46 protein-coding genes and 9 pseudogenes (2 of these 55 running past the window's edge) are annotated in these 57671 nt (G+C 63.3%); 29 read left to right on the top strand and 26 right to left on the bottom strand.

Features of this window, described 5'->3' with window-relative positions; translation table 11 throughout:
- A protein-coding gene (locus LPH33_RS22935; protein WP_229566224.1) for an MHYT domain-containing protein crosses the window boundary here: on the bottom strand, nucleotides 1-134 show its 5' portion. The gene continues 430 nt to the left of window position 1, outside the view; the window shows 134 of its 564 coding nt (coding positions 1-134); its start codon is at nucleotides 132-134; the stop codon falls past the left edge of the window.
- Between the two features lie 702 nt (nucleotides 135-836).
- Here LPH33_RS22935 and LPH33_RS22930 point away from each other — a divergent pair.
- The 3 genes and pseudogenes from LPH33_RS22930 to LPH33_RS22920 all read left to right on the top strand — a co-directional run bounded on the left by LPH33_RS22930 (nucleotide 837) and on the right by LPH33_RS22920 (nucleotide 5853).
- A pseudogene (locus tag LPH33_RS22930) lies at nucleotides 837-2480 on the top strand (flavin-containing monooxygenase).
- A gap of 119 nt (nucleotides 2481-2599) precedes the next feature.
- Complete coding sequence (locus tag LPH33_RS22925) at nucleotides 2600-3661, top strand: alpha/beta fold hydrolase (RefSeq protein ID WP_024102233.1); 1062 nt, start codon at nucleotides 2600-2602, stop codon at nucleotides 3659-3661.
- 437 nt (nucleotides 3662-4098) lie between these two features.
- Nucleotides 4099-5853 carry a sigma-54-dependent Fis family transcriptional regulator gene (locus tag LPH33_RS22920; RefSeq protein ID WP_024102231.1) on the top strand — a complete coding sequence of 585 codons (1755 nt, stop codon included), beginning with the start codon at nucleotides 4099-4101 and terminating at the stop codon, nucleotides 5851-5853.
- 324 nt (nucleotides 5854-6177) lie between these two features.
- On the opposite strand, the gene LPH33_RS22915 is transcribed toward LPH33_RS22920, so the two are convergent.
- Nucleotides 6178-7359, bottom strand: coding sequence for a serine hydrolase domain-containing protein (locus LPH33_RS22915; protein ID WP_006553291.1), 1182 nt, complete (start codon nucleotides 7357-7359; stop codon nucleotides 6178-6180).
- Between the two features lie 59 nt (nucleotides 7360-7418).
- Here LPH33_RS22915 and LPH33_RS22910 point away from each other — a divergent pair, with 59 nt between their 5' ends.
- Nucleotides 7419-8498 carry an alpha/beta hydrolase fold domain-containing protein gene (locus LPH33_RS22910; RefSeq protein WP_420714463.1) on the top strand — a complete coding sequence of 360 codons (1080 nt, stop codon included), beginning with the start codon at nucleotides 7419-7421 and terminating at the stop codon, nucleotides 8496-8498.
- A gap of 14 nt (nucleotides 8499-8512) precedes the next feature.
- Nucleotides 8513-9601, top strand: coding sequence for a helix-turn-helix domain-containing protein (locus LPH33_RS22905; protein ID WP_229566222.1), 1089 nt, complete (start codon nucleotides 8513-8515; stop codon nucleotides 9599-9601).
- A gap of 114 nt (nucleotides 9602-9715) precedes the next feature.
- Here the strand turns inward: LPH33_RS22905 and LPH33_RS22900 are convergent, their stop codons facing one another.
- Nucleotides 9716-9943 carry a hypothetical protein gene (locus LPH33_RS22900; protein ID WP_229566221.1) on the bottom strand — a complete coding sequence of 76 codons (228 nt, stop codon included), beginning with the start codon at nucleotides 9941-9943 and terminating at the stop codon, nucleotides 9716-9718.
- 553 nt (nucleotides 9944-10496) lie between these two features.
- On the opposite strand from LPH33_RS22900, the gene LPH33_RS22895 reads away from it, so the two are divergent.
- The 5 genes and pseudogenes from LPH33_RS22895 (at nucleotide 10497) to LPH33_RS22875 (ending at nucleotide 13640) form a co-directional block, all read left to right on the top strand.
- Nucleotides 10497-11111: a TetR family transcriptional regulator gene (locus LPH33_RS22895; RefSeq protein WP_060654621.1), complete on the top strand. Its 615-nt coding sequence runs from the start codon at nucleotides 10497-10499 to the stop codon at nucleotides 11109-11111.
- A 447-nt stretch (nucleotides 11112-11558) separates the two neighbouring features.
- Nucleotides 11559-12089, top strand: coding sequence for a MarR family winged helix-turn-helix transcriptional regulator (locus LPH33_RS22890; RefSeq protein ID WP_138844732.1), 531 nt, complete (start codon nucleotides 11559-11561; stop codon nucleotides 12087-12089).
- A complete protein-coding gene (locus LPH33_RS22885; RefSeq protein ID WP_024102225.1) occupies nucleotides 12086-12475 on the top strand; it encodes a DUF5313 family protein in 390 nt (129 codons plus the stop codon). Before LPH33_RS22890 ends, LPH33_RS22885 begins: the two co-directional genes overlap by 4 nt.
- 179 nt (nucleotides 12476-12654) lie before the next feature.
- A pseudogene (locus LPH33_RS22880) lies at nucleotides 12655-13284 on the top strand (ParA family protein); the annotation flags it as partial.
- Nucleotides 13284-13640, top strand: a complete 357-nt coding sequence (locus tag LPH33_RS22875; RefSeq protein WP_228044730.1) for a hypothetical protein — start codon at nucleotides 13284-13286, stop codon at nucleotides 13638-13640. The pseudogene LPH33_RS22880 and the gene LPH33_RS22875, both read left to right, overlap by 1 nt.
- Nucleotides 13641-13853: 213 nt before the next feature.
- On the opposite strand, the gene LPH33_RS22870 is transcribed toward LPH33_RS22875, so the two are convergent.
- The 5 genes from LPH33_RS22870 to LPH33_RS22850 all read right to left on the bottom strand — a co-directional run bounded on the left by LPH33_RS22870 (nucleotide 13854) and on the right by LPH33_RS22850 (nucleotide 20197).
- Nucleotides 13854-14810 carry a 3-carboxyethylcatechol 2,3-dioxygenase gene (locus tag LPH33_RS22870; protein ID WP_229566218.1) on the bottom strand — a complete coding sequence of 319 codons (957 nt, stop codon included), beginning with the start codon at nucleotides 14808-14810 and terminating at the stop codon, nucleotides 13854-13856.
- Nucleotides 14811-14946: 136 nt separating this feature from the next.
- Nucleotides 14947-15816 (bottom strand): alpha/beta fold hydrolase, encoded by an 870-nt coding sequence (locus tag LPH33_RS22865; RefSeq protein ID WP_229566216.1) that lies wholly within the window; start codon nucleotides 15814-15816, stop codon nucleotides 14947-14949.
- Nucleotides 15813-17717 (bottom strand): FAD-dependent monooxygenase, encoded by a 1905-nt coding sequence (locus LPH33_RS22860; RefSeq protein WP_229566214.1) that lies wholly within the window; start codon nucleotides 17715-17717, stop codon nucleotides 15813-15815. Before LPH33_RS22860 ends, LPH33_RS22865 begins: the two co-directional genes overlap by 4 nt.
- Nucleotide 17718: 1 nt before the next feature.
- Nucleotides 17719-19086: an MFS transporter gene (locus LPH33_RS22855; RefSeq protein ID WP_229568480.1), complete on the bottom strand. Its 1368-nt coding sequence runs from the start codon at nucleotides 19084-19086 to the stop codon at nucleotides 17719-17721.
- A 370-nt stretch (nucleotides 19087-19456) separates the two neighbouring features.
- On the bottom strand, nucleotides 19457-20197 hold the full coding sequence (locus tag LPH33_RS22850) for a GntR family transcriptional regulator (RefSeq protein WP_229566213.1): 741 nt from the start codon (nucleotides 20195-20197) through the stop codon (nucleotides 19457-19459).
- A 264-nt stretch (nucleotides 20198-20461) separates the two neighbouring features.
- On the opposite strand from LPH33_RS22850, the gene LPH33_RS22845 reads away from it, so the two are divergent.
- Both LPH33_RS22845 and LPH33_RS22840 read left to right on the top strand, forming a co-directional pair.
- Nucleotides 20462-21535 (top strand): LLM class flavin-dependent oxidoreductase, encoded by a 1074-nt coding sequence (locus LPH33_RS22845; protein ID WP_006551092.1) that lies wholly within the window; start codon nucleotides 20462-20464, stop codon nucleotides 21533-21535.
- Between the two features lie 29 nt (nucleotides 21536-21564).
- Nucleotides 21565-22185 carry a cysteine hydrolase family protein gene (locus LPH33_RS22840; RefSeq protein ID WP_024102218.1) on the top strand — a complete coding sequence of 207 codons (621 nt, stop codon included), beginning with the start codon at nucleotides 21565-21567 and terminating at the stop codon, nucleotides 22183-22185.
- A gap of 175 nt (nucleotides 22186-22360) precedes the next feature.
- Here LPH33_RS22840 and LPH33_RS22835 read toward each other — a convergent pair.
- A pseudogene (locus tag LPH33_RS22835) lies at nucleotides 22361-22588 on the bottom strand (transposase); the annotation flags it as partial.
- A gap of 251 nt (nucleotides 22589-22839) precedes the next feature.
- Here LPH33_RS22835 and LPH33_RS22830 point away from each other — a divergent pair.
- Nucleotides 22840-24078 carry an IS110 family transposase gene (locus tag LPH33_RS22830; RefSeq protein WP_229566211.1) on the top strand — a complete coding sequence of 413 codons (1239 nt, stop codon included), beginning with the start codon at nucleotides 22840-22842 and terminating at the stop codon, nucleotides 24076-24078.
- 127 nt (nucleotides 24079-24205) lie between these two features.
- On the opposite strand, the pseudogene LPH33_RS22825 reads toward LPH33_RS22830, so the two are convergent.
- Nucleotides 24206-25271 (bottom strand): annotated as a pseudogene (locus LPH33_RS22825) (IS256 family transposase); the annotation flags it as partial.
- Between the two features lie 802 nt (nucleotides 25272-26073).
- Between LPH33_RS22825 and LPH33_RS22820 the strand changes: the two are divergent.
- The 8 genes and pseudogenes from LPH33_RS22820 (at nucleotide 26074) to LPH33_RS22780 (ending at nucleotide 34750) form a co-directional block, all read left to right on the top strand.
- Nucleotides 26074-27210, top strand: coding sequence for an FAD-dependent oxidoreductase (locus LPH33_RS22820; RefSeq protein ID WP_139000141.1), 1137 nt, complete (start codon nucleotides 26074-26076; stop codon nucleotides 27208-27210).
- 88 nt (nucleotides 27211-27298) lie between these two features.
- A complete protein-coding gene (gene torT, locus LPH33_RS22815) occupies nucleotides 27299-28471 on the top strand; it encodes a TMAO reductase system periplasmic protein TorT (protein ID WP_267499179.1) in 1173 nt (390 codons plus the stop codon).
- A complete protein-coding gene (locus tag LPH33_RS22810) occupies nucleotides 28468-30114 on the top strand; it encodes an amidohydrolase (protein WP_229566209.1) in 1647 nt (548 codons plus the stop codon). Before torT ends, LPH33_RS22810 begins: the two co-directional genes overlap by 4 nt.
- A pseudogene (locus LPH33_RS27020) lies at nucleotides 30111-30557 on the top strand (ATP-binding cassette domain-containing protein); the annotation flags it as partial. The gene LPH33_RS22810 and the pseudogene LPH33_RS27020, both read left to right, overlap by 4 nt.
- 150 nt (nucleotides 30558-30707) lie before the next feature.
- The gene (locus LPH33_RS22795) at nucleotides 30708-31649 is read left to right on the top strand and encodes an ATP-binding cassette domain-containing protein (protein WP_229566204.1); all 942 of its coding nucleotides are present in this window, start codon (nucleotides 30708-30710) and stop codon (nucleotides 31647-31649) included.
- Nucleotides 31646-32629: an ABC transporter permease gene (locus LPH33_RS22790; protein ID WP_006551084.1), complete on the top strand. Its 984-nt coding sequence runs from the start codon at nucleotides 31646-31648 to the stop codon at nucleotides 32627-32629. The genes LPH33_RS22795 and LPH33_RS22790 overlap by 4 nt, the downstream gene beginning before the upstream one ends.
- A gap of 83 nt (nucleotides 32630-32712) precedes the next feature.
- The gene (locus tag LPH33_RS22785; protein WP_120285082.1) at nucleotides 32713-33285 is read left to right on the top strand and encodes a helix-turn-helix domain-containing protein; all 573 of its coding nucleotides are present in this window, start codon (nucleotides 32713-32715) and stop codon (nucleotides 33283-33285) included.
- Complete coding sequence (locus tag LPH33_RS22780) at nucleotides 33248-34750, top strand: NAD-dependent succinate-semialdehyde dehydrogenase (RefSeq protein WP_229566202.1); 1503 nt, start codon at nucleotides 33248-33250, stop codon at nucleotides 34748-34750. The genes LPH33_RS22785 and LPH33_RS22780 overlap by 38 nt, the downstream gene beginning before the upstream one ends.
- A gap of 166 nt (nucleotides 34751-34916) precedes the next feature.
- On the opposite strand, the pseudogene LPH33_RS22775 reads toward LPH33_RS22780, so the two are convergent.
- A pseudogene (locus tag LPH33_RS22775) lies at nucleotides 34917-36177 on the bottom strand (IS701 family transposase).
- Nucleotides 36178-36481: 304 nt separating this feature from the next.
- Between LPH33_RS22775 and LPH33_RS22770 the strand changes: the two are divergent.
- The 3 genes and pseudogenes from LPH33_RS22770 to LPH33_RS22755 form a co-directional block, all read left to right on the top strand.
- Nucleotides 36482-37097 (top strand): annotated as a pseudogene (locus tag LPH33_RS22770) (IS3 family transposase); the annotation flags it as partial.
- Between the two features lie 75 nt (nucleotides 37098-37172).
- Nucleotides 37173-38486 (top strand): IS256 family transposase, encoded by a 1314-nt coding sequence (locus tag LPH33_RS22760; protein WP_229566200.1) that lies wholly within the window; start codon nucleotides 37173-37175, stop codon nucleotides 38484-38486.
- Between the two features lie 26 nt (nucleotides 38487-38512).
- Nucleotides 38513-39673 (top strand): hypothetical protein, encoded by a 1161-nt coding sequence (locus LPH33_RS22755; protein WP_229566199.1) that lies wholly within the window; start codon nucleotides 38513-38515, stop codon nucleotides 39671-39673.
- Nucleotides 39674-39740: 67 nt separating this feature from the next.
- Here the strand turns inward: LPH33_RS22755 and LPH33_RS27015 are convergent.
- The 13 genes and pseudogenes from LPH33_RS27015 to LPH33_RS22690 all read right to left on the bottom strand — a co-directional run.
- A pseudogene (locus tag LPH33_RS27015) lies at nucleotides 39741-40633 on the bottom strand (IS256 family transposase); the annotation flags it as partial.
- 393 nt (nucleotides 40634-41026) lie between these two features.
- A complete protein-coding gene (locus tag LPH33_RS22745; protein WP_229568477.1) occupies nucleotides 41027-41467 on the bottom strand; it encodes a DUF1931 family protein in 441 nt (146 codons plus the stop codon).
- A 13-nt stretch (nucleotides 41468-41480) separates the two neighbouring features.
- A complete protein-coding gene (locus LPH33_RS22740) occupies nucleotides 41481-43196 on the bottom strand; it encodes an FAD-dependent oxidoreductase (RefSeq protein WP_301850616.1) in 1716 nt (571 codons plus the stop codon).
- A complete protein-coding gene (locus tag LPH33_RS22735) occupies nucleotides 43174-43440 on the bottom strand; it encodes a UBP-type zinc finger domain-containing protein (RefSeq protein ID WP_071936080.1) in 267 nt (88 codons plus the stop codon). Before LPH33_RS22735 ends, LPH33_RS22740 begins: the two co-directional genes overlap by 23 nt.
- Nucleotides 43437-43889 (bottom strand): thioredoxin, encoded by a 453-nt coding sequence (trxA, locus tag LPH33_RS22730; RefSeq protein WP_229566196.1) that lies wholly within the window; start codon nucleotides 43887-43889, stop codon nucleotides 43437-43439. The genes LPH33_RS22735 and trxA overlap by 4 nt, the downstream gene beginning before the upstream one ends.
- 13 nt (nucleotides 43890-43902) lie before the next feature.
- Nucleotides 43903-46533: an ATP-dependent chaperone ClpB gene (gene clpB / locus LPH33_RS22725; protein WP_229566194.1), complete on the bottom strand. Its 2631-nt coding sequence runs from the start codon at nucleotides 46531-46533 to the stop codon at nucleotides 43903-43905.
- The gene (locus tag LPH33_RS22720; RefSeq protein WP_006930777.1) at nucleotides 46515-46844 is read right to left on the bottom strand and encodes a chaperone modulator CbpM; all 330 of its coding nucleotides are present in this window, start codon (nucleotides 46842-46844) and stop codon (nucleotides 46515-46517) included. Before LPH33_RS22720 ends, clpB begins: the two co-directional genes overlap by 19 nt.
- On the bottom strand, nucleotides 46841-47779 hold the full coding sequence (locus LPH33_RS22715; protein WP_229566192.1) for a DnaJ C-terminal domain-containing protein: 939 nt from the start codon (nucleotides 47777-47779) through the stop codon (nucleotides 46841-46843). The genes LPH33_RS22720 and LPH33_RS22715 overlap by 4 nt, the downstream gene beginning before the upstream one ends.
- A 6-nt stretch (nucleotides 47780-47785) precedes the next feature.
- Nucleotides 47786-48310: a nucleotide exchange factor GrpE gene (locus tag LPH33_RS22710; RefSeq protein WP_229566191.1), complete on the bottom strand. Its 525-nt coding sequence runs from the start codon at nucleotides 48308-48310 to the stop codon at nucleotides 47786-47788.
- Between the two features lie 8 nt (nucleotides 48311-48318).
- Nucleotides 48319-50199 carry a molecular chaperone DnaK gene (gene dnaK / locus LPH33_RS22705; protein WP_229566189.1) on the bottom strand — a complete coding sequence of 627 codons (1881 nt, stop codon included), beginning with the start codon at nucleotides 50197-50199 and terminating at the stop codon, nucleotides 48319-48321.
- 3 nt (nucleotides 50200-50202) lie between these two features.
- Nucleotides 50203-50706, bottom strand: coding sequence for a general stress protein (locus tag LPH33_RS22700; protein WP_033097409.1), 504 nt, complete (start codon nucleotides 50704-50706; stop codon nucleotides 50203-50205).
- A 442-nt stretch (nucleotides 50707-51148) separates the two neighbouring features.
- Nucleotides 51149-51256, bottom strand: a pseudogene (locus LPH33_RS22695) (ATP-binding protein); the annotation flags it as partial.
- The gene (locus LPH33_RS22690; protein WP_229568535.1) at nucleotides 51211-51678 is read right to left on the bottom strand and encodes a hypothetical protein; all 468 of its coding nucleotides are present in this window, start codon (nucleotides 51676-51678) and stop codon (nucleotides 51211-51213) included. The gene LPH33_RS22690 and the pseudogene LPH33_RS22695, both read right to left, overlap by 46 nt.
- A 205-nt stretch (nucleotides 51679-51883) precedes the next feature.
- Here LPH33_RS22690 and LPH33_RS22685 point away from each other — a divergent pair, with 205 nt between their 5' ends.
- From LPH33_RS22685 to LPH33_RS22670, 4 genes are read left to right on the top strand one after another with little or no spacing between them, the layout of a single operon-like run.
- On the top strand, nucleotides 51884-52708 hold the full coding sequence (locus LPH33_RS22685; RefSeq protein WP_060650768.1) for an IclR family transcriptional regulator: 825 nt from the start codon (nucleotides 51884-51886) through the stop codon (nucleotides 52706-52708).
- Between the two features lie 35 nt (nucleotides 52709-52743).
- Nucleotides 52744-53538, top strand: coding sequence for a 2-keto-4-pentenoate hydratase (locus LPH33_RS22680; protein ID WP_006551054.1), 795 nt, complete (start codon nucleotides 52744-52746; stop codon nucleotides 53536-53538).
- Nucleotides 53535-54323, top strand: a complete 789-nt coding sequence (locus tag LPH33_RS22675) for a 2-keto-4-pentenoate hydratase (protein ID WP_229566187.1) — start codon at nucleotides 53535-53537, stop codon at nucleotides 54321-54323. Before LPH33_RS22680 ends, LPH33_RS22675 begins: the two co-directional genes overlap by 4 nt.
- Before the next feature lie 2 nt (nucleotides 54324-54325).
- Complete coding sequence (locus tag LPH33_RS22670) at nucleotides 54326-54523, top strand: tautomerase family protein (protein WP_006551052.1); 198 nt, start codon at nucleotides 54326-54328, stop codon at nucleotides 54521-54523.
- A 415-nt stretch (nucleotides 54524-54938) separates the two neighbouring features.
- On the opposite strand, the gene LPH33_RS22665 is transcribed toward LPH33_RS22670, so the two are convergent.
- Complete coding sequence (locus tag LPH33_RS22665) at nucleotides 54939-55964, bottom strand: helix-turn-helix domain-containing protein (RefSeq protein WP_229568475.1); 1026 nt, start codon at nucleotides 55962-55964, stop codon at nucleotides 54939-54941.
- A 367-nt stretch (nucleotides 55965-56331) separates the two neighbouring features.
- On the bottom strand, nucleotides 56332-57330 hold the full coding sequence (locus tag LPH33_RS22660; protein WP_024102196.1) for a helix-turn-helix domain-containing protein: 999 nt from the start codon (nucleotides 57328-57330) through the stop codon (nucleotides 56332-56334).
- Nucleotides 57331-57538: 208 nt separating this feature from the next.
- Between LPH33_RS22660 and LPH33_RS22655 the strand changes: the two genes are divergently transcribed.
- Nucleotides 57539-57671 carry the 5' portion of a 4-hydroxyphenylacetate 3-hydroxylase family protein gene (locus LPH33_RS22655; protein WP_006551048.1) on the top strand. 1373 nt of this gene lie beyond the right edge of the window, so the window shows 133 of its 1506 coding nt (coding positions 1-133); the start codon lies at nucleotides 57539-57541; its stop codon lies beyond the right edge, outside the window.

The following is a 57671-nucleotide window of genomic DNA, read 5'->3' as shown; positions in this document are numbered from 1 at the left end:
AACCAGCGCCAGCATGTCGGACCGAGTGGGGTGGTAGCGGCTCGGCGAGCGCAGGACAGGCCGACGAAGGACCCGGCGATCGAGGTGCCGTAGGCGAGAAAGAGCGCCCACAGTCCCAGATCGAGATGGTGCATTTCGTGTGACATCAGTGTTCCTTATCAAGGCACGCTCAAGCACCTGCGCCGGCGGTGGCGCGCCGAACCGTCCGGGCAGGACTGCGATCTCGGCCCTCCGAGCAGCGACAGACTGTTCGTTTTGCATGATCATGCGTACTCTGAACAGGTTTATTCGTTCTCGTGGCCATGATTCGGTGAATTTCCCTTTCATTCGGGTAGTCGGGAAGCTGTGGTTCGTCCCGTCTTCGTGGCGGCTACCGGGGGATGAGGGATCAGGCGATGGGAATTCGAATTGCAGCTACCAGAACAGAGTTCGGATTCTGTGGCATCCAACGGTCGCGGTTGGAAGGCCGGAATGTGTCGGATCGCCGACTAAGTGCTCATATCGGTGCGGCGGCGACCCGAATCGAGATGGCGATCGCGGCGGTGTCGAGCATGCGGCAAGATGGGTCCGGAACTGGACTGGTGGCAGAAATGATTGCGTAACAGTATATTCCGGATATATTGCAGGACTCTGTGTCGAAGGTTGCCCACCGCGTCGTCGAAAACATCCCCCGAGTTGTAGATCGGTTCTGCTGGGGTGCTGGCGGTGCGAGAGGCGCCGGACTCGGTGATATCCGTGTCTGCGAAGCCGGGAAGTGTCCGAAGATGGGACAGCTGAGTGAGGCGCACATCACGATGATGGCTTCCACGTGACCTGAACTACAGAAAGGCTAGGACATGTCGCCTCACTCTTCCTCTGCGGTCGGACTTGCTGATACCGAGGTGTCACTCGAGCTGGACGCGTTGATCATCGGTGCGGGAGTCGCCGGCCTGTATCAGCTGCATCAGCTTCGCGAGCTGGGGCTGCGGGTGCGCGCCTTCGATACCGCCTCCGACGTCGGCGGCACCTGGTACTGGAATCGTTATCCGGGTGCTCGATTCGATTCGGAGGCCTACATCTACCAGTACCTGTTTTCCGATGAGCTGTACAAGAACTGGAGCTGGAGTCAGCGTTTCCCCGGCCAACCCGAGATCGAGCAGTGGTTGCATTATGTGACCGACAGTCTCGATCTGCGTCGCGACATCCAATTCTCGACGACGATCACCAGTGCGCATTACGTCGAGGACTCGAAGCGATGGATCGTGCGCACCGATCGCGGGGACACGATTGCCACCCAGTTCCTGATCACCTGCGCCGGCATGCTGTCGGCACCGATGTCGTCGGTGTTCGAGGGTCAGGAAAGCTTCGCCGGCCCGATCTTCCACACCTCTCGATGGCCGAAGGAGGGCGCCGATGTCGCGGGCAAGAAAGTTGCAGTGATCGGTGTCGGCGCCACCGGGATCCAGGTCATCCAGACCATCGCCGACAAGGTCGAACATCTGAAGGTGTTCATCCGTACACCGCAGTACGCCCTGCCGATGAAGAATCCGTCCTACGACGACCGGGATGTTGCCGCGTACAAGGAGCGCTTCGAGGAACTTCGCGCGACGTTGCCGCATACGTTCAGTGGCTTCGAGTACGACTTCGAGCATGCATGGGTCGACCTGACTCCCGAGCAACGGCGGAAAAGGCTCGAAGAGATCTATGACAACGGTTCACTCAAGCTCTGGCTCGCTTCTTTCGCGGAGGTGTTCTCCGATGAAGAGGTCAGTGAGCAGGTGTCCGAGTTCGTGTGAGAGAAGATGCGTGCGCGACTGAAGGATCCGAAGCTGTGTGAACTGTTGATTCCGACCGACTACGGCTTCGGTACACACCGGGTACCGCTGGAAACCAATTATCTCGAGGTCTACCACCGTCCGAATGTCGAAGCAGTGGGGGTGCGCACCAATCCGATCAGCCGAATCGTCCCGGAAGGGATCCTGTTGGACGACGGCACGCTGCACGAAGTCGACGTCATCATCCTGGCCACGGGATTCGATGCGGGATCCGGCGCGCTGACACGAATCGACATCCGTGGACGTGAGGACCGATCGCTCACGAGCGACTGGTCGCGTGACATCCGCACGACGATGGGCCTGATGGTGCACGGCTATCCCAACATGCTGACCACCGGTGCCCCACTCGCCCCCTCCGCGGCTCTGTGCAACATGACCACCTGTCTGCAGCAACAGACCGAATGGATCACCGAGTGCATCCGGCACATGCGTGAGCACGGGTACACCGTCATCGAACCGACCGTCGAGGGTGAGGGCGAATGGGTCGCCCACCACGACGAAACCGCGAATGCCACGCTGATCTCGAAGACCAATTCCTGGTACAACGGCGCGAACGTTCCCGGAAAACCGCGCCGCGTGCTGTCCTACACCGGCGGGGTCGGCACCTATCGAGAACTCACTCTCGCGGCCGCCGCGGCCGGCTACAAGGGATTCCAGCTGAGCTGACCTTCTCGGATATCCGACCCCTGCGGTCGACCACTGCTCGTCTCACCGCGGCGTACGCACATGTCATCGGGTGAGCACGCGCTGCTACCGCTTTCTCATAGCTCAGGAGGACGATCTCGATGATCGACAACCCGTACTACACGCACGACTTCCACGGTGATTACGACCTGATCGGCATCGGAGCCCTCGACCTCGAGGAGGGTGGGTCGATCCCGGACTGCCGGCTCGCAGTGGCAACGTTCGGAACGCTGAACGAAGCCAAGGACAACGCAATCCTCATCCCCACCTGGTACTCGGGGACCCACCAGATCTGGCGCGACGCATATATCGGTCCTGACCATGCTCTCGACCCGAGCAAGTATTTCATCGTCTGCGTGGATCAGATCGGCAACGGTCTGTCGACGTCTCCCCACAACGCCACCGGCGTCAACGCAGAGATCGCCATGTCGAACTTCCCTCGTGTTCGGATCGGGGACAATGTCGTGGCCCAGGAGCGGCTGCTCCGGGAGCATTTCGGTATCGAACGCCTCGCGTTGGTGACGGGAGGCTCCATGGGAGCTCAACAGACCTACGAATGGGCGGTGAGGTTCCCTGACAAGGTTCTGCGCGCCGCACCGATTGCCGGTACGGCACGCAACACTCCCGGTGATTTCTTGATCGCGGAGATCATGCGCGAAGCGATCCTGTCGGATCCGGGCTGGAACGGCGGCGAATACACCTCGCATACGCAGGTCGTCGACGGCCTCACCAGGCAGGCTCACATCTGGGGAGTGCTCGGATTCTCGACCGAGTTCTGGAAGCAAGAAGTATGGCGAGCAATGGAGTTCGAATCCCTGGACGCGTTCCTGACCGGATTCCTCGAGCCCTACTTCACGGCGATGGATCCCAACGCACTCCTCACTCAATCCTGGGCCTGGCAACGCGGCGACGTCTCTCGGCATACCGGGGGAGACCTGGCCGCTGCACTCGGACGGATCACCGCCAAGACCTTCGTGATTCCCATCGACGAAGACCAGTTGTTCCCGGTCCGCGACTGTGCTGCCGAGCAGGAACTGATCAAGGGCAGTGAACTGCGCGTGGTCGAAGATGTGCTCGGGCATTTGGGCCTGTTCGCTGTCGCTCCGACCTACATGCCGCAGATCGACCGCCACCTTGCGGATCTTCTCGCGATCGAGGTCTGAAGCGGTGCCGCCACGACAACGGTCCACGTGGGCGGGACGGTAGTGAGTGTGCCCGCCGGCGGTCGTGGCGGCAGAGAACATCGAGATTCTTGCGCGGTTGCCGGCGATGTCGACCTCTATGCGTAGGGCGGGGCAGGTGATGGAACGGGCTCGGCTTCCCCTGCGGGGTGAAGCCGAGCCCGGTGATCCGGTCGCCGTCGACGACCTGACGTCAGTCTCCTGATGGTGGTGTGCACCCCGGATCGCGGCAGTCGGTGGTCCGAGGAGTAGGCGCGGTGCGGACCGCGAGTGCCGATCCCCGGCCGGCGGGGTGGCCGTACCCGCCCCGCTACTGCCGTTGGAGACGGCAGATCGATGTCCTATTCTGGGACATCCATAGAATGTGACGTGCGGCACATTGAGGGGGATGGCAGTACTGCGACCTGCAAGGAAATGTGATGGACAGTGATAACCGCCGGCGCCGCGTGACCACCGCCCGGCATCTCCATGACCTCGCCGGTTCCCCCTCCGAGGACGTCTCACCCCTCATCGCACAGTCATGGCGACGCTCACGTCAGGCGGGTGTCATCCCGGACGGCTCGCACCTTCCACAGCTGCAGTACGTCGAAGACCTCGATCTTCGCCGACGACTGGTGCGATGCGCCCTGCCGATCCTCGATCGGCTCCATGACGACCTGTCCGACATGTCCCTCAGTGTCGCGTTGAGTGACGAGCATGCGCGTGTGCTGGTCCGGCGGGACAATGATCCCGTCCTCGCCGCGAAGCTGGACAAGGTGTACTTCGCTCCCGGGTTCACCTACGCCGAAGAGCTCGTCGGTACCAATGGAGTGGGCACAGCCCTCGAGACCGGGATGGCCGTCTACGTCGACGGCGCTCAGCACTATCACGAATCGATCCAGTATTTCACCTGTGCCGGCGCGCCCATTCACAACCCCACCACCGGCCGTGTCGAAGGACTGATCGACATCACAGGCTTGACCCACACATCGAACCCGTTGATGCGCCAGCTCGCCCTTGGAGCGGCTCGTGATATCGAGTCGGCTCTTCGCGCCACGGGATCGATCAAGCAACAGCTCGTGCTCGGCGAGTTCCTCGTCGCCTGTCGGCGCCGGCAGACGGCGGTGTACTCACTCAGTTGCGGTGTTTTCATGTCGAACGAGATCGGCTCGCGCCTTCTCGACCCGATCGACGAGGCTTTTCTCCGCGAGGAAGCACAGTCGATGCTCGATCCGTCACGAGTTGCCCAGTTCGACCTGCGCCTTCCGTCCGGAGGTAGCATCACCGTCAAGCGCACTCTCGTCGAACATGGCGGCGACATCGCCGGCATCGTCTTCGAAGTCGAGGCGACATCGTGTCCCACGAAGATCATGCAACCCCGGCGCACGGTTCCCGTGTTTCCGGGGGTGGCGGGGTCTTCGCTCCAATGGAACCGGTGTCGAGGGGAGTTGACGTCCCTCGCCGCGACAGATGCCAACGTGATCCTCAAAGGTGAACCAGGAAGCGGCAAACTCACTCTCGTTCGGGGCATGCACCTGTACAAGAATCCGCAGGCCCCGATTGTCGTCGTGGATTGCTCTGCTGAAAAGTCCGCTCACGAGGAATTGCGCACTGCGCTCGACTCCGCGGCGACCACGATCGTCCTTCGTCGCATCGACCGACTCGACGCGAGCACCGATGAGCTCTTTGCCGACCTCATATCCGCCGACCAGCACCGATACCCCGCTCGGTGGATCGTCGCGACCACATCTACTGATGGGGAAGCACTTCAGGATTCTGCTCTCGCCGAGCATTTCATCGCCACCGTCGAGGTCCTCGCATTGCGTCATCACCCCGATGACATCCCGGACATCATCCGAATGCACCTTGCACCTCACCGCGAAACCGCTTTCAGCGACGACACGATGCGAACCCTGAAGAAGTACCACTGGCCCGGCAACGTCCGTGAACTGGTCGGCACTCTCAATCACGTACTTCGCGCCAAGCCCGCGGGAACGATCGCAGTAGCTGATCTGCCTCCAGCGCTCAGCTCCGCGCCTCGCCGGACGATGACGGCAATGGAAAGAGTCGAGCGCGATGCCATAGTGGCTGCGCTACGGGACAGCGGTGGCAATCGTGTCGCCGCCGCGAAATTGCTGGGGATCGCAAGGTCGTCTCTCTACCGCAAGATCGACACGTTCGGCATCCACGTGTGATCGCGCAGAATGCGTGATCCGAGAGTCGTCCTATGGCCTTGCGTGCGGTAGCGGTGACTGTCGGAAGGTGCGGCCCTCGCGGCAAGCCCGTGGGAGACGGTGTTCGCGCTCGACCTGTTGCACCCAGACCTCGAACAGCGTGGCAACACCACACCGCTGCGGGTGTTTCGACACCCGCAGCGGTGTGGTGTCCGTGCGTCGGGTGGGGATTTCACCCGATCTCGTTGATGTCGTCGTGTGGCTGTTCGGCGAGCGCGCCGGTTACGCGAGCGGTCAACGGATCGAGGTCGATGTCCGGTGCCGCGGCCCGGGATGGAACCGGGGTCAGGAAAGGGCTCGGTAGACGGCGGTCTCCATGTCGAGGTAACCACCGAGCGAGCTGGGGTCGGCGAACGGGAAGATCTGCGTCGCCCAGTAGCCTCCGATCTTGTTGTGCCGGTCGATCCAGTAGTAGAGGTTGGCCAGGCCTGCCCAGGCGAGAGAGCCTGCGGGACGGCCCGTGGGTGCTTCGGTTTCGTTGGTCATGAACGTGTAGCACCAGCCCTTGCGCTGGCCAGGGAAGAACTCGGCGTCGTTCGACAGAGACCTGATGACACCCGGAAGCATCTTCACGGTCAGGTCGCCGAGGTCGTTTCTGGTCGCCCACTCGACGGTGTCGGGGCGGAGGATGACGGTGCCGTCGTCTGCCTCGCCGTCGTTGAGCCACATCCGGATGAAGGCGAGGTAGTCACCGACGGTGGAGAACAGTCCGTGCCCACCCATGTCGACCTCGGGCGGGGTGGGGATGACGAAATCGGTGGCCTGGAGTCCGTCGTCGGTGCGCTGGTGCATGGTCGCCAGACGCGCGCGCATGTCGTCGGACGGAGTGAAGGACGTCGATGTCATGCCGAGGGGGTCGAGGACTCGTGTCTTCAGCGCCTCGCCGAGGCGGGTGCCGACGATGCCTTCGATCACCTGGCCTGCCCAGTCGATATTCGAGCCGTACTCCCACTGGGTGCCGGGATCGAACAGCAGCGGTGTCTCGAGCGCGTCCTTGGTGGCGGTGACGATGCTGGGCTGACCGTGGTTCTCGGCGAGGCGGTTGTACGTCTCGTTGAAGAAGTCGTATCCGAAGCCGGCGGTGTGCAGCAGTAGTTGGCGGGTCGTGATGTCGGTCTTCGGTGCTCGCAGCATCGGCTCGCCGTTCGAGTCGAAGCCCTCGATGACCTGGAGTTCGCCGATCGCGGGCGCGTACTCCTCGGCCGGGGAATCCAGGTCGAGATCACCGGATTCCACGAGTTGCAGCGCCACGGTGCCGGTGAGGGCTTTGGTGGTCGAGAAGATGCTGAAGACGGTGTCATCGGTCATCGGTTGATCGTTGTCGACAGACCGTACCCCAGCGGACTCGATGAACAGGGTTTCCTGGTCGTTCGTCATGCCCGCTACTACTCCGGGCACGGCACCGCTGTTCACCGTGGTGTGGATGACTTCGCGGGCTGAGTCGACGACGCGTTGGGTATCGGACATGGGGGTTGTTCCTCTCGTTCGGTCGACAGTGACGCTGCTCCAAGTTTCACAAGAGTGTGATGGGTGTCTCAACCGACGCAGCGGCGCAGTTTCGCTCTGTTTCCCCGCCGAATGGCGGGTCCCTCGGTCGAGCGGCCGCCGTATCCTCGATGCGAGTCTTCGAGGAGGTGACGATGGCCCGAGCCGTGCCCCGTCCACCATTCGATGCCGAACTCAAGGCGGGATTGGCTGTGGTAGGCGGTATGTTCCCTCCGACCATCAGTGCGGACCTGATCGAGTTCATGCGTACGTCCTATGCGTCCCCTCCGATGGACGAGGAATTCGACCGCCGACGGATCGCGGTGAACGACGTGACCTTCCCCGGGGGTGATGGCGCTGCCGTCAACGCTGCGGTGCTTCGTTCCCGGGACTTCAGCGGGCCCCGTCCTGCGGTGCTGTACGCGCACTCCGGAGGATTGATGTTCGGAGACATGTTCAGCGGCCTGGACCTGGTGCTGGACTGGGTGACCGAACTGGGGGCGGTTCTTGTCACGGTCGAATATCGTTTGGCCCCTGAGTATCCCGACCCCTACCCGCGTGAGGACATGTATGCCGCCCTGGAGTGGTTGGCTGCGCATGTCACCGATCTGGACGTGCGGGCGGACCGGATCCTGGTCGCAGGTGCCAGCTCCGGTGGCGGACTGGCAGCCGGTCTCGCGCTGGCTGCGCGGGACCGCGGTGGTCCCCGGTTGTGTGGGCAGGTACTCGACTATCCGATGCTCGACGACCGGTGCACGAACGCTTCGATCGAGCAGTTCGACGGTATCGGTGTGTGGGACCGGATCAGCAACGAAACCGGCTGGACCGCCCTGCTGGGTGAGCAGCGGGGCACCGACCTTGTCTCGCCGTATGCAGCCCCGGCCCGCGCGCAGAATCTGCGCGGATTGCCGCCGGCCTTCATCGACGTCGGTGCGGCCGAGATCTTCCGGGACGAGGCGATCGACTATGCCAACAGGATCTGGCAAGCCGGTGGCGATGCCGAGTTGCACGTATGGTCCGGCGCCTTTCACGCGTGCGACATTTTCGCCCCGCACACCAGCGTGGGCCGGTCCATGATCCGGACCCGCAACACCTGGGTCGAGAAAATCCTTGCGGACTGAGGGCAGGAACGAATATGCAAGAGCTACTCGGACGGATCGCCCGCCTCGATCCCAGCGCCAGTTTGGGTCTGCGTGTCATCGCGTGCTTCGACGAGTTGATCGTCGGCAACGTCAACACCCGTGCCCTGCTCGCAACCGCTGCCGCGCTGGCCGGTTGTACTGCAGGGTTCCGGCAGAGCGTCCCGCCGCGGACTCTACGAGTCACTCCGAAAGGAGAAGCAGTGCAGGGTCAATCGCCGACAGATCCTTCGAATCTGCACGTGGCGTCGGAGGACGGCATCGACGTCTGGCTCGAACGCGACGGTGCTGCTGGGCCGAACGACGCACTCATCCTCGAGCGCTTGGCACTGGCTGTGCGGATCCGGAACGGGCATGGAGCCCGGGAGATCGACAATCGCCGCCACCTCGGCATACTCACCGGTCGCGAGAGCATTCCCGACGAGCGCTTGACCGCGGCGAGTGCGCTCGGATTGTCGGCAACGGGCCTGTATCGCCTCGTTGTGGCACCGCTGTTCGCGGTGTGGCGCAATCATCCCGCCGGCCCGGAGGACGTGATCGCCACCCCGTTCGGTCCGGTCCACGCCATCGTTGTGCCGGAGCGGTACCCGCCGTTCGGCGCTTCGCCGTGCGGTATCGGAACAGCCACGCCGCCGGACTCGTTGGATCGGTCGTTCCGGACCGCGATGGTCGCTCTGCGCCTGTGCCGAACCCCGAAGGAACCCCAGGTTGTGGCCGACTCCTACGGGGGTCTGATCGAACTGCTTGCCGACGCCGATGAGCACGCTCCGCACAGCGACGCCGACCGTGTCGAGGCCATCGCACACTACGCCTGGGGGATGGAGACGATCGATGCCGTCGTCGCTGCGCAGTCCGTTCGGGAAGCGGCGCGACTGCTCAACATCCACCACAGCACGCTTCAGAGCAGGATCGATACCATCACTGCGACACTCGGTTTCAACCCGTTCGAGGGATTCGGGCGCAGCCGGCTCGGGACAGCGTTCCTGCTGCATCGCTTGCGTACGTCGACGGTCCTCGACCTGCCGGCGGCTGCGGCACCCGGCAATGTCGCCGTGCTCGGTCCTGCTCGCCGCGCGACGGTATGAGGCCGTCAACGCTTCATGATGTGGTCTCGGTCATCTCGGTGCCGGTTCGGTGCGTTGGCGTGTCGGTGATCGCCGGAAGCGGCACAGCGTTGTGCGGGTGATGTCCCTGCGACGTCAGCTCCGGGCGGCGGAGCCGTCTTCATCCCAGTCGGGCAGGGCCGGCACTCGGGTGGCGAGGGCGGTATCGGCGACGATCAGTACGACTGCGATTGCGCGAGCCAGAGGCTGGATTACGAGGCTGGAAATCATCAGAGAACGGTCTTCCTTGGTCGTATGTCGTTCGGTGGAGCCGAGGCGTCCCGTCGGGAGAACGGGCTTGCCGATCGCGATCAGACCTGCCATCTACGTGCCGGAAGTGATCGTCCGGGCGGTCCAGCTCGGACGACAGCAGCGGTAATCGAGTATTCAACTATAATTATGCTACCCGGTTCCGAAAATCAAGTCGATCATGCCCCGCGCCGAACGAGCAGTCGGACTCCCGAATCGGTCTCTGTGAGCGGCACTGCCCTCGTTCGTGGGAAAGCGTAAAGAGGATTCCGATAAGGGAGAGCGCTCCGACGGTGGGAGCGATCGGCGTACCGGCTGTCCCGCAAGCAAACGCCGACGAACGGCATCGATGGGACATGGCGGGCCCCTCAATCGAACGGATAGGACACAACCCGCCCTACACGGGTCGGTGTGGAAGTTCCCGGATGCCCTGCCCGTTGGAGGGGGGACAGGCAGGGCATCCGGGACGGGGTCGGTTCACCGACCGGGAACCACGGTCCGCCTACAGGGGGTGACGGATCGTGGTGGTGTTGCAAGATCATGTTTATCGGTCGCATCGCGCGTCGCCTATATTTACGGTACCGAGTACCCAAAATCAAGTCTCGGGTCGAAAAGAGGGGGGAATGCGATGGCTACCGGCAGACGTGGACGTCCTCAGGTGTCGTCTCGCGCGCAGGTCGAGGTCGCCGCGTTCGAACTGTTCCTCGAACGAGGCTATGCGGAGACGTCGATCATGGATATCGTTGCGGCCGCGGGGATCAGCAAGACCACCTTCTTCCGGTACTTCTCCAGCAAAGCGGCACTCGTGTGGTTTCCTTTCGAGGAAAGTACCCGCGACCTCCAACGCTCCTTCGGCACGGTTGACGACGAGGTGCCGGTCATGGAGGCGATCCGGGCCGGGGTGATCGATACGGTAGCGGCCCGACTCGACGACGAGGGCGTCTGGACCGCCCAGATTCGGATCCTCGACGCCTCACCGGAATTGCAGGCCGAGGGTGCTCAACGGTGGTTGGTGTGGTCCGAGGTCGTCTCGACGTTCGTTGCGTCCCGTATCGGTACGCGTCCGGCGGCGGTGGTGCCGGCTGCTGTCGGGGGTGCGGTGCAGTCCGTGGTGCTCGCCGTCCTGCGCGAGGGAGTGAGGTCTCCCGCATCCCCCGGTGAGGTGTTGACCACTCTCGATAAGTCGTTGGCTTCGCTGGGGTACAGCCTGCAGAAGTGGATCGACGAACAACCTTACAAGTAAGGCGCATCGGCCTCCTCTGCAGTGGCGGACCTACGTGCGAGATGTACCCGAGGTCCAGTGACGTGCGCATCATCGATGTACCGGATCGATGCACAGCCGGTGGCGGTGGTGGTCTGCCCCCCGGACGGGACCCACCGTTTCCCGACTCGTCGCCGTCCGGAATGCCGGCCGTCGATCGTGAGGCGCCGCATCGTGCCGAACCGCAGGCCAGGCAGAGTTCGTCGCCGCGCGACCCAATGGGAACTGATGAAGTATCTGGCCGGTGATGCGCGTGGCGCCGCTGGGTTCGGTATTCGCGACACTTCGAGGGATCGGAGTGGGTGCGCAGGTGCGAGGCGCACTTGTTCGGATATCGACGTGCATCGCGGGTCGTGCCGGTGATGCACATCTCGAAGATTACTCGCACACGATTCGTTCATGCACGACTGAGTCCGGTATGCTCGTCCTGTGACCACAGGTGACCTCGCTTCGATCGGGAACGACGACCTCCTGGCGTTGGACCGGCAGGTCTGCTTCGCGCTTGCCGTTGCCAACCGGGCCGTCCTGGCTGTCTACCGGCCTATCCTCGAGCCTCTAGGCCTCACTCACCCGCAATACCTGGTGATGTTGGCGCTGTGGGAGAAAGCTCCGATGTCGGTCAAGGCGATCGGCGAAGCGCTGGCTCTGGACTCGCCCACGCTCTCGCCTTTGTTGAAGCGCCTCGAAACCTCACAGCTGATAACTCGTTCGCGCAGTCGTGTAGACGAACGTCAACTGGTCATCGATCTCACTGCCCAAGGTCGAGCCCTGCGGAACGAAGCCCAGAAAGTCCCGGTCGCCGTGGTCGAGAAGCTCGGTGTTTCGCCGGCGGAGCTCCAGGAACTGCATCGGGCACTGACCCTTCTCAATGATGCTGCAGCACATGCAATAACCAGTTCGGATCGACGTCCGTCCCGAGATCCATCCGAGCCACCGGATACAACGAAGGGAACGCTGTGACGACCCCACTTCGCACACGACCTACCGTAATTCAGCGCCTGGCCTATGTGGTTGGCCGCCCCCTGCCTCCGCAGATGCAGGACTGGGTCCGTAACGACATCCTGGGGCCGGGCGGCGTGCGCCGCTATCTTCTCAGGTGGAATGTACCGGTCATCCCGCTGCTGCTGTTGTTCCTGCTGATCCCGGGACCGGTATGGATTCCCGTCTCCATGATGATGTTGCTGCTCTTGCCCTGGACGTACTTTTCTGTGGCGTTGATGAGCATCTGGCAACGTCATCGACTTCAGCAACACGGTCTCGATCCTGATCTGCTCGGTGCGAAGGCGCAGGCGCGTGCCTCGCGTGAACGCGAGGACTACGAACGTCGGTTCGGTCGCGCAGCCTAGGCAATGTGCGCAACCCTGACGCGGAGTCAGGGTTGCGGACCGGCGCCTATCTCACCCATGTCGGCGGGTTGTCGGGCAGCAGGGCCATCCCCGGTGTAACCGGAGGGTGAGTGCGTACTGCATATGGCGGCGACAGTCGTCGTTCGGAGTAGCGGTGCTGCGCAAGCCGGGGAGAAGAAGATCAACTCGCCGGCGGTGACGACGACGATGTTCAGTCCCCGGTCGCCGCGATCTCCGTCGACCCCCAGGGCTCCGCAGTCTGGTGGGCCTCACGTGTCGAGGAACTGCCGTTTATGATCGACCAGGTCCACGACAACCTCGACGTGCTACGTAATCTCGACAAGTTGCCCGGCATCAAGCACGTCTATGTCGACACCCCGGGCTGGATCGACCTGTCCGGTGCCGACGACGGCACCGATGTCCTCGGCACCGGTAGTTCCGCCGACGCGTTGCGCGCGGTGCTCGAGGTCGCCGATCTGGTCATCGTTCCGATCGAACCCGAGCCGCTGTGTCTCGATCCCACCGCGCGCACGATCAAGCACGTCATCGAACCGCTCGGCAAGAAATTCATTGTCGTGGTGAACAATTGGGATCCCCGCGACGGCAAGGTCGACCTCGAACAGACCTGCGAGTTCGTCCAGGCCAACGGATGGTCCCTCGCCCGAACGGTGTTGCGGCACTACAAGGTCCACACCCGTGCCGCCGCCGAAGGCCGCGTCGTCACCGAATACGAAGCCAACCGCGTCTCGTTGCAGGCACGGGAGGATTTCTACAAGCTCAGCCTCGAGCTCGCGGACGGTGGTCGCTGATGCCGCCCAAGGGTGGGCGCGCGAACTTCGCCTCCCTCGTCGGAGCAGTCGGCGACAACTCCCCGGTCGACCGCAAGCGCACCCCGCACCCACAAAGACGAAGACGACGATCGAGCCTCTCGAAGGCCAACTGCTCGACGATGTTCCGGTCGATCAGCTCATCGCCAACCCCCGCAACCCGCGAGCCTGAGGCGCCGCAGCCGAAAGAACCTGCGAGCAAGCTCGAGCCGGTGGACAAGGTGGCTCAGGCACTCAAGCGCCTGGGAGCGGATCCGGATGTGCTGGCCGCGGCGGTGCGGAAGCACTTCACCGATGACGAGGGCCGCAAGATTATCGATGCACTCGAGCTCCGGTAACTGCAATTCGAAATCAATAGCCTTGTTTCGCAGTGGTGTTCATTGTTGAACCGTATGTCGGGGGATGTACTCAGAACAAGGGCTCGGCATGGCAGAAAGCCCGCGAGCCTGCAGTAGTGCACTGCTTGATAGCCGCGGCGGTGCGGTGATGGTCGCGCTCAGTCGGATTTGTCGAGCAACGACAGGAACCTTTTCCGTGGGTTCAGGTGCCGGTCATTTCGTGTGGTTCGAGGAGAGGGTGAGGGCTGTCGTGATTGCGAATCCTGCTATCCACTCCGGGATTGCGCGGTAAAAGCTCGAGGTGACCTGGTAGGGGCCGTTGGCGTGGAGCGCGGCGTAGGCGGCGATCCAGGTGCGCACCTCATGGGACGAGTGGCCGGCCTGCTCGACGAACCAGTCATTGGTCCACGTGTCGATTTGTTCGAGTTCGCCGGATGCCAGAATCTCGAGAAGATGCTGGTCCCAGTGGGGGTTCAACGGCTGAATGGTGGCGGTACCGGCAGCGAAGTCTCGACCTGCGGTGATGACGCGTTGTTCGCGGGCCTTGCGTTCGGCGTCGCTCGGATTGCGGCCGTCGATCAACCGTTCGCGCACCTGCTCAGGCGAGCTGGTGAACTGCGGAATCGGTGGGTCGTGGGAGAGCCCTCCGGATCCGACGAACAGGACGCGTTCGTCCAGTTTGTTGGCTGCTCGTCCGACAGCTTCGCCGAGCAGCCGAACTCGGCTGACGGGGCCGAGGGGTTCGGCGACGGAGTTGATGAAGATCGGCACGGTCGGTACTGCGATGATCGATCCGACGAGTAGTTGTAGAGCCTGGGCGAAACCGTGGTCGACGTGCATGCGTTCGGAGAACGCGGCGTCGATACCGCTGTCCAGTACTTCGCGCGTAATAGTGCGGGCGGCGTCGCGGTCGACGTCGAGGGGGCCGGCTTCGGTGCCATAGTCGCCGACGGACTGCGCGCCGGCTCCGATGCAGAACGGTGGCAGCAGGTCGTAGAAGACCCCGTTGTAGTGGTCGGGGGCGAAGATCACGATCAGATCTGGGGCGAAATCGGCGATGAATCGGCGCGCGTGGTCGAAGGCGGCGTCGACGGCGTCGATGACTTCTTGATCGGGGTCGTTGCGTCCCATCAGGGGGGAGTGCGACATCGCGCACAGCGCCACAGGCATCGCGGAGCCTCCTTACTGGTACTTCACGGCCTCTGCCCGGATGGTTCGAGCGAGAGCGGATGAGGTTCGTCGGATGGGTGCGTCCGGCCGGTGCCGCCAGGGGGTTCAGGGGAGGGCGGCACCGGCTGCATCTGTGTCAACTGCGATCGAGGAGAAAATCCAGGTGCAGTTTGTTGAAGGTGTCGGGGTCTTCGTACTGGGGCCAGTGTCCGCAGTTCTCCATGACCGCCAGCTTGGCGCCAGGGATGTGGGAGGCGATGCGCTCTGCTTCGTCGACCGGACCGGAGGGATCTTTGGTAGTCCACAGAACCATCGTTGGCACGGTGATGCCTTGGAGGGTGGCATCGGTGATCATGTTCCGTTTGCGGGTTTCGAGGTCCTGCAAGGCCATGTTCATTTCGCATGCCTTGAGCCAGTCCGGTTGTTGGAAGATGGCCTGGCGGGTGCGGATGAGGTCGTCGGTGACCATGTTCGGGTCGGCCATGAGCCATTCGAGGCGTGCTTTGACGCGTTCCCAGCTCGGGTCTTTGGCGGCTTCCATCGACAGGGTGTAGAGCCGTTCCATTACCTGTGGGTTGGCCATGGTGCCGCCCATGGTGTTGAGCACGATCCGCTCGACTTTGTCCGGGTGGTCGTGAGCGAACTGGGCGGTGACCCATCCGCCCAGCGACTCGCCTGAGAAGGATGCCTTCTCGATGCCGATGGCATCCATAAGGTGCAGCACGTGGTCGATGTAGTGCTTGATCTCGAGGGGGTGATCGGGTTTGGCGGAGTAGCCGTGGCCGATGAAGTCGATGGCCCACACATTGAAATGCTCGGCGTGTGAACGCAGATTGCGGACATATGCTTCGGCGTGGCCGGTGATGCCGTGTAGGAGAATGAGTGTGGGCTTGGAGTCGTCCCCGGCGTGCAGATAGCGGGTGCGGTATGGGCCGGCCTGGATGAACCCCTGGCTGAACTCGACCTGGTTCAGATCGTCCCAGACGCTGGTGTACGGGCGGGTCATGCGTGTGCTCCCTCGATTGGTGTGATGCTGGCTGTGGAGGCTGGTGTTGCGTCGTCGGCGGTGACGTGCGGGACGACGATCGGTACGGCGTGGATGCTGTACTGGGGCGTACCGCCGTTCCCGGCGGTTGGGGTCTCATGCGGGGCACGGTCGAGGACGATGCTGAGCGCGTTCTCGAGGTGGGTGAGTGCTTCGCTGGCGTCCCATACCGGAGCGCTGTACCGCCAGGCGACGTAGCCGTCGGGGCGCACGAGAAGAGCCCCGGCCTCATGGATTTCACGGAGCTGCCGCCAGTACCCGTACGAGTCGTTGATGCCCGCTTCACCGATGACTATGGTGCGCAGGAACGGTAGGTCCAATGTGGCAGCGGCACGTTTCCATGCCTGGCCGCCGATGCCGGTGAGCAGGGTCATCTGTCCCTTGCCGGTGACATCGAGGGTCGAGACCCGGGTACCGTGCGGGCCGACCAACCAGGCGTGTGGCAGCTTGGCGCCAGGACGAGTGGTGGCCTGCAGGTACAGTTCCCGGTCGCGTCCCCATACCTCCTCACCGGCTTCAAGGTCGGGGACCACCGCAGACGAGGCGTAACGCTGGTTGAGTTCGACGCCGTGGGCATTGAACTCGGTGTTCTTGACCTCGAGTGCCTCGTATAGGCGCTCGCGCAGTGCCGCGCCTTCGGAGGAGGGAGCTTTGAGTTTCGCCAGGCCGGCGGTGACCGGGTCGTCGCTGGTGGGATCGAACCACTCGCGCAGACCGGCGTAGTCCTTGCGGGACTGGTTGGCGCGCGCGACGATCTGCCTGCCGACCGGAACCCGCTCGGGGGAGTAGGACTCGAGCAGTCCCGGTCCCGCGTATCCCTTGGCGGCGTAGGCGATCTTCCAGGCAAGGTTGAATGCGTCCTGCATGGAGGTGTTCGAGCCCAGGCCGCTGCTCGGCGGATGCCGGTGTACGGCGTCGCCGCCACAGAACACCCGGCCGGATTGATAATGCTCGGCCCACTGCTGATTGACGTACCAGAACGAGCGCGACACGATGTCGATGGTCAGCTCAGGGTCGCCGACAAGGGTACGGATCTGTTCTAGCACAACGTTATCGGATATGTCGGGTTCACCTTGGGACATGTCGAAGCCCCATCCGGCGATCCACTGGCCCCAAGGTCTGATCGCCCGCAGCAGACCCATGCCGATCTCACCGAAACCGGCCTTGGAGTTGAAGATCCAGTGCAGAATGCTCGGCCGGTGAGCGACGTACTTGCTCAGATCCGCGTTGAACAGGATGTAGGCGGTGCCGGCACGGGCGAGCTCGCCTTCGAAGGGCAGTCCGATCTGTTCGGCGATCTTCGAGCGGGCACCGTCGAAGCCGAGCAGGAAGCGCGCTCGCTGGGTGAACTCGGTGCCCGAGCGCACATCCCGGAATCTCACCGTGACACCGTCCTTGTCCTGGCTGTGATCGAGGTATTCGGTGTTGAAACTGATCAACGCGCCGCGTTCGGCCGCGTTCTTGATCAGTACCGGTTCCATCAGGGGCTGAGGGATGTCGAGCATCGCGCACGGGCTGCCGGCGAGATAGTCGCCGTACCGGGCGCCGGTGCCCCATGTTTGCATCCGGACGATTTCTTCACCGGCCAGACTGGTGGTGAACAGGGTGTCGCCCATCTGGTCCCACGGAGTGGCGTATGTGCGGGCTTCGTCTTCGACGCCCAGGTCGCGGAGCACTTCTACGGCGCGTTGGTTGGTGATGTGCGCGCGGGGTGAGTTCGCCACCCAGGGGAACATCGAGACGGCGTGGACGCGCACACCGTAGGTGGCCAGGGCGAGAGCGGCTGTGCCTCCAGCGGGACCGAGTCCGACGACGATGACGTCGGTGTCGTAGGTGGGGTCGTGGTCGTTCATGGTGGTCACTTCACTTGTCCAGGGTCCGCAGGGACCGTGCGGCGTCGGTGGTGGGCGGAGTCGAAGAAGCTGCGGTGGCAGTTGCGCTCGGTGTCGAGGTGCGCTGGTCGGCATCCAGTTGGCGTGTCGCGCCCTTGCGTCCCCAGCCGCCGGGCAGCAGGACCACCGAGACCACCGAGATGGTCGAGACGATCAACAGGTAGAGCACTATCGAGTTGCTGGTGTTGGTGGAGGCGTACAGGGCGGTCGCAATGGTCGGGGCGAACGCCGAGCCCGCGACCTGGGAGATCGTGTAGCCGATCGAGACGCCGCTGTAGCGCACATCTGCATCGAAGATCATGGTGAACAGCGATCCGGTTACTCCGGCGGCGGGGGCCATGGCGATGCCGAAGACCAGTACCTGCGCGGTCATGAAAAGCCAGGGGTTTCCGGTGTTGATCAGTGCGAAGGCCGGGCCGATCGCCACCCCCATGGTGACGGCGCCGAGCAGGTACATGGTCTTGCGGCCGAAGGTGTCCGACAGGGCGCCGAAGACGGGATAGAGGAGGACGGCGACGAGGCCGGCGACGAACACGCCGGCCAGGGCGAAGGTGCGGCTGATTCCGGCGACGGTGGTGCCGTAGGAGACGAGATACGCCATGCAGATGTAGGCGAACACTCCCTGGGACAGGTAGGTGCCGGCAATGAGGAAGATTTCTTTCGAGTGCTTTCGGAATGCGACGGCGATCGGCATCCGCACTACAGCACTGTTGGCTTTGATCTCGGCGAAGTCGGGGCTTTCGGTCAGGGACAGGCGGATGAACAGGCCGATTACGATCAGGACCGCGCTGAACAGGAACGGTAGCCGCCAGCCCCAACTGAGGAACTGCTCGTCCGGGAGTTGAGAAGCGGCGAAGAACGCCAGGGTCGCAATGCTCGTCCCGGCGGGAGCACCCATCTGTGAGAAGGAGCCGAAGAATCCTTTCTTCGCGGTGGGGGCATGCTCGACGGCCATCAAGGTGGCGCCACCCCATTCACCGCCTACGGCGAAGCCTTGAACCAGGCGCAGCAAGGTGAGCAGGATCGGAGCGGCGATGCCGATCTGGGCGTAACCGGGCAGCAGTCCCATCAGTACTGTGGCGGCACCCATACCGACGAGAGAGATAACGAGCATCTGTTTGCGGCCGACCCGGTCACCGAAGTGGCCGAAGACGATGCCTCCGAGGGGTCGGGCGAGGAATCCGACGCCGAAAGTAGCGAAGGACAACAGGGTTCCGATAGCAGGTGAGACATCGGGGAAGAACAAGGTGGGGAAGACCAGTGCGGCCGCGGTGCCGTAGATGAAGAAGTCGTAGTACTCGACGGTGGTCCCTACGAAGCTGGCCAGGGCCACCCGCATCGGGGAGGTCTTCGTTGCGGAAGTCGGCGCGGTGGTCACGGTGTGGTTCCCCCGCTGCGAGGGGCGGGGCAGGCTGGCACTGCGAACAATGCTGGGTGCGAGGCGGTCATGGCCGCGCCTTTCGTCTGAGATTCGTCGGGATGTCGAAGAGGGCCACCGCAGAAAGGGGCCGAGCAACTGGAATGCTAGACGTCTAGTTGCGAAGCTACTCCAGCGCGAATGGTGACGCAAGTCTCTGTCGGAGGAGGGTGGATCGCTCTGTGGCGATCAATGTGATGCTGCGCTGCCTGAAGATACAGCGCCGCAGGCGGGGCGGAAGCCTGTAGGCCTGTCCGGTGGCACAGAACCCGTTACAGCGAGCGGCTCACCATCAGCGCGATGGCTGAGCACTCGATTCGTCGCGAATGACCGCAATGGTGCCGACGATATGGCGCTCCATCGCCTCACGCGCCGCAGCGGCATCGCGATTTCGGATCGCCTCGGCGATCTCGTGATGGTCGTGCTGGCGGTTGGGTAACGCACTCGCGAGCGGGTTGGTGATGCCGGCGGTGTTGATCAGGAAATCCGACAGATCCCACATCCGCTGACTGGTCTCCTCCATGATCCGTGAATGCGCCATCGCATGGATGGCGGCATGGAATTCCCTGTTGTGAACTCGGTATCCGTGGGCGCGGACCTCGGGGTCGTCGGAGGCGATCAAGGCATCGACGCGTGCAGAGATCAGATCCAGCTCCCGCACCTGCGCCTCGGTTCGCCGTGTGGCCGCCACCGCAGCGATGGCTCCTTCGAAACCACCGAACAGGGTGAAGAAGTCCTCGACCTCACGCGGGGTGTAGGAAACGACCTCGCACCCGACCTGGGGGACGATGTAGACCAGTTTGTCGCTCGAGAGGCGACGCAGGGCATCCATGACCGGCTGTTTGCTCACCCCGAATTCCTGCCGAATCGACTCGACGACGATCTTCTCGCCAGCTGTATAGCGGCCTTCGAGCAATCGGGTCTTCAAGATGTCGTAGAGCGCGGAGGACAGGCGTGCCCCGGAGGTGCGGACGTGCGCAAGGAGGGCGGCAGCCTCGGTGCCAGCCGTCGGGCCGGGATCGGTCGAGGTCATCGGCTCAGGCTTTCCGTCGGTTATCGGGTGGTGCTGGGAGTTGAAGGCAGCGACTTGCATTCTAGTACTTGTGGTGTGAGTCACTGTGAGCTACGTTCACCTGGAACGCTAGCATTCCAGTTCGCGATCAGTGGGCAGCATCCCCGATTGCGGAATCCACTCCGGAGGCATGCACACCCGTAGTGAGGCCGTCGGACACATCCCCGCTACGACGGGTAGGACGAGCCAAGTGCACACCCCTGGGCCCCGTGCAAGGAGAAACTTATGGAATTCTGTATCGGCACCTGCGCCAAGATCGACCAGGTCGCGATGGTGAAGCAGGCCGAGGACCTCGGGGTCACTCACTTCGGTGTCGGCGAAGGCCCGTTGCTGTTCTCCGATCCGTACCAGTTCCTCGCCCTGGCTTCGCAGCAGACCACCGGCATCCACCTGGGCACCATGGTCACCAATCCATTGACCCGCATCGCCCCGGTCACCGCGAACTCCATGGCCACTCTCAATGCCCTGGCGCCAGGCCGAACCTTCCTCGGTATCGGTACCGCCAACAACGCGCTGCGTTCCATGGGTAACCGCACCGCGAAGATCTCCGAACTGTCCCACGCCATCGAGGTCTCCCGTGAACTGATGGCAGGCCACCGGGTCAACCACACCTGGCTCGGACAGTCCCGGGAAGTGGAGTTCCTCGACAAAGAAAGTGGCTTCTACAACGTCACCGACCACATCCCGATCTGGGTTGCTGCCGGCGGGCCCCGCGGTCTTGCCGAAGCAGCCAAATACGCCGACGCCGTCGTCTACTGCCTCGGACCGAACATCGACATGATCCAGATGATTCGTAGGCTCCTGGACAAAGCCGTCGCCGATGCAGGACGAGCCCCAGGCTCTGTCAAGCTCGTCTCGTTGTCCTGGTTCTACCAACTCGGCAACGGAGAAACCTGGGAAGACGGCGTCACCAACGGCTTCGGATCCGGACCGATCAGCTCATGCATCACCAACGCCGGACTGATGGACCAACACCGCGACGAACTCGGCGACTCGATCGTCGACGCCTCACTCACCGCCGCCCAGCAATACCTCGGCGACCCGAAATCCGCGGACCAACCGCACTATCTCGACGTCTGGGCGAAGTACCTGCGCGGCCTCGACCCCCGGCACCGTCCGATCATCACCAAGGAACTCGTCGACTACTGGTGCCTGTACGGCTCTCCTGCCGAGCTACGAGAAAAAACAGCCCTGATGCGCGAAGCCGGCGTCGACATCCTTCAAGTCTTCCTGTCCAACCCACGCACAGCCGCCCGCGACATCGACAACATCGGGCATTCGATCCTCGCCCACGTCTGATCCTTCCCCGTTCTGCCCAGGAGATACTGATGGAACTCGACCCGCGTACCACTGCGCTCGTGGCTGTCCACTGTCAAGGCGACGTCGTCGAACCTACCGGCGCCTTCGCCGACTTCTTCTACCAGCAGGTGACCGAGCGCAAGGTCATCGACCGCATAGCCACGCTCATCACCGCCGCCCGTACCGCCCACACCACGATCGTCTACACCCGGGTCGCATGGAAGCCGGACTTGTCCGATCTCGACGCCAACTCGCCCCTACTCGGCATCGTCGCCCAATCCGGTTGCCTCAAGGAAGGCAGCGAACTCGCCGAGATCATCGAACCCCTCACGCCGCATGATGAGGACATCGTGCTCACTCACCAGCGCATCGGAGCCTTCGCCCGTACCGACCTCGATACCATCCTACGCAGCAAAGGCGTCACCACCCTCCTCTTCGCCGGTGTGGCCACAAACGCCTCTGTCGAGGGAACAGCCAGGGTCGCAGGCGATCTCGGATACCGAGTGGTGATCGTCGAGGATGCATGCTCTGCGGCCACTCTCGCAGCGCATCAAGCCAGCATCGACTCCCTCGCGCTACTGGCCGAGATCAGCACGGTCGACGAAGTCCGCGCTGCTTTGGCTACGACGATCACCGGCACCCCGGTTTGACCGCCGACACCAGTTCTCGGTCACAGCGCGTCGATGCCTATCCGCCCTCAGATTGCTGATCTCAGACCAAAAAACCGTCTACATCAGCAGTTCGTATATGAAGGCCACCATTTGCGACGCCCGCCTCGCCCGGGGGTCTGTCCGTTAAACGGTGTGTGGGGCCCGGCGGTTTTCATTAGGGGATAGTTCTTTCGAGCCGTCCGGCGAAGGTGATCGCGAACGCGTTCAGCGCGGGCTTCCACCTGATCATCCAGCGTGCCCGGCCTCCGCCCGTGGGGTCAAGGGACCGCGTCACCAAGTACAGGCACTTGAGCGCCGATGCCTCGTTGGGAAAGTGCCCTCGGGCGCGGACCGCCCGACGACAGCGAGCATTGATCGACTCGATCGCGTTCGTACCTGATATGAAATTTGGTGGGTGTCCCGCAATGTTCGTCTGGCTGGCCGGGCCGGGTGGCCCGCCGTACGGTGAGACCGTCCGGAACAGGGGCATCTGTGAGGAATCGGTATGGGCAGGCCGTTCTTGTTCGATGGGCTGCGAGCCCGTTAGTAGATGGCCGCCCTTGCGACTTGTCCGGCTGCGCCGTGAGCGCGAATCCGTAGGTGTCGATTGCCCACCGATCCTCGAATCCTCAGCTCATGCAGGAGGTGAGTGTGATGGGACGGTATATCGGTCTCGATGTGCACCGCGACTTCGCTCAGGTCGCCATCGTCGAGGACGGAATCGTGTCCGATGCAGGTCGTGTCGACTGCCGACCGGCCACGTTGCGCGAGTGGATGACCGGGTTGCGGTCCGACGACGAGGTGGCGCTCGAGGCCACCGGCAACAGTGACGCCATTGCCACGCTGCTCACCTCGCACGTGGCACGGGTAGTGGTGTCGAATCCGCTCAAGACCCGGGCGATCGCCGAAGCGAACATCAAGACCGACAAAGTCGATGCGCGGATCCTCGCTCAACTGCTGGCCGCGGATTTCTTGCCGTCGGTGTGGTTGCCGGACGAGCGGACACGCCGGCTGCGGCGACAGACGATGCGGCGGGCGCATTTGGTCCGTCAACGCACCCGGCTCAAGAATCAGGTGCACGCAATCTTGCATCGCAATCTGCTGCCACATCCGCCGGTCACCGATCTGTTCGGCACCGTGGGCCGGCGTTGGCTGGCAGGCCAGGACCTCCCGAACGATGAGCACCATACGATCGAGGCATTGATGCGGCAGCTGGATTTTCTCGGTGAGGAACTCGCACTCGCGGACCGGGAATTGGCGGCCGAGGCGCTAGCGGATCCGGTGGTGCGGCGGTTGATGACCATCCCCGGAGTCGATGCCGTGGTGGCACTGTCGGTGGTCGCTGCTGTCGGGGATTTCGGCAGGTTCTCCTCATCCGACAAGCTGGTGGCCTATCTCGGGCTGCATCCGAGGGTGCGACAGTCGGGCAACCAGCCGGCCAGCCACGGGCGCATCACCAAGGCCGGGCGGGCACAAACTCGGGACATGCTGGTGGAGGCGGCGTGGGTTGCCGCTCGTGCTCCGGGGCCGCTGCGGGCGTTCTACAAGCGGGTCAAGGCGCGACGGGGATTCCAGGTCGCGGTGGTCGCCACCGCTCGCAAGCTTGCCGTGTTGTGCTGGCATCTGACGGTTGACGGTCAGGACTACGCCTTCGCCCGTCCCAGTCTGGTGGCGTTCAAGCAGCGCAAGCTCGCGTTGACCGCGGGCGCACCTCGCGCACACGCCCACCGTGGTCCCGGATACGACTACAACGACAAACAGTTGCGTCGTCATGAACGGGAAGTCATCGAGGTCGCCGAACGCGCCTACGAGACCCTCATCGCCGGGTGGCAGCCCCGCCGGCCCGCGCACACCGGCACCGCCGACTTCGGTGTTCGGCCCCGCCGAGCCTAGGGTGATCGCGCCCTGCGTCAAGGCGATCCGCTCCGCGGTGGCCTGCCGGCCAGCCCTGACTTCGGGACACGATCACCCTCGATGAGCACATGCCCGCACCACCGTCCTCAACAAGGCGAAACCCACCGAAACCTGCAGAAACCTTGACGATTACATCCGTCGAGCAGATCACGCGCCGGATCTCGACGTCGTAGTCGAGGAACGGCACGAACTCCGCCCAGGCCTTCTCCCACAACTGCACGATCGCCGGATACCGATCGCCCCACTCGGCGGCGAACTCGACGAATCGATCCTTCGCGGCCTGCTCACTCGGAGCCGTATAGACCGGCTTGAGGGACTTGACGATCGCATCGCGATGCTGCCGTCCGGCGTACCGGAAGCTGTTGCGGATCAAGTGCGCGATGCACTGTTGGACCACCGTGTGCTCCCAGGTGGTGTTGATCGCTTCCGGCAGGCCTTTCAGCCCGTCACACACGGCGAGGAACACGTCCTCGACGCCGCGATTCTTCAACTCGCTGAACACCTGCAACCAGAACCGGGCGCCTTCAGCACCGTCGCCGGCCCAGATACCTGGGGGTCCCTCCCGCGTGCGGGGGCGGATGTCGCGTTCCCCGCTGACGGTCATGCCGTCACGACGTAGAACGGGGTGTTGCGCACCTGTCCGTCACGGACTTTCACCACGATCGCGTCGACGAAGATGACCGGGTAGATCGGATCCAGTGGCAGGGAGGACCACTCGGCGAGTGCGGCGGTCACCTTCTCGGTGGGGGTACCTCCCTGCACGTAGTGCTCGGGGGAATCCGGCTGATGGTGTCCCTGGAGACCTTCGCCCCGTAGACCTCGCCGAAGTGCGCGGCGATCTCACCGGTGGTCAACCCACGGGCGGTCAACGAGAGCACGATCTGATCGATCCCGTCGAGCCGGCGTTTGCGTTTCGGGACGATGACCGGTTCGAACGAGCCGTCCCGGTCCCGGGGAACTTCGATCTCGACCGGCCCGATCTCGGTCAGTACGGTCTTGGTGCGGGTCCCGTTACGCATGTTCTCCGCGATCGGTGTTCCGCCGTGTTCGTGACCGAGGTGCTCGGTCGGTTCTGCTTCCAGAGCGGTCTCGAGCACGCTCTTCGTGAGCTGGCTCAGCAGGCCTCCCGGCCCGACCAGGCTCACGCCCTGTTCCTTCGCCTGCGCGAGCAAACGCTCTGCGAGCGCCTTTGATCGATGATCTCCCCGGTCACGGGATCAATGATCGCCTCGCCCAGCACTTCTGTCGTGTCAGTCACGGTCATTTCCTTTCGGGTCAGACCGGACCCTCACCCCCCGTTTTCCGGACAGTCCCGGTGGTTGCGCGTAGTCTGCCGGGACGCTCGTCGACGGTCGCTCACAAGGTCATCCAGATATCGACTAGTTCACCGGGGTCGAAACCGGTGTCCATGGTGGGGTGGATGTGGAGTTCGGTACCGAGCAGTGCTCTGCACGATGCGGCGCTGTGGTGGGGTCATGGCGCACGAGACGCGCGCATTCGCTCTGGTCGCACCAACTGTTCACGTATTCAGTCGGGTTGGTGCAGGCGGTGCCGTCACGGTGGAAGCAGGTGGAGCGCTCTATGGGAAGGTGTACCCGGTTGCGGATCCGATCGGTGGCATCGACCGTTCGGAAGGTCGCGGTGGGTCAGCCGTGCCAGAGCGGAGCCGACGTCCATCGTGGGGTGAGTCCGCATCTCTTCGGAGGCCGCGGCGTGCAGGTGGCGTCGTCGTTCCGCTTCTCATCGGCCCGCAGGATCAAAAATTTTCACTGTCGAAATAATCTAGTGCTGACAAACCATTGATCTCGACCGGAGATCGCTATAAATTCACCGTCAGTGAAGATCTGGTCATCGTCACAGCCGACGGTGTCCCGGTCTTGACGCTCTGACTTCCCACCGCTCGCATCGCCGAGGGGTGGAAAACATCCGACGGTCTCTCCGGCCGATCGATCAGCACTATGTGAGGAGATATTGATGCATGCAGAAATCGCTGGGGCAGGTCTATCCGGCCTTGTCCTCGCCTCTGCTCTGGCGCGAACCGGCTGGACGGTACGTGTCCACGAGAAAAGCAGTGAACTGCGTGAAATAGGTGCCGGTATCTATCTGTGGGAGAACGGATTACGTGCCCTCGAGGCGATCGGGGCTTACGAAGCCGTGACTGCCCGGGCCGAGCGCCTCGATGAGCCGACCCTGCGTGATCACAACGGCAGCACACTGCAGACCGAGTGGCTGCGCAGCAAGCGGCTGTATACGGTCGGTCGCCGGCATCTTCATCGGAGCCTGGTCGATACGGCGACCGACCTGGGAGTGGAGATTCGTACCGAGTCACCGATTGTCGGAGCTGAGCCCGGCGGTGTTCTCATCGGGTCGGATGGAAACCGATACCCGGCCGATCTCGTCGTCGGTGCCGATGGCGTCTACTCGCGTGTGCGCGAATCTCTCGGGTTGCGGACGAAGATGGTCGATCTCCATGACGGGGGTGGGCGCCACCTCATCCCGCGGACCAGTGAAGACCCGGTCCGGCGTGCAATCGAACAGTGGAACGGTGGTCGCCGCATCGGTGTAGTCCCTTGCTCTCCGGACGAAACCTATATCTTCTTGTGCTGTCCTGCAGACGATCTCGAAGGGCGGCAGCAGCAGCCGTTCGACCCGGAAACGTGGATCGAGAGTTTCCCCGACTTCCGCTCACAGCTCGAGCGGATCCCTACCAACGGAGAAGGACGGTGGGCGCCGTTCTACGACGTGCACGTTTCGAGCTGGTTCTCCGGTCGCGCTGCGCTCCTCGGGGACGCTGCCCACGCCATGTCGCCGAATCTTGGACAAGCTGCCTGTGTCGCGATGACCAATGCTGTCGCTTTGGCGCTGGCGTTGCGCCAAAGCCATTCGATCGACCGCGCATTGCGCATCTGGGAAAGTGAGCAGCGTGAGATGAGCGATGGGGTGCAGAAGTACTCGCGCATCTACGGCCAGGTCGGAACGCAGTGGCCGAACCCGCTGCTCGGCGTGCGATCCTCGGTGGTTCGACGTTTCCTCCGTACGAAGTCGGCTCAAACCGCCATCAACTTCGCTTCGGAAATCTTCCCTGAAGGCGAACTTGTCAAAGCTCCCTGAACTGCCGCCTGCGACCAGCGACTCTACGGGTGTTTGTCGATCCTCGACCTGAGCACGCTGGCGTCAACACAAGGAAGTAGGTGCGCACATGCACGCCTCAGTGCCACGATATGCAGGAGTTTCTGCTCTAGTCTTCGCCTCTGCTCTCGTCTTGTCTGCCTGCGCCCATGACACGGGCGCGACAGACCGCATTCCCAGTGCCGACACATCGGGCCGGCCTTGGTCGGTCGACGCGCTTCTGACCGACTGCAGCGCAGCATATGTGGAATCGTCCGGATGCATCGGCCCCAACACGGAAGGCACGTATACTTCTCTTTCGGGAGACGACGTCAGCCGGCCGTGGCGCCTGTGTTCGGTATTGCCGCACATGAAGGATTCGACCTGGATCGGCGTCAACTACGGCCAGGTGAGTCAGGCCAGGTCGCTGGGAGTGGCACTGTCGACCAGCGACGCGGGTGGGTACGCCAATTTGTCCCAACAGATCTCCCAGATCGAAGACTGCGTGTCATCCGGCGCGGACGCGATTCTGCTGAGCGCCGTGAGCTTCGATTCCCTCAACAATGCCGTCCATGATGCAACCCTGGCCGGAATCCCTGTGATCGACGTCGGCAACGGTGTCTCCAGCCCGGAAGTCGCCGGTCATGTGCTCCAGGACTACATCGACATGGGCCGGATGATCGGCGAGCATCTGGCTGACCTGGACAGGCCTCTACGCGTAGCGCTGCTGCCCGGCCCGGCAGGAGCCGGGTGGGCCGAACGGTCGGTCACCGGTTTCACGGATGCGATCGAGGGATCACAGGTCGACATCGCCGACGTCAAGTACGGAGATACGGGCAAAGAAGTCCAGCTGAGGCTGATAGAAGATGTACTGGCGTCCAATCCGGACCTCGATGCCCTCGTGGGCAATGCGGTCATGGCGGAGGCCGCGACACGAGTTGCCGCAGAGCGTGGTCTCATCGGCAAGCTCGGTATCTACAGCACGTATGTGACACCCGAACTCGTCGATCTCATCGGCGCCGGGCGCGCCAATTGCGGTCCTTCCGAACAGTCGACACTGATCGGGCAGATGGCGGTCGACTACGCGGTTCGGATTCTCGAAGACGTTCCCGCTGCCGGTGATGTCGAACGCTACGCTCCCGTCCCCATGGTGGCCTGCGGGCCGACCGAAGGGGACTTCGACAACATCGACAGCTTCGATCTGGCGGGCAGCTTCGCGCCGAGCGAATTCCGTCCCACTTTCTCTGTAGAGGGCACACAGTGACCACAGATTCCTACCCCGATCTGGTTCTGCACGGCCAGGTCCTGACCATGTCCAACCGCTCCGACGTGACTACTGTCGTGGTCCGAGACGGTCGGATCAGTGATCTCGGAGACGACAGTTTGCTCCATCACCATGTCGGTCTCGGTGCCGACATCACCGAGATAGAGGGCATACTTCTTCCGGGTTTCGTCGATCCTCATACGCACTTCTCCCAATACGCCGCGGCTCGGGCCACTGCCATCGACTGCCGTGTGCCGCTGGTCCGTACGATCTCCGACGTCCTCGATGCTCTGCGTGACGGACTCCGAGCGCAACGGTTCTGCGGGCCCTGGCTCGTGGGGTACGGGAACTTGTTCTTCGATCAGAAACTGGCAGAAAGGCGGCTTCCGACGCGTGAAGAGCTCGATCGGGTCTCCAATCGTCATCCCATCGTGGTTCATTGCGGTGGCCATGTTTCGGTGCTGAACACCGCAGCCCTGGAACGCGTGCGTGTCGAACGATTCATCGGCAGCACCGAAGGGCTGTGGGGACGGCCGGTCATCGATGTCGACAAGTCGGGACGTCCAACCGGCCTCGTTGCCGAAATCGATCGTCATCTGGGAATTCCTGAACCCGATCACGATGAACTGGTCGAGGCCTTCACCACTACCTACCGCACCGAGTTCCTGAAACACGGAGTGACAACGATCGGGGAAATGCTCGAGTCCGAGCACTATCTCGATGCCCTCAGCGCCGCATCAACGGATGGCAGCGTCCCCGCGCGGTTCGGGCTCTATGCGATGGCACCCTCCTTCGCCCCTCACGAGCGGGCGCTGTCCTGGGTACGCGAAGCGAACCTACCGGGTCGTTTGACCGCTTGCGGCACTAAGGTATTCGCCGATGGCGGCTACTCAGCGCGCAATGCAGCCAGCAACGCTCCGTACTCGGCCGATCACGCACCGTACGCAGGCTATCGAGGCAAGCTGAACCTCGAGCGTCCTGTCCTGGTTGCGGCCGTCGAGGACACGCAAGCTGCGGGCGTGCAGCTTGCCATTCACACCAACGGCACACGTGCGCAGCAAGAAGCTCTCGATGCAGTGGCGATGGTCGGTGGCGTCCGTCGCGGTGGCGTACGCATCGAGCATCTCGGCAACGTGCTGGACGACCCCAGCACCATTCGTCGATGGCGCGACACCGGGGTCCTGCCGGTGATGCAGCCCGGGTTCCTGCGCAACTTCATTGCGGACTTCGTGCCGATGCTGTTCCCGGCGACCGGGACCCGGGGACGCATGCCTCTGCGCACAATCCTCGATGAAGGTATCTGGCCCGCCTTCAGTTCCGATGTGGCCGTCGGAGGCGAGATCGGGGCAAGCAACCCCTTGTCCACCATCGCGGCTTCGGTCGACAGGCTCGGTTACTGGGACCGCCCGGTAGAACCCCACGAAGCGATCTCCGTCGGTGAGGCGCTGCGCTGCCACAGCCTGGCCGCTGCCGAAGCACTCGGAATGACAGGCGAGGTCGGCACCATCGATATCGGAGCACGGGCGGACATGGTCGTTCTCGATCGCGACCCGCGCACGGTGGACGTCGAGACGATCCGTGACGTGGGTGTACGACAGGTCTGGATCGACGGTGTGCTCGAGTACGAGGCGGCGCCGGCATGAACTCTGTGATCACACTGCACTCAGTGGGCAAGAAGTTCGGCCCCGTCACAGCGCTCGCCGATGTGTCGCTCGATATCCGAGCAGGCGAGGTTCATGCGCTGATGGGGGAGAACGGTGCCGGCAAGTCGACATTGATCAAGGTTCTTGCCGGCATCCACCAGCACACGTCGGGCTCTGTCCGGGTCGACGGTCGGGAAGTCCGTTTCACCAGTCCACAGGATGCTCGCGCCGCAGGTATCCGGACCGTCTTCCAAGAGCTCACCATCGTCCCGTCCCTGACTGTCGCGGAAAACGTCGTCCTCGGGGAAGCGCCCGGTTCACGGATGTTCGTACGGCCGGCACAGGTGCGCCGGGAAGCCTCTCGAGCGTTGGCGCAGTTGGGTGTCGATCTCGACGTCGATCGCGCGGCGAGCTCGTTGACGCGCTCCGAGCAGCAGCTCGTCGAGATCGCACGCTCGCTCCGACACGAGCCTCGTGTTCTGATCCTGGACGAGCCGACAGCATCGTTGGGACACGAGGAAAGCCGGCAGCTGCTCACAATCGTCGACGGACTTCGTGGACGCGGTGTGGCAGTGCTCTACGTCAGCCACCGAATGGCCGAGATCGTGGAGATCGCTGACCGAGTGTCCGTGCTGCGTGACGGCAGATACGTCGACACCTCCTGCCGGCCGGTCATAGAAAGCGATCTCGTCGAGCGTATGACCGGACGGTCCGCTCAGTCGCTCTACCAGCACACCTCCCGTACCCCGGGTGAGGAGGTCCTCCGGGTGGAGAAGCTCAACACCGCCTTGCTGCGGGAGGTGAGTGTGACGGTGCGCCGTGGGGAGGTCGTCGGCATCGCAGGTCTCATCGGGTGCGGGAAGTCGGACATCGGCAGGGCCCTGTTCGGCCTGGAACCGTCTACCTCGCAGGGCGTGAACCTGGCAGGTTCTCCCGTGCACCCGAAACGACCATCGCAGATGCTTCGTCACGGGTTGGTCTACTATCCCGCGGACCGTCGACGTGAGGGCATCGTTTCGATGCGCGCCGCGCGCGAAACCATGACGATGGGAGCCCACAGAGCCGGAGGACTCACCGGATTCGGCGTGGTTCGCGGCAAGCAGGAACACGCGTTGTGCGAGAAGGTGGCGGCGAGTCTCGACATGCGCCCCCGCGATCTCGAACGGCCGATCCGCTCCTATTCCGGAGGCAACCAGCAGAAGGCAGTTCTGGCCCGCGGCATGCTGCACAACGCTGACGTCCATGTCTTCGACGAGCCCACGGTCGGAATCGACGTCGGCGCCAAGGCCGATGTCTATCGGCTCCTCGGCGACTACACCGACAGTGGCTGTGGGGTAATCGTGATCTCTTCCGACCTGACCGAGTTGGTAGGGGTGAGCGACCGAATCTATGTCATCGCCGAGGGGCGTGTCACAGCCCACCTCAGCGGTCGAGAGATAACCGCCGACAGCGTCGGACGTGCGATGTTCGGCTTGCCGGCACACACCACATCGACGTGCGATTCCCATTCCCGGACAAAGGAAACGGTCTCATGACCACTGCAGCCGTAGGGCACGATGCCCGTACCGAACCGCAACTGATGCTACGCCGACTCAACGATTACCTACTGCCCGCGATGTTGATCGTGATGGTGGTGGTCTTCTCGGTACTCGAACCCCAGTTCATGGACGGTTCCAATCTGGTGAATGTTGCTCGACAGTCCGTGTTTTTGTTGTTCATCACTCTGGGGCAGATGATCGTGCTGATCCACGCGCAACTCGATCTGTCCGTCGGTGCGACCGTGGCGGCCACCAGCGTGCTGGTAGCAACTGCGACTCGTGAGGTCGTGCCCGCCGCCAGCGTCCCCGTCGGGCTCCTCGTCGGACTGGGAGCAGGAGTGGTGATCGGGCTCGTCAATGGTGCCATCGTTGCCTTCGGTAGGGTTCCGTCGTTCATGGCTACGCTCGGCACCACGTCGGTACTGACCGGACTCGCCTTGATCATCTCGAACGGCGCTCCGGTCACCGGGATTCCGCTCACTTTCTCCGACATCCTCGGCACCTCACGGATCCTGGGCATCCCCGTTTCCGTGCTCCTGGGTTTGGCGACGATAGCTGTGATCGGACTGCTGCTCGGACGCTCCAGAATCGGCCGCGATATGTATGCCATCGGTGGTAATGCCGAGGCGGCCCGCGCAGCAGGTATCGATGTGCGTCGCACGATGTTGATCGGATTCGTCCTGTGCTCGGTACTTGCAGCGTTGGCGGGGGTTCTTCTCACCGCGCGCGTCGGCTCCGGTGAAGCGTCCCTCGGAGGAAGCTATGTCATGTTGTCGATCGCTGCAGCTGTGCTGGGTGGAACCTCTCTGTTCGGAGGCGAAGGGAAGGTCTGGCGGGTTGTCGTAGGGGTGCTGTTTCTGGGGGTGCTCAGTAACGGCATGAACCTCCTTCACGTATCCAGCTATGTCCAACAGCTCGTGATCGGTGCCGTGTTGATCTGCGCGGTGGGGCTCGAGCGGTTGAGGGAGGCCACGTGAGGTACATGGCTCACCGTTTACGGCGCCGGCATGGGTAAAGTGCGGGTGGACATGTCAACCGATCACCGACTTCTGAGGAACTAGTGAGCAAGCTCGACGGCCCCGAACAGATCGGCGCCGAGGTGCGAAGTGCGCGCAAGAAGCGCGGAATGACCCTTCAGCAGTTGTCCGAGCAGACCGGATTGTCGATCGGATATCTGTCCATGCTCGAACGAGGCCGATCGAACCCCTCCTTGGCATCGTTGCTCCGGATCGCCGGGGCCCTCAACCTCCCGATGTCGGCGCTGATGGCCGACTCGACAATCCCTGAAGCCGGCCCGTCGGATGAAAAGCCCGGTAACGGCCCTCATCGGCATGCTGTGCACCCCTCCGGAATGTACCGGGATCGCTTCATCACCCCTGCCGACGCGAAGACGATCCAGGTCCTCGAGGCGATCCTCGAGCCCGGAGACCAGTCCCGCGTCGCCCCGTACAAGCACGATGAGGAAGAGGAACTGATCCTCGTCCTCGACGGAGAACTCGAGTTCAGGTCGGGGGAGATGACGCGCCTTCTGAAACAGGGCGAGTCATTGCTCGTCGATCCTCGCATCCCGCATTCTTATCGCAACCCAGGCTCGATTGCTGTTCGCTGGCTGTGGATTTCAGCCAAAGTCTGAACAATCTGAACAAGCCGGCTCATTCTTCTCGTCACCACTCTGTCACGAGTGTTCTGCATGTTCCGAGGAGGAACCTGTGCCCGACCACACCTTCATCGTCGAGGATCCAGCCTCGCTGGAAACCCTCGCACAGATCCCGGACATGGGCCCGGACGATGCTCGACATGCTGTCGAGCGTGCCCATCTCGCGCTCGTCCCGTGGGCGCGCCGTGCGCCCCGGGAGCGCGCGGACATCCTGATGCGGACCTACGAGCTGATGCTCGAACAATCCGAGACACTCGCCGAACTCATCACCCGTGAGAACGGCAAATCGCTCACCGACGCTGCCGCCGAGGTTCGCTACGCAGCCGAATTTTTCCGGTGGTATGCCGAAGAGGCTGTCCGGCCCGAAGGCAGCTACGGCACGGCTCCCGGTGGAACCAGTAGAACGATCGTCACCCACAGACCGGTAGGGGTAACAGCCCTCGTGACGCCGTGGAACTTTCCGGCTGCGATGGTGACGCGCAAGGTGGCACCTGCACTCGCTGCGGGCTGTTCGGCAGTTCTCAAGCCTGCCGCCGAAACCCCGCTGACCGCTCTGGCTATCGCGGATCTGCTGTCGGATGCCGGCGCCCCGGACGACCTGCTGACGGTGGTCACGACGTCTGATCCGGGCCCGGTCGTCGATGCATGGCTCGGTGATGAGCGTGTCCGCAAACTGTCGTTCACCGGGTCGACCCGGGTCGGCCGCCTCCTGTTGCGGAGCGCCGCGGATCGTGTCGTGAACTGCTCGATGGAACTGGGCGGCAACGCGCCTGTCATTGTTGCGGCAGATGCCGACCTCGACCGAGCGGTCGCCGGCACGATGGTGGCCAAGTTCCGCAACGGGGGCCAAGCGTGCACCGCAGCGAACCGCATCCTGGTGCACGAAGACATCGTCGAGCGCTTCACGGAGAAGCTGAGCGAGCAGGTCTGTCGGCTCGAGGTCGGGGCCGCACATTCCGGTGCCGCAATCGGCCCGATGATCAACGAACGCGAGCGTGACCGCTTGAACAAGCTCATCGCCTCGGCGGTGGCCGACGGTGCTCGTGTGACCTGCCAGGCGCAGCTGCCCGATCTTCCTGGCCACTTTGTCGCCCCGACCGTCCTGGTTGATGTCGACCCCGGCGCCGCTCTTCTCCAGGAGGAACTGTTCGGTCCGGTGGCGCCGATCGTGGTCTGGAGGAATGAGGAAGAAGTCGTCGAGCTGGCGAATGCTACCGAGCAAGGGCTGGCCGCCTACGTCTTCGCCGGTGACCTGGCGTACTCGATCAGACTCGCGGAACAGCTCGAGGCCGGGATGGTCGGGATCAACCGAGGTGTCGTATCCGATCCATCGGCGCCGTTCGGTGGTGTCAAGCAGAGCGGGTTGGGACGCGAAGGCGCGCGCGACGGAATTCGAGCCTTCCAGGAGACCCAGTACCTCAGCGTCGACTGGCCACAGTGACAACGAGAGCTTCGGACGTCCGCCCATCACGCTGTCCTCGTCCTTCGGCCGTGCGGGTCATGTCCGCAATCTCGTGAGCATGCTGATCGCCTAGGCCAGGTCGCCGTGCACCTTTGGTCTGCAAGTGCACGGTGACTTGCCCTAGTACTACAGCCGTAGATGGGATTTATTGACGCCTTGAACTGCGGTTTTGATGGCATATGCGAGCGCGTTGCTGGTGTCGTCGTCGCCAGATCGACCAACTCAACGTACAACCGTGGCAGGACTGCAGCGGGGTGAGCACAAGGGCGACGAACGAACAGTCGCCGGAATTCGTCGACACTCAACCGGACCAGCGAAGGATTGCGCTGTTCGGCGGCACGCTGAGCAGCGGTGACCACGGCGAGGAAGGCGTGGGCGAGCATGACCAGGGTGGTCCAGCGATGCCAGGAGGTCCAGGTGCGGACCTGGTGCTGATCGAGTCCGGTCAGGCCTTTACCGGTCTGGAAGGATTCCTCGACCGTCCAGCGGCGACCGGCCACCCACACCAGCTCGGCCAACGCCACCACAGCGGGGCTGTAACAGTGGTAGTAGGCCAGCTCCCCGGTCGTGTCGTTGCGGCGGACGAGAACCGAGCAGTAACCCCCGCCGGCGGGGGTGTCGGCGGTGTCGATCCACGCCCACGAATACCAGCGCGGGCCCTTGGCGCCGTCCCCGGCCGACAGTCGCTGCCACGCCCGTCGCGGCAGCGCGGCAGCGAGTTCGTCGACACGGCACCGACCGCTGACGGTGTCCACCTTCCGGTTGCAGCCGATCGCCAGGACGTACCCGATCTGCCTTTCCTGCAATGCTGTTCGCAGGTCCGGGCAGGAACCGTAGACTTCGTCGCCGGCGTCCCATGCGGCAGGGGTGCCGGCGTCGAGAGCCCGGGTGATCATCTCGGTGGCCAGGGCGGGTTTGGTCGCGAACTCCACATCCTCGGGCACTCCGGCGTCGGTGCGGCGGTCGTGGTCCTCGGCCCACGACCGCGGTAGGTACAGGGCACGGTCGAGCAGCGCATGGCCTTTCGAACGGGTGTAGGTCGTGTAGACAGCAACCTGACAGTTCTCGATCCGCCCGGCGGTGCCGGAGTACTGGCGCTGCACTCCCACTGTTTTCGTGCCCTTCTTCACGTCCCCGGTTTCGTCGACGACGAGCACCGCATCCGGTTCGGCGAACGCGTCGATGATCATCGCTCGGAGGTCGTCGCGGATCTCGTCGGCCTCCCACGTGGCCCGCGAGAGCAAGTGCTGCAACTTGTCCGGTGTGGCATGTCCTGACAGTTCGGCCATCGTCCAGCAGTTCTTGGTTTCCAGCGACGAGAGCACTCCCGAGACGAACGCGCCCGCGTTCCGTGCCGTCTCACGGCGGGCGAACCGCGGTGTGATCGTGTCGATCAGCGCGTCCAGACGCTGTCGCCAGCGTTGATGGTCTACCCTCAAACCCGCGGTTGCCGTGGGCGTCTTCGATGACTTCACAAACCACGAATCATGCCCCTGCAGCCGCCTTCACCAGCGCAAACACGCCGCAACCCCACGCAATCAGCGATCTACGGCTGTAGTACTAGCCTTTGCCTCACGGGTATTCAGTTGCAGGTGAGCTCGTTGCCACCTCTTCGAGCTCTCGGTGGCAGTGGTGCGTGATCGGGACTGCCCCCGGTTTGGTTGACATCTGATCTGTGAGGATTTCTCGTCACGACGGAAGGATGCCCCCATGTCGAAGCCGTTCCCGGAGGAGCTCCGCCGCGACATCGTCGCCGTCGCCCGCAAGGGCGAGGCCCCGCTGCGTCAGGTCGCCAAGGACTTCGGAATCTCCGAAGGTTACCTGCACCGCTGGCTCGAGATCGCCGACCGCGAGGAAGGCGTCGGCGGAAATCCGCCGGCTCAGACGAGTCCGCAGAGCTGAGGAAAGCCCGCAAACGGATCAAGCTCCTCGAACAGCAAGCCGAGGTCATGCGCCGTGCCGTCGCCCACCTGTCCCGGGACGTCAACCCAAAATCATGTTCCCGCTGGTCCTCGACCTCGCCGCTGACGGAGTGCCCGTCACGGTGACCTGCCGGGTTCTCGGATTCTCCACCCGAGCATTCTACAAATGGAAGAAAGATCCCGTAACGCAACGTGATTGGGGAGACGCACATCCAATCAACACTGCTCGTGAGAGTCACGCCGACGATCCCACATTCGGCTACCGCTTCATCGCCGACGAACTACCCGGCCGGGAAATCGCCGCCGGCGAGAACCGCGTCGCCGGGCTGTGCTCACCAGAACGCATCTGGTCGGTGGTCTCGAGAGCAATGATCAGAACCTGTGGATCTCGGGAGGGCGCACCTTCCCGGAAGATGATCTGCACGGAATCGGAATTCTGATCAAGACCAGCGTTGGCGCGCTGGCGGGAAGGCACGACCGTGCTCACGGTAGTACACGAAGGCCAGGACCCGAACGAGACCGGCGATGCGGCAGGTTCGTCGCGCTCGTTGCTCGACGAGATAGTCCGCGACGGCGCCCGGCAGATGCTCGCCGCAGCATTGCAGGCCGAGGTCGCCGATTACATCGCCCGGCACGCCGGTGAGGTCGACGAGAACGGCCACCGACTGGTCGTGCGCAACGGCTACCACGCCGAACGCGACGTGATGACCGCCGCCGGTGCGGTGTCGGTGAAAGCACCACGCGTGAACGACAAGCGCATCGACCCCGATACCGGTGAGCGCAAGAAGTTTGCCTCCGCGATCCTGCCGGCCTGGGCCCGCAAATCCACCCAAGTATTGGAAGTGCTGCCGCTGCTGTACCTGCACGGCCTGTCGACCAGCGACTTCGGACCTGCGCTCGAGCAGTTCCTCGGCAGCGGCGCCGGCCTGTCGCCGGCCTCGATCACCCGGCTGACCTCCCAGTGGCAGGACGAGGCGAAAGCCTTCGCCCAGCGGGATCTCTCGCAGGTCGACTACGTGTACCTGTGGGTCGACGGCATCCACCTGAAAGTCCGTTTGGAGCAGGAGAAACTCTGTTTGCTGGTCATGCTCGGGGTCCGTGCCGACGGGCGCAAGGAACTCGTCGCGCTCACCGACGGCTACCGCGAGTCCACCGAATCCTGGGCCGATCTGCTGCGGGATTGCCGCCGCCGGGGCATGCGGGCCCCGGTGCTCGCGGTCGGCGATGGCGCGTTGGGGTTCTGGTCGGCGCTGCGGGAGGTGTTTCCCGAGACCCGGGAGCAGCGGTGCTGGTTCCACAAACAGTCCAATGTTCTTGCTGCATTGCCGAAGTCGGCGCATCCGGGTGCGTTGTCGGCGATGAAAGAGATCATCGGAGCCGAGGACATCGACAAGGCGCAGCTGGCGATCGCGGCGTTCGAACGGGACTACGGTGCGAAGTATCCGAAGGCGGTCGCGAAGATCGTCGATGACGCCGATGTGCTGCTCGAGTACTTCCGGTATCCGGCCGAACATTGGGTGCATCTACGTACGACGAACCCGATCGAGTCGACCTTCGCGACGGTGCGGCTTCGGACCAGGGTGACGAAGGGACCGGGCTCGCGAGCAGCAGGCATGGCGATGGCCTACAAGCTGATCGAATCCGCGCAGTCGCGGTGGCGGGCGGTCAACGCACCGCACCTGGTGGCGTTGGTTCGGGCCGGCGCGTTGTTTCACCAGGGCAAACTCCTCGAACGTCCCATCGACATCACCCCCGAACCGTCGCCGGACACGCCGGTGTCCGAGGTCGCCTGACGGATCTGTCTTGCTAGCCTCCGACCATGGCAGGTACGGGTCCGATACGGGATGATCGTGCGGTGCAGTCCGACGGCGTGGTCCAGGTCGACCATCACCAGTTCAGTTTCGGCGACCCCCAGGTCGATACCCTCGATGCGCTCGCGCACGGCACGTTGATCGATGTCAGCGACGGTGCCATCTCGTTCTACACCGGCATCGCCTACGGCCCGGTCCGAGTCAGCGTCGAGCTGCTCGATCAGCCTCCGATCGATCCTCCGCAGGACGACTGGGAGGTCATCGAGGAAACCACCCTGTCCGCGACGGAGGCCATGGCCGTCTCCGCCCTCGACGGCACCGTCTGCACCACCATCGATCCGGTACCGGCGGGCACCTACCAGCTGCGGGCACACGCGCGTGGCCGCGACACTCACTACGGTCTCGATGTCGACGATATCGTCGAGGACTATCTGATCTGCCTGTGGCCCACCACCACCCGCACCACGGATGCGCAGGTGCAAACACTCCGTAAGACCGACACCGCGTGGTCACCGCAGCCGCAGGTCGACCGGCCGGAACCGTCGAGGGCGTATGTCTACATCCGGGACGAATCCGGGAAGGTGATCACCGTGGCGCCGCGCAGCCGCGAAGCCCTGGCCGTGCGCGCCGTATTGCACACCTTCGGCGGAAGACCCCTCACGCCGGCTCTCGAGGCGATCTATGCCGCCCGGCACGTGGCCGGACTCGATCGGGACCTGGTCGATCGGGTCGAAGCACTCGACGACGATCGGCAACGAGCCTTCGCCCGATGGTGCGTGCACCAGGCGTGGGAACACGCCGGACTCGTCCAGTCCCTATGGTTCCGTGAGCGACTCGCCGAGATGGACGCAGGACACCCCGCGCACCCGGATTTCATCGACAGCACCGCCGTTCGCAATCGGATCGACACCGATCCGCGGATCCGGCTCACCCTCATATCCGGGCTACCCGCGAGCACCGAACTCGTCCAGCAGTACGAGGCGATGCACGCCTATGCACGGAGTATGTATTCGGAGGCAACCCCGCTCGAGTCGGCGATCGAGGCGCTGCGGCACACCGCGCAGACCTACGGGATGGACTACCCCGAGTTGTTCGCACGGGCTCGCAGTGACTTCTTCGGCGACCCCCTTGCCCACAGTTCCACTACGGACGTATCCGAGGATTCCTGACTCCATACGCCGGCGGGAAGAACCAATCTCCAGGTGACGTCGACAGCGTCGGATCCACAGGATTTGACTATTTCTCCCGACCCTCGAACGTGATAGCGAAGCGTTCAGTGCCGGCTTCCACCTCGTTGCCCATCGTGCTTTTCCCTTCCCTGCCGGGTCCAGTGCTCGGGTCGCCAAGTACAGACACTTCGACGCGGCTTGCTCCTTGGAGAAGTGTCTGCGGGCCCGGGTCGCCCTGCGGTATCGCGCGTCTGATCTCCGGGTCGTAATCGAGGAACGGTACGAATTCGCTCCAGGCGCTGCGCCACAACCGGGTGATCGCCGGATAGCGCGGACCCCATTTGACCGTGAACTCGTCGAACCGCTCGCTGGCCTCGGCCTCGGTAGCTGCCGTGGGGGCACCTCCCTGCACGTAGTGCTCGGGGAGAGATCGGCCGCAGATCTCGGCTCATCTCGTCCCAGTATCTGCGTGACGGGTAACGGAAGGTTTTGCGCAGCAGATGGATCACACACCTCTGGACGATCGCATGCTCCCACACGGTGGTGATGGCCTCGAGTAGGCCCTTGAGTCCGTCACACACCACGATGCACACGTCGCCGGTGCCGCGGTTCTTGATCTCGGTCAGGACGGCGAGCCGGAACTTCGCGCCCTCACCGCCGTCGCCGGGCCTACAGTCCGATGATGTCGCGATGCGCGTCGACGGTCACGCCGATCGCCACATAGACCGGCCGGTTGGTGACCTGTCCGTCGCGAACCTTGACGTGGATGGCGTCGACGAACTTCCGCCGGATACACCGGGTCGAGCGGCCGGACGGACCACTCCGTCGTTTCGGCAAGAACCTTGTCGGTGAGGGTACCTCCCTGCACCCAGTGCTCGGGGGAATCGTGCTGATCGTCTCCTTCGACACCGTCGCGCCGTAGACGTCGTCGAAGTGGGCGGCGATCTCGCCGGTAGTCAACCGAGTAGGACCGTCCCCGGCCCGCGCATCCCGTGCATGTTGGAAGCGGGTATCGAGCGTGTCTATGCGGGGTGGTGAAGTTGCGGCACGCCCCGGGGTGACCCCTCCTTCTGTATGTCGCTACAGATCGAGTTGACGGAGCGGCGCAATGTAGGTCGACGACGAAGCGGCAACGAGAGGTGTTCCGCCCGGATGAACGTGGTGATGTATCAGCATGCTTCGACGACAACGACCACAGGGGGGAAGACCGATACGTGGATGTTGATCGTCTTCACCTACGAGATGTTGTTTGTGAGTAGCGGTCCATTCCGCCTTTGTATCTCGGCCAGACACATCGTCCTCGATGTGTCTGGCACGTTTGTCCGGCCATCAGTGCCCGGTCGCTGGCTGGGTTCAGAGGAGTTGATGGAAGATGTCGAAGGTGACGTTCCACTCGGCGGTCCCGGGGTTTTTGCGGTCCGGCTGGACAGTGACGAAAGTGCGCGCCAGCGCCACGCTCAAGCCGCCGGCAATCAGCGGCAATCTCTGCTCGGTTCTCTCGGAGAGGGCTACGTCCAAGGGCGGTTGGGCCGCCAGTTGGTCGAGCAGAGGTTGTAGTTCGATCTCCTCGTCCAGCTTCTCGAATCGGTCGATGCTCTCCTGCAGCCCCTTGGTGATCGGCAGGTCCCACGGTTCGATCACGTCCCGCAGGTTTGCCTTTGCCGAGGCCTTGCCGATGAGGATCACGTCGTAGATCTTGTCGTCGATGAAATCTGTATAGCGTTTGAGATCGTTCCGGTCGACGTGCAGTCCAGCCGCTACCCGGAAGAACCGCTGGAATTTTGCAGTGCCCATCACTGGCATGTCGTCAGCTCCTCTCGAAGTATTCATGGATTTGTCGTACCGCCATCGCTCCTTCACCGACAGCGGATGCGACCCGTTTTACCGAGCCGCTGCGGACGTCACCCGCTGCGAACAGACCGGCCCGGCTCGTTTCGAGTGTTCTCGACGGCGGGGCGTCGATTCTCTGGTTGCCGTCCTCACGGGCGGGGACGGCGTCCACGCCTGTGAGGACGAAGCCGTGATCGTCGAGCGCGATCGCGTCGGTCAGCCACCCGGTATGCGGCATCGCCCCGATGAAGACGAACAGAGCGTGCACCCGGATCCTGGCCTTGTCGCCCGTGCGATTGTCCTCGATTGCAATCTCTTCGAGGTGCTTGTCGCCGTGGACCTCACGAATCTCGGCGTTTCGGTGCACGGTCACGCGCGGATGGCGTTCGATCTGGTCGACGAGATACCGGGACATACTTTTTCCGAGGTCGTGGCCGCGGATGAGGAGGTGAACGTGGGAAACTTGGTCTGCGAGGAAGACGGTGGCCTGGCCGGCGGAGTTTCCGCCGCCGACGATGGCTACAGGGTCGGTGCCGCACAGCCGCGCTTCCTGATTGGTTGCGGCGTAATACACGCTTCTACCCTCCAGTGCCTCGATTCCCGGAACCTCCAACTTGCGATATCGCGCCCCGGTGGCGAGCACGACCGCCCGGGCGCGGATCTCGCCGCCGTCCGCCAGTTGAAGCACATGGTGCCCGCCCTCGGATCCCAAACCGGTCACCTCCGCCGACACGAGAAGGCGGGTACCGAACTTCCCGGCCTGAATCACGGCCCGCTCCGCCAATTCGGCACCGGAGATCCCCGCCGGAAAGCCCAGGTAGTTCTCGATCCGGGAGGAGGTGCTAGCCTGCCCACCTGCAGCGATCGACTCCAGTGTCACCGTGTTCAACCCGTCGGATGAGCCGTACACGGACGCGGCCAGACCCGCCGGTCCGGCACCTACGACGACGAGGTCGCACACGTCGTGCGCTGCGTCCGGGACCGGAAGCCCGACGATGCGGGCGAGTTCGGCGTTCGTCGGATTGCGCAGCACCTTCTCGCCGTGCCAGATCACGACGGGAGTGTCCTCGGGGGCGACACCCAGGCTTTGCAGCAGCTGCTCCGCCCGTTCGTCTTGCTCCAGATCGATCCACCTGTGGGGCAGCCGGTTGCGCATCGCGAACTCGCGAAGCCGCAACGTGTCCGGGGAATAGCAGGAGCCGATGATTCGGAACCCCGAACCGAGCCCGATCAGTAGGTGCCGGCGCACCAGGTAGGCCCGCAGGATCAGATCGCTGAGCACGAGGTCGTGGGCGACGAGCTCGCGCACCCGCTCGGCTGGGACGACGAGCACCTCGCCGTCCTCGATCGCCTCGGCGGTGAAGAACGCCACCTGGCCATCCAGCAGTCCGAGCTCGCCCAGGAATCGGCCCGGACCGTGCAGGCGCAATATCCGACGCTCACCGTCCTCGGCGCCCTCGTCGATGATCGCGACCTTGCCGGAAAGGACGACGAAGAAGTCGCTGCTGCGGGTGCCCGCTCGAATCAGCACCTCGCCGGCGTGAACCGATCGACGTGTGCCTCCGGTCTCGAGCGTCGCTACCTGGGCGTCCGTCAACCGCGGGAATGCCCCGACTGCATCCGGAGTCTCGTCGTCGACGAGCTGACCGTCGCCGAGGCGTGGGGCGTCCTCAGACGAAATTCTGGTCGACATAACACCAACGCCAATCTTCACCGGGTTCCATCGACTGGACGATCGGATGGCCAAGGGCGTGAGCGTGTGCGCTCGCGTGCTTGCCCGGCGAGGAGTCGCAGCAACCGACGTGTCCGCACGACAGACACAGCCTCAGATGTACCCACGGGGTGCCGAGGCGAAGACATTCCTCGCAACCTTGTGGAGTGCGGGGCGCCACGGCCCGGATCGCGATCACATGTGGGTCCGCGTGGGCAAAAGTCATGAGTTCGCCTCCTTGCCTGCTTCTTCCGAGAGCGCCTGATCGAGCCATGTGCGCAACACCGGTACCGGAGCGGCGCCCGCCTGACGAGCGAGTACCTCACCTCGGTCCATCACCAGCAGCGTCGGAACGGCACGGACGGTGAAACGTTCGGCCGTCTGGGGTGCAGCATCCACGTCAACCTTGACGAGCTTGATCTGACCTGCGCGTTCTGTGGCGAGCTGCTCGAGCGCGGGGCTGACCATTCGGCACGGAGCGCACCACGTCGCCCAGAGATCAACGAGTACAGGCACCGAGGATTTCTCGGCGACCTCCGCGAAATCGCCATCCCCTGCCGAGGCGATCCAGGGCAGCGGCTCGTGGCAATTCCCGCAGCGGGGTCTCCCGTTCCCGGCCGCCGGCACCCTGTTGACCTTGCCGCAGTGTGGGCACTTCACCTTGTCGGATCCCATGACGACACCCTTCTCAGGCCGCGATGGCGGGTTCCGTATATGCGACGGACAGTTCGCCGTCATCGACCGTGACACTGATGGTGCCGCCCGGTTCGATTTCGCCGCGCAACAGCGCACGACCGATCTTGGTCTCGACCTCGTGGGCGATGTACCGCCGCAGCGGCCGCGCACCGTAGACCGGGTCGAAACCGTGTTCGGCGATGAGCCGGCGTGCTTCCGGCGTGATATCCAGGTGTATCTGGCGCTCCGACAACCTGTTCCGAAGATCGGCGAGCTGCAGCTCGACGATGTGCTCGATCTGGGGCAGCGTGAGCGGGGTGAACAACACGATGTCGTCGATCCGGTTGAGGAACTCGGGACGGAAGTGCCCGCGCAGTTCCGCCAGCACCCGCGCCCGGGCGTCCGGCTTGATCTCGCCGTCCGCTGTGACTCCCTCGAGGAGATGCTGGGATCCGATGTTCGAGGTCATGATGATCACCGTGTTCCGGAAATCGACCTGCCTGCCTTGAGAATCGGTGATCCGGCCGTCATCGAGCACCTGCAGCAGGGTATTGAAGACGTCGGCATGGGCCTTCTCGATCTCGTCGAAGAGCACCACGGAGTACGGCTTGCGACGCACCGCCTCAGTGAGCTGACCCCCCTCGTCATACCCGACGTACCCGGGGGGCGCACCGATGAGCCTACTCACCGTGTGCCGCTCCTGGTACTCGCTCATGTCCAGGCGCACCATGTTGTCTTCGCTGTCGAAGAGGGCGCTGGCCAGCGTCTTTGCGAGCTCGGTCTTTCCCACGCCCGTCGGTCCCAGGAAGATGAACGAACCGATCGGCCGGCGCGGATCACGGATGCCGGACCTCGCCCGGATCACCGCGTCTGCGACCAGTTGCACCGCCTCGTCCTGACCGACGACCCTCTCGTGGAGAATCTCGTCGAGCTTCAACAGCTTCTCCCGCTCACCTTCCTGCAGCCGGGCGACCGGGATACCCGTCCATGCGGCCACGATCTCTGCGATCTCGTCTTCGGTGACCACTTCACGCAGCAACGGATTGCGGCCTTGCCTGGTAGCCAGTTGCTCCTCCGCCGCCTCGAGTTTGCGTTCGAGTTCGGTGATCTCGCCGTATCGCAGCTCGGCGGCCCGATTGAGGTCGTAATTGCGTTCGGCCTCCTCGGCTTCGTGTCGCAATCGTTCCAGCTCTCCCCGTAGCTCCTGCACCCGACGGATCGCTTGGCGCTCTGCCTCCCACTGAGCGTGCCGGGCGTCGGCCTCGGCCCGCAGATCGGCCAGCTCCTTACGCAACTCCTCGAGGCGCGTCTTGCTGGCCGCGTCCGTTTCCTTGGACAGCGCGGCCTCTTCGATCTCCAGCCGGGTCACTTTCCGGGTGAGCTCGTCGAGTTCGGCGGGCATCGAATCGATTTCGGTTCGTAGCCGGGCGCACGCCTCGTCCACCAGATCGATCGCCTTGTCCGGAAGGAAACGGTCGGTGATGTACCGGTGCGAGAGGGTCACGGCGGCCACCAGTGCGCCGTCCTGGATCTTCACGCCGTGAAACACCTCGAGGCGTTCTCGAAGTCCGCGCAGAATCGAGATCGCATCCTCGGCACTGGGCTCGTCGACGAGAACCGTCTGGAATCGACGCTCCAATGCTGCATCGGATTCGATGTGCTTGCGATACTCGTCGAGAGTGGTGGCACCGATCATGTGCAGTTCGCCGCGGGCGAGCATCGGCTTGAGCATGTTGCCGGCGTCGAGAGACCCTTCGCCGCCGACCGATCCTGCGCCGACGACGGTGTGTAACTCGTCGACGAACAACAGGATGCGCCCCTCGGCCGCTTTCACCTCGGACAGCACCGCCTGCAGTCGCTCCTCGAACTCGCCGCGGTACTTCGCGCCGGCCACCAGGGAACCCATGTCGAGCGAGAAGATCGTTTTGTCGCGTAGGCCCTCGGGCACGTCGCCGCGGACGATCCGCTGGGCGAGTCCCTCGACGATCGCGGTCTTGCCGACGCCGGGGTCGCCGATCAGCACCGGATTGTTCTTCGTTTTCCGGCTCAGGATCTGCGTTACCCTGCGGATCTCGGCATCTCGGCCGATGACCGGATCGAGTTTGCCTGCCCGCCCCTCGGAGACGAGGTCGCGTCCGTACTTCTCGAGCGCCTCGTACGCCCCCTCCGGGGTGGCCGAGGTGACGCGCTGGTTGCCGCGCACTGTGGTCAAGGCGGCGAGGAAGGTCTCTCGTGTGACCCCATGGCTGGTGAGAACCCGTCCGGCCGCACTGGTCGACCCCTCCTCGGAGAGGGCCATCACGAGATGCTCCACCGACACGTAGGAATCCTTGAGTCGCTTTGCCTCTCGTTCGGCGGCGTCGAGCAGTTTGGCCAGGCGCTGGGTGATCATCACCTGACCGGGCGTCGCACCGGGGCCGCTGACCTTCGGCCTACGCATGAGTGCCTGTTCCAGATCGGAGCGTAGGGCGTCGACGTTCGCACCGGCCTGCTCGAGCAGTCGCGGTACGAGCCCTTCCTGCTGATCGACCAACGCGAGCAGCAGGTGCTCTCCGTCGACCTCGGTGTGGCCCATTCTGGTCGCGATGTTCTGGGCCTCCTGCAGGGCTTCTCGTGACCTTTCAGTCAGACTGCCGGTGTCCATGGGGGTGTCTTCCTTCCGTGGGACGCTGCTTCGAGTTTCTCGATTCGATCCAGCAGATCGAGCACGAGCCCGATTGCCGAGTAGTTCAGGCCTAGACCCGTCCGCAACCGTTGGATGCGGGCAGCGTGGGCCACTGCTGACGGTTCGAACAATATTTCGCCGCCGGGGTCGCGGCGTGCGTCGATCAGGCCGAGAGCCACGAGTTTTCTTGCCAGGTCGGGGTGCAGCCCGGTACGTTCGGCGAAGACATCCAGCGACATTCCGGTACGGCGAACCAATATGTACTGGGTGCCCGGGGTCGGGGTGCTCATGGCTGTTTCCTCGGGTCGAAGTTCGATTCGGCGGCCAACTGTTCGAACAGCTCGCGTTCACGTGCTGTCGGTTTCGATGGCACCATCACCTTGATTTCGGCGTAGAGGTTGCCGTTGGAGCCTCGCGGGTTGGGCATGCCTTCTCCGCGCAGGCGCAGCTTCCTACCTGTCGACGAGCCCGGTACGACTTTGACTTTCGCCTCACCGCCGGGAGTGGGAACGGCGACCGTCGCGCCGAGGGCTGCTTCCCAGGGGGAGACGGGAAGGTCGACGTAGATGTCCCGGCCCTGTACGCGGAACCGGGAATGCGGTTTGATCCGGACCACGAGGTACAGATCCCCGGGCGGTGCGCCGCCGTTGCCCCGGCCGCCTTGCCCGGCCAGCCGGATTCGCTGGCCGTCCAGGACACCGGCCGGAATGTCGACGTCGTACTGCCGGCCGTCCAGTCTGAGAGTGCGTTTGCCGCCCCGATACGCCTCTTCCAGGGGCAGTTCCAGTTCCGCTTCCTGATCGGCGCCGGGAATCGGCCCGTACCCGCCACCGCCGCCGAACATCTGCCCGAAGAGGTCCTCGAAGTCGACGCCGCCCTCGCCACCGACACCGTGACCGAAGTGCACCCTTCTGCCCCCGCCCCCACCGCCGTACCCGCCGCCGCCGAACCCGCCGCCGTACCCACCGGCGCTTGCCCGGACCCGTTCGTCGTAGTCCTCGGGCACACGCCGGAAGTCGTCACCGAATCGGTCGTAGCGTTTCCGGGTGTCCGGGTCGGACAACACCTGGTAGGCCTCATTGATCTCTTTGAACTTGTCCTCCGCAGTGGGGTCCTTGTTCACGTCGGGGTGGTACTTGCGGGCCAGCTTGCGGTAGGCCTGCTGGATTTCGTCGGTGCCGGCGCCCCGCGGGACCCCGAGCACTTCGTAGTAGTCACGCGCCATCGGTGCTCACTCCTCAGGTCGGCTGACGACCACCGCGGCGGGACGCAACTGCTGTCCGTTTTCTCCGTAACCTGGCCGCAAGACCTCGATCACGGTTCCGGAGGGAAGGTCGGGTTGGGTCACCACACTGACTACTTCGTGGAGTTCCGGGGTGAACGGCACACCGACCTCGTCGTGGCGCTCGAAGCCGAGCCGTGACAGTATCTGCACCGCTTGGTCCCGGATTGCCTTCACACCCTCGACGACGGCCTGAGGATCGCTATCCGCATGGGCCAGCGCGAGCTCCAAGTTGTCCAGGACAGGCAGCCACGCCGCCGATACCCTCGCTGTCTCCGCGGCGCGTTCACGGTCGAGATCTTTGGCATACCGCTTGCGCAGGTTGTCCAGATCTGCGAGTGCTCTGCGCCAGCGGTCCTCGAGTCGAGCCAGCTTGGCTTCGGTATCGGTGTGATCAGGCCTCGTCTCGGTCTGGTCCGTGTCAGTACGGTCGGTAGCCTGCTCGGTCGTCGAATGATCAGCAGATCTGTCCATCAGGTGCCTCAGCTCCGATCGAACTCGGCGTCGATCACGTCGTCGTCATCCGACGACGCAGCGTCTCTTCCGCCGGTCTGGTATCCCTCGCCGCCGTTTTGAACCGCTGCAAGCCCGTAGAGCAACTGCTGCAGCTCCGAGGTCAGTGGCTCTACCTCCGAGGGTGGAGCACCGTCTTCTACAGCCTTCCTCGCGTCGGCGATCAACATCTCGGCACGCGCTTTCTCGTGCGGTGGCGCACTGTCACCCAGTTCGGCGAGTCGCCGTTCCACCTGGTAGGCAACCGAATCGAGGGCGTTACGTGCGTCGACCGCCTTGCGCAGCTCCTCGTCCTCACGCCGGTTCCGTTCGGCCTCGGCGAGCATGCGCTCGACCTCACTCTGGTCGAGGTTGCCCTGCTCACTGATCGTGATGCTCTGCTCCTTGCCGGTGTCCTTGTCACGGGCGGTGACGTTGAGAATGCCGTTGGCATCGATATCGAATGTGACTTCGACCTGCGCCTCGCCACGTGGCGCAGGTCGGATGTCTTCCAGCCGGAACCGGCCCAGCACCCGGTTGTCGGCGGCCCGTTCGCGTTCGCCCTGCAGCACCACGACGTCCACGGCGGACTGATTGTCTTCCGCCGTGGAGAACACTTCGCTGCGCCGGGCCGGGATCGTCGTGTTGCGCTCGATGATCTTGGTCATCACCCCGCCCTGCGTCTCGACGCCGAGGGACAGCGGGGTGACATCGAGCAACAGCACATCGGAGACCTCACCTTTGAGCACGCCCGCCTGGACCGCGGCACCGAGCGCCACGACCTCGTCCGGGTTGACGCCCATGTGGGGATCCTTACCGCCGGTGAGCCGGCGAACGAGTGCCTGCACCGCCGGAATGCGTGTCGAACCACCGACCAGGATCACCTCGTCGATGTCGTTGGCGGTGACCTTGGCGTCACTCATTGCCTGCTTTACCGGACCGAGGCAGCGTTCCACCAGATCCGCCGTCAAATCCTCGAACTTCGATCGCATGATCGTGGTGGTGAGGTGCTTGGGACCGTTCGCGTCAGCGGTGACGAAGGGCAAGTTGACCTGGGCTTGAGTTACCGAGGACAACTCGACCTTGGCCTTCTCTGCCGCCTCGAAGAGGCGCTGCAATGCCTGCGCATCCTTGCGCAGATCGATATTCTCCGCACGCTGGAATTCGTCGGCGAGGTAGTCCACCAGGCGCCGGTCGAAATCGTCTCCGCCGAGGTGGGAGTCGCCGGCCGTGGAACGAACCTCGACCACTCCCTCGCCGACATCGAGCAGACTCACATCGAACGTGCCGCCGCCGAGGTCGAAGACCAGTACGGTCTCGTGGGTCTGCTTGTCCATGCCGTACGCCAGTGCCGCCGCGGTCGGCTCGTTGATGATCCGCAGGACCTCGAGGCCCGCGATCCGGCCGGCGTCTTTGGTGGCGTTGCGCTGCGCGTCGTTGAAGTAGGCCGGAACGGTGATGACCGCTTCCTTGACCTTCTCACCGAGGAACTTGCTCGCGTCGTCGACGAGCTTGCGCAGCACGAGGGCACTGATCTCCTCCGGCGCGTACTTCTTTCCCCGCACGTCGAATCGGGCCTCACCATTGTCACCCGGCACGACGTCGAAGCTGACCGCTTTGGCCTCCTCGGAGATCTCGTCGTAATGACGTCCGATGAAGCGTTTCGCCGAGTAGATCGTGCCCTTCGGATTCAAGATCGCCTGCCGTCGGGCAAGCTGACCCACCAGGCGCTCGCCGCTCTCAGTGAACGCCACCACCGACGGCGTCGTCCGCGCTCCCTCGACATTGGAGATCACGACCGGCTCGCCGCCTTGCCAGCTTGCGATGACCGAGTTGGTGGTGCCCAGGTCTATACCCACAGCAGTCGCCATGACTCATTCCTTTCGATCGGTCCGGCCGGTGAGTCGGCGGACGGCTTCGTCCGCGACCTCGACATCGGCGAGGACTTCGTAGTGACGTGGTTGTAATGACTGGATTGAGGTGAAGTCGCGCCGGCCGCCCTGCAGCGCATACATGAGCAGGCCGAGCAGAGCGCCCACAACGGCACCGAATACCAACCCGTAGAAGGCGAGCGCGAGGCCCGTGAGCAGCGGCTGGACCCAATCGAGTAACCCGAAGATCCAGCCGAACAGCGCACCCGTCAGCGCGCCCGCGGCGGCGCCGCGCAGAGCGGCCCAGCCGTAGTTCAATCGGCCGACGATCTGCTCGACCAGCTCGATGTCGCGACCGACGATGGCCAGTTTGTCTACCGTGAAATGCTGGTCGGAGAGGTAGTCGACGGCGCTCTCGGCGTCGGCATAGGTGTCGAATGTCGCAATCACCTGGCGAGCAGGTGGGTGTGGACTTACGGCGGAGGTTCCGCCACTGGACTCTGACATCACCTCCCTGCCTGATGGGTTGGCCGGCCAGAATATCTCCGTGTGGTGCCGCTGCCGCGGATGCCTGGGGTTTTGCGTAGGGGCAGTCCCAGTGTCATCCGATGCGGTTCGGCCGCAGTGAGAATCGTCGCGTCAAGATCGCGTGAGTCCGGCATGTACCTCGCCTCTGCCTCGGTCCGGGGCACTTCACAGTATCGCCCAGAACGGTGCCTACCGTCATGGAATGGGGGAATCGACGCGGCGGGTTCAAGTATTGGTCGTAACCCTGCTGATTGGAGAGAAGTGTGCGGATGGGACGAAGAGAGCAAAACGGGAGTCGAGTGTCGGCAACGCTTGAATTCGAGGCCGATGCGACGGTGGAGAACGAGAGCACCGTGTCGGTGTGTGGCTAGTCTGCCTAATTCTCCATTCTGATCCTGGGAAGACTGTCGATTCTGCGTCCTCAAAGGCGGTAGCCGGCACCTTCGAGCGTCAGCACATCGGCGTGATGGACGATCCGGTCGATCATCGCGGCGGCGACGGCCTGATCACCGAAGACTCGACCTGACCTTCGTCGCCCGGCGGGACCGCTCCGCGGGGCATCGTGGCTTTCGACGCCGCGACCCGATCGGCGAATCGCGCCGAAATATAGCGACGCACAGTTGATTCCGATACCGGGACACCGTGGTCGTCGCGCAGTCGTTGGGCAATCGTTGCTACGGTCACCGACTCGTCGAGCTGGCCTTCGATCCAGGTGTGGTGGGCGGCGATCGCCGGCCAGGTCACCGCCCGCGCCGCCGGGTCCACCACTTCGGGGAACCAGGCCCCAATCAACTCGCGCCACAGGTTCTCGTCGAATCTGTAGCCGTCGCCGGGGGCAGCCCCGCCTCCAGCGCAGGGGCCAGGTACTTGCGGATGGGGAATTTCATGACCGCTGACAACCGCAGGAACCACATGGTTCGATCCGGTCAGCGGAGACGAGGGAAGCGACACGCGGGCCGAGATATCTGTGCGCCTCGGGGGATCGAAGGTCGCGGTTGGTGGGCTGTCGGTCGTGAACTCGTGCGCTCGAGGTCATTCATTCGTGCGCTTCAGGACATGTTCGTTCTCTGCTCGGCCACCTAGTGTTCCACCTCACAGCGATGCGACGGGGTTGCTCAACCGTCATCCAGATGAACTTTGAAAGGTGGCTGTCGGCGTGGCTGGTCTGCAAACAGTGCAAAAGATTGGTCCGGTGCTCGATCTGTTCACAGTTCAGCGTCCGGAATGGGGTGTTTCCGAAGTTGCAGCGGCCATCGACGTGCCCCGGTCGAGTGCTCATGCATTGCTGGCCAGTCTCGTCGACACCGGGTTGTTGCAGTGCCGGAATCGCGGCCGATACCGGCTCGGCTGGCGCATCGTCGAATTGGGGGAAACACTCCGCAGCACTGTGGACGTACGTTCCTGTTCCGCTCCTGTGTTGGAAGAGCTGGTCGAAAACTATGGAGAAACGACACACCTGGCCATCATGGAACGCTGGAGTGTCCTCTACGTCGACAAGGTGATCGGTACGCACAACATCACCGTGCAGGGGGCTCGAGTGGGCACCCGGCTCGATGCCCACTCCACAGCTGTGGGCAAGGTCCTGCTCGCGCAACTCGACAAGACTGAATTACAGCGGTACTTGACAGCGCGTCCGTTACGTCGATTGACACCGTCGACGACTACGAGTCCGCATGCGCTCGCCGATGCTCTCGAAATGACTCGCACGGCTGGTGTCGCGGTGGACATGGGCGAGACGGTGTCGGAGGTGCACTGTGTCGCCGCACCGGTACGAGACGACATGGGTTCGGTGGTTGCTGCAGTGAGCATAAGTGTTCCGGCCACCCGATTCGCTTCGCGGCGAGCTCAACTCGAGCGTGCTGTGATCGCTGCCGCCAACAAGATCACTCGCTCTATTGCCGAGGCGGCGGACATCGTTCCACTCGAATCCCGGAACCACCCATCGCTGGAGCCGGTCGGTAGCTGTCCCCGAGCGTCCTGACATCTGTATCAACCGCACGACACAACCGAGGAACTATGGATATTGCTGTTCAGAAGGCAGCGGATCGTCTGCTCGACGCGTATCGCACCGCCGAGCCGATCGCCCCGCTGACGCCCGAGTATCCCGACGCATCCCTAGAAGTGGCATACCGCATCCAGCAGGCGCAAGTAGAGCAGTGGACATCGGCCGGCGATGTCGTCAAGGGACACAAGGTAGGCCTCGCGTCGCGAGCAATTCAGCGACAGATGGGGGTCGACCAGCCCGACTTCGGGCATCTCACCCAGAGCATGTTTCATCTGGAGCACCATCCCATCGCCAGCGGCACATTTCTGCAACCGCGTATCGAACCGGAGATTGCATTCGTCCTTGGTCGTCCACTGGTCGGCCCAGGCGTGACTGCCGCAGAGGCAGCGCGGGCAGTGGATTTCGTCCTGCCTGCGCTGGAGATTGTGGATTCGCGGATCAAGGATTGGAAGATCGGAATTTTCGACACCATCGCCGACAACGCTTCATCCGGCGGGGTCATACTCGGCAGTTGCCCGGTCTCGTTGGACCAGCTGGATCTGCGTCTGGCTGGCTGTAACCTGCACATCAACGGCGAGCTCGTCGCAACCGGTGCCGGTGGCGCAGTTCTCGGGTCACCGCTCAGTGCGCTGGTGTGGCTGGCCAACACGGTGGGTCCGCTCGGCGTGACTCTCGAGCCGGGGCACGTGGTGCTGCCCGGCTCGATGACCGGTGCGTATCCTGTCGCACCCGGCGATTCCATCGTCGCGACTATCAGTGGGCTCGGCACCGTCACCGCCGTGCTCGGCGGAAAGGACGAACAGTGACCGAGCAACTATGGAGCCCGGCCAAAGTGGCCGATGTTCTTATACGAGCGGAGGATAGCGGCGTCGCGCAGACGTCGATTCTCGCAGAATGGGACGGTCTCGGTCTGGCCGCGGCATATGAGGCTCAAGATATTGCGCTGCAAATGCGGATCTCGCGGGGGGAGAGGGTCACCGGTGTCAAACTGGGTGTGACCTCCAAGGCGAAGCAGCGTCAGGTGGGAGTCGACTCGCCGTCGACGGCGTGGTTGACGGACGCGATGATCCTTCCGATCGGTGAGCCGGTGCCCCGGGAGAAGATGATCCACGCGCGTGCCGAACCGGAGATTGCGTTCGTCATGGGACGTCGACTCGAAGGGCCCGGGGTCTCGGCGGCGACTGCGCTCGCGGCGGTCGACCATGTGGTCGGTGCGATCGAAATCATCGACAGCCGGTTCTCGGGTTACAAGTTCTCCATGACGGATGCTGTCGCGGACAACAATTCGTCCGGCCGGTACGTCACCGGTCCCATCAGTGTGCGGCCGGACTCGCTGGACCTCGGTCTCGAAGCCTGCTTGCTCGAAGTGGACGGTGAGATCGTCGATTCGGCGACAGGAGCTGCTGTGCACGGCCATCCGGCGGAGGCGCTGGCTTTCGCGGCGAACACCCTCGCCGAGCGTGGCCTGGCAATCGAGCCGGGCTGGGTGATCCTCACCGGGGGGATGACGGATGCGGTTCCGGTCCGGCCGGGGGCGCGGATCGCTGCTCACTTCACTCATCTCGGTACCGTAAATGTGTCAGGAGGCTGATGATGCCGTTCATCGAGGTGACTATTTCCGCAGGGCGTTCGCCCGAACAGCTCCGCGCACTGATACATGAACTCACCTTTGCCGCCCAGCGGGCCGTGGACGCGCCGTTGAGCAACATTCGGGTGGTGCTGCGTGAAGTTCCGGCTACTCACTTTGCCGCCGGTGATGTGACGATTGCAGAACGATCTCCTGCTCAATGACTTTCGTTTGATTCTCCCGAACGATCTTCGTGTCAATGCAAGCGAGTCGGGACAAGACGATGAGTGCAAGGGACACGTAGACCGGGCTTGGGACGGACTGCCCTGTTCCTTCTCTCGTTCGGGGAGTCGCTATGACGACGGCACGTCGTCGCCGGCAATGCCTTGACCGGGGACAGACGAGCAACGTCGCAGATGGCTGCGGTTGGACGTCGCAGGCGAGATCGTCGGAAATCTACGAGGGTGTCGGCGAGATTCAACGCTGGTGCTGGCGCGTTCGATTTGCGGACGCGCCAGCACGCCGGGTAGACGAGATTGCGCAACAGCTTGCCAGCGGTTGCTGAAAACCTTCGCGGGAGTTCGGAAACTGCTATTGGATACACGATGACGGCTACAGGTCAGAACGTGGCGGTCTGGATCACCCGTTGTCGCTGCTGGTGCTGGTGCCGAGTTGCTGCATGCGGAAATGCAGTGGGCTGGTCCCGAAGCGACGTCGGAACGCTCGACTGAAATGCGAGACATCGCGGAAACCTACGCGGACGCTGATGGTAGAGATCGTGGCGTCGGTGCTCAGCAAGAGTTTGCGAGCTCGCTCGAGCCGCTGTTGATTCAGCCATGTGCGTGGTGTCGTGCCTGCTGCGCTGAAAATTTTGTGGATGTACCGCACGGACATTCCCAGTTCGGCTGCAAGGTCGCTGATCGAGTATTCGGGGTCTGTCATGTGTCGTTGCATTGCCTGCTGTATGACTCGAAAGTCCTTGTTGTGAACTCGTTTGGTGGTGTTGAACGGAGTTGTGCGTTCACTGATGGCGGATACGAGTAGGTCCATCGCGCACGCGGCAACGGAGGCTGAGGAGTTGGGCGAAAGAAGGGAGTCGTCAGTTGCCATGTCGACGAATAGGCGAGAGACGTATCGGCTGATGCCGCTGCGGCCGGAAAAACCTTCACCGGTAATCTCCGCTACGGCTTCCAGGGGAAGATGTGGCGCAAACACCGCGCGCGGCGCGCGGACGACAATCTGCTCGAACTCGGTCTGGGCGTCGACGATGAACGGCGCCGATGAGTCGAGGATTCCGAACGCCCCGCTTTCGAGCTTTGCGGACCGAGAGTGTTGACCGATGACCGCTGTACCGCTCGTGATCAAGCACAGTAGGTAGTCGTCGTTGGGATCGGACGAGATCATGTTCGGGGTGCGGATTACTGTGTGTGGGTCTGCGCGTACGACACTGACTGTGACGTCGACGAACGGACGCACCGACAGTTCCGCCCCGAACGAGTTCGATATGTCAGGCCAGTCGACGTCGAGTTCGCAGTATGTCGAGTCGAGTGTGTCTATCCACCGCGAACGTACCTCGCTCGATTCGAGCTCGCGTGTGCTGATTACGACCTTGGCGCTGGCCTTGTCGGTGCAATCGGAGTCATTGTTCTGTGCACTGTCGGTCATGTCGCTGCCCACCTCCATATTCTAGTGTTGCAGATCACACCGGCTTCGGATGTAGGAGGTATTCGATCTCCGGAGTCACGCCCACAAGTTCCACGTCCGCACTCGTCCCGAACGGAGTAGATCGTGACCCGCGCTGCTCCGCTTGGGGCGATTGGATCACCTGAAGGAGTGACACCGACCGGAACCCCATGACGCTCGACTTCGCCGCGAAGCACCCGTGTCCTACGTCCGCGTAGTCGGCATGCATCTGGTGTCGATCTCGCGAACTGTCTCGACGGAAGAGTTCGCGGTAGTGGGCGCAGGACCGGCTCGACTGTCGGCATGAGCCGCGGAGGTGACTCGGAGTGAATCGGGCCACCTGTGTAGGTCAGCGGTGTTCGGTTCGATAACGGCCAGGGCTGGAACCGTATGCGGCGCGGAATGTGCGGCTGAAATGGGACACATCGCGAAAGCCTGATTGCTCACTCACTTCGGCGACTGTCAGATCGGTGCTCAGGAGGTACTTACGTGCTCGCTCCACCCGTGTGCGGTACAGCCAGGCGCGGGGGGTCGTGCCTTGCTCACGGAAGAGGTTTTGAATGTGTCGCACAGACATCCCCGCTTCTGCAGCGACCCTGGAAAGTGATAAAGCGGGATCGTGTAGCTGTCGCTCGACGATCCGCTGCACTTCGGCCAGATCACGCGCGTGACTGATCTTCGTCGGGTCGGTCTCGGTGGCGCTGTCGGTGAGGGCGGTGACCAGCAGGTCGAGAGCGACGGATGATATCGAGACCGCTGACCTCGTCGGCAGTGTCCGGTCCTGTTCGGCGACGTCGAGGAGGAACCTGCTCACGAGTCGGCCCGTTCCCGAGATCCCACTGATGGGCAGCCCGGTTCCCTGCTCGAGTACTCGCTGGGGTAACCGCGCTTCGAGCAGGGGTCTGGGAGTGTCGATGACGACCTGACGAAAATTCGACTCGGCTTCGAATTCGAACGGGGCGGCGCAGTCCAGTAACGCGAACGATCCCTGCTCGAGAACTCCGCTGCGTCCGTTCTGGGTGACGCGGACGTTACCGTCGGTCACCACCAACACGAGGAAGTCTCCCGCGTCGTCCGAACGCACCATCGCCGGCGAACGGATGACCGAGTGGACGTCCGCGCGCATCGTGCTGACATGCAGTTCTCCGATGGGATGACCGCCCCATTCTGCGATGAACGGTTGGCGTGGATTGGGCCATGCCACGTCCGACTCGCAATAGAGGGTGCCGACTGTGTTCGCCCACAGATTACGGCCTTCCGTGGAGTCGAGTCCTCGCGTATCGAGAGATACCACAGTGGGTTTGGTGGATTTACGCGTGGAGTCACTCCATCGTTCGCGCTCAGTCATGTTTATCGGTACCTCCGGAATCTAGTGTTCCGTGTCACAGGGAGCCGGCTCTGTACGGACCGTCGAGTGCGGAATTGCCTCGGAGCGGCGCCTGGATTCGCATCGGCCGAGAACACCGTCTCGGTCTGAGCTCGACAACAGGAGTGAGCACGTGACGACGCCAACTATTCTCGAGACCTCCACCGGAACCCCCAACGATGTCCGGCCGATGACCGGCGCGGAGTACATCGAGTCCTTGAAGGATGGACGCGAAGTGTATTTCCGCGGAGAACGTGTCCCGGATGTCACGACTCATCCGGCTTTCCGGAATTCGGTTCGCTCGATCGCTCGGATGTACGACG

This window comes from Rhodococcus sp. RDE2 (assembly GCF_020885655.1).
Taxonomy (GTDB): domain Bacteria; phylum Actinomycetota; class Actinomycetes; order Mycobacteriales; family Mycobacteriaceae; genus Rhodococcus; species Rhodococcus pyridinivorans.
Note: the sequence above shows the minus strand (reverse complement) of the source record. Positions and strands in the feature narration are given on the sequence as shown.

What these genes read in the sequence shown, in the direction of transcription:
- LPH33_RS22670 (WP_006551052.1), top strand. Translation starts at nt 54,326, where the DNA reads ATGCCGTTCATCGAGGTGACTATTTCCGCAGGGCGTTCGCCCGAACAG.
- LPH33_RS22875 (WP_228044730.1), top strand. Translation starts at nt 13,284, where the DNA reads ATGCCGCCCAAGGGTGGGCGCGCGAACTTCGCCTCCCTCGTCGGAGCA.
- LPH33_RS22840 (WP_024102218.1), top strand. Translation starts at nt 21,565, where the DNA reads ATGGAACTCGACCCGCGTACCACTGCGCTCGTGGCTGTCCACTGTCAA.
- LPH33_RS22850 (WP_229566213.1), bottom strand. Translation starts at nt 20,197, where the DNA reads ATGACCTCGACCGATCCCGGCCCGACGGCTGGCACCGAGGCTGCCGCC.
- LPH33_RS22755 (WP_229566199.1), top strand. Translation starts at nt 38,513, where the DNA reads ATGGCAGGTACGGGTCCGATACGGGATGATCGTGCGGTGCAGTCCGAC.
- LPH33_RS22680 (WP_006551054.1), top strand. Translation starts at nt 52,744, where the DNA reads ATGGATATTGCTGTTCAGAAGGCAGCGGATCGTCTGCTCGACGCGTAT.
- LPH33_RS22745 (WP_229568477.1), bottom strand. Translation starts at nt 41,467, where the DNA reads ATGGGCACTGCAAAATTCCAGCGGTTCTTCCGGGTAGCGGCTGGACTG.
- LPH33_RS22665 (WP_229568475.1), bottom strand. Translation starts at nt 55,964, where the DNA reads ATGACCGACAGTGCACAGAACAATGACTCCGATTGCACCGACAAGGCC.
- LPH33_RS22830 (WP_229566211.1), top strand. Translation starts at nt 22,840, where the DNA reads ATGGGACGGTATATCGGTCTCGATGTGCACCGCGACTTCGCTCAGGTC.
- LPH33_RS22720 (WP_006930777.1), bottom strand. Translation starts at nt 46,844, where the DNA reads ATGAGCACCCCGACCCCGGGCACCCAGTACATATTGGTTCGCCGTACC.
- LPH33_RS22820 (WP_139000141.1), top strand. Translation starts at nt 26,074, where the DNA reads ATGCATGCAGAAATCGCTGGGGCAGGTCTATCCGGCCTTGTCCTCGCC.
- LPH33_RS22895 (WP_060654621.1), top strand. Translation starts at nt 10,497, where the DNA reads ATGGCTACCGGCAGACGTGGACGTCCTCAGGTGTCGTCTCGCGCGCAG.
- LPH33_RS22715 (WP_229566192.1), bottom strand. Translation starts at nt 47,779, where the DNA reads ATGGCGCGTGACTACTACGAAGTGCTCGGGGTCCCGCGGGGCGCCGGC.
- LPH33_RS22740 (WP_301850616.1), bottom strand. Translation starts at nt 43,196, where the DNA reads ATGTCGACCAGAATTTCGTCTGAGGACGCCCCACGCCTCGGCGACGGT.
- LPH33_RS22870 (WP_229566218.1), bottom strand. Translation starts at nt 14,810, where the DNA reads ATGCCTGTGGCGCTGTGCGCGATGTCGCACTCCCCCCTGATGGGACGC.
- trxA (WP_229566196.1), bottom strand. Translation starts at nt 43,889, where the DNA reads ATGGGATCCGACAAGGTGAAGTGCCCACACTGCGGCAAGGTCAACAGG.
- torT (WP_267499179.1), top strand. Translation starts at nt 27,299, where the DNA reads ATGCACGCCTCAGTGCCACGATATGCAGGAGTTTCTGCTCTAGTCTTC.
- LPH33_RS22790 (WP_006551084.1), top strand. Translation starts at nt 31,646, where the DNA reads ATGACCACTGCAGCCGTAGGGCACGATGCCCGTACCGAACCGCAACTG.
- LPH33_RS22855 (WP_229568480.1), bottom strand. Translation starts at nt 19,086, where the DNA reads ATGCGGGTGGCCCTGGCCAGCTTCGTAGGGACCACCGTCGAGTACTAC.
- LPH33_RS22660 (WP_024102196.1), bottom strand. Translation starts at nt 57,330, where the DNA reads ATGACTGAGCGCGAACGATGGAGTGACTCCACGCGTAAATCCACCAAA.
- LPH33_RS22915 (WP_006553291.1), bottom strand. Translation starts at nt 7,359, where the DNA reads ATGTCCGATACCCAACGCGTCGTCGACTCAGCCCGCGAAGTCATCCAC.
- dnaK (WP_229566189.1), bottom strand. Translation starts at nt 50,199, where the DNA reads ATGGCGACTGCTGTGGGTATAGACCTGGGCACCACCAACTCGGTCATC.
- LPH33_RS22865 (WP_229566216.1), bottom strand. Translation starts at nt 15,816, where the DNA reads ATGACCCGCCCGTACACCAGCGTCTGGGACGATCTGAACCAGGTCGAG.
- clpB (WP_229566194.1), bottom strand. Translation starts at nt 46,533, where the DNA reads ATGGACACCGGCAGTCTGACTGAAAGGTCACGAGAAGCCCTGCAGGAG.
- LPH33_RS22735 (WP_071936080.1), bottom strand. Translation starts at nt 43,440, where the DNA reads ATGACTTTTGCCCACGCGGACCCACATGTGATCGCGATCCGGGCCGTG.
- LPH33_RS22905 (WP_229566222.1), top strand. Translation starts at nt 8,513, where the DNA reads ATGCAAGAGCTACTCGGACGGATCGCCCGCCTCGATCCCAGCGCCAGT.
- LPH33_RS22845 (WP_006551092.1), top strand. Translation starts at nt 20,462, where the DNA reads ATGGAATTCTGTATCGGCACCTGCGCCAAGATCGACCAGGTCGCGATG.
- LPH33_RS22910 (WP_420714463.1), top strand. Translation starts at nt 7,419, where the DNA reads ATGGGTGTCTCAACCGACGCAGCGGCGCAGTTTCGCTCTGTTTCCCCG.
- LPH33_RS22795 (WP_229566204.1), top strand. Translation starts at nt 30,708, where the DNA reads ATGGCCGAGATCGTGGAGATCGCTGACCGAGTGTCCGTGCTGCGTGAC.
- LPH33_RS22700 (WP_033097409.1), bottom strand. Translation starts at nt 50,706, where the DNA reads ATGTCAGAGTCCAGTGGCGGAACCTCCGCCGTAAGTCCACACCCACCT.
- LPH33_RS22920 (WP_024102231.1), top strand. Translation starts at nt 4,099, where the DNA reads ATGGACAGTGATAACCGCCGGCGCCGCGTGACCACCGCCCGGCATCTC.
- LPH33_RS22710 (WP_229566191.1), bottom strand. Translation starts at nt 48,310, where the DNA reads ATGGACAGATCTGCTGATCATTCGACGACCGAGCAGGCTACCGACCGT.
- LPH33_RS22900 (WP_229566221.1), bottom strand. Translation starts at nt 9,943, where the DNA reads ATGGCAGGTCTGATCGCGATCGGCAAGCCCGTTCTCCCGACGGGACGC.
- LPH33_RS22925 (WP_024102233.1), top strand. Translation starts at nt 2,600, where the DNA reads ATGATCGACAACCCGTACTACACGCACGACTTCCACGGTGATTACGAC.